The organism is Pseudoalteromonas sp. SWXJZ10B, from assembly GCF_015864475.1.
Lineage (GTDB): Bacteria > Pseudomonadota > Gammaproteobacteria > Enterobacterales > Alteromonadaceae > Pseudoalteromonas > Pseudoalteromonas arctica.
The window spans coordinates 115343-160097 of the sequence record NZ_JADYXD010000010.1; the positions used below are offsets into that span (position 1 = coordinate 115343).

The window sequence follows — 44755 nt, forward strand, 5'->3', positions numbered from 1 at the left end:
ACATTTGCTCAAGGCCATTTAGTTTTACCTCATACATCATCGCAAGTTGACTACCTAGTTTTGAGTCAGGAAACCCTTGCTGATTAAACCAGACTAAATAAGGCTCTGGCAGTAAAAGCAATGGCCGTCCTGCATATTTTCCAAACGGCATTATGGTATTAATAGCTATTTTTAGTTGTTTTGGATCCATAAAAACTACTTATGTATTTAAAGTATGCGTAAGTGTAAGGGATTTTAGAGATATAAAATAGGCTGTGACGGGCAAGAAACAGCCTATTTTGCGAGGGAGTAGGCCCTCTGATTTAATAATTATATGTTGATTGATATAAACCTAGTTGAACTTTAATTAGCTGGGATCTAATTAAGTTATTATTAGAACATGGGTTCTTATTTAACCAACACAGTTAGTCTACCTGTTTTTCATTGTTGTGGTGAATTGGCTTGTAAAGGAATGTAAATAGAATTGCTTTTTATTTAAAAACTAATAACAAAGCCTTAACTAATTAAGGCCTTGTTATTTATAGACGTTATAAAAAGTAATTATTCGTTAAATAGCTCTTGTTTAACGTGCTCTGCAAAACCACTACCGGCTTCTAGGTAAAAGTTATAAGTAGAATGAACACCCATTTCTTCTAGTTCTTTTTGTTGATCAGGGTAGTTTGCAATAGCTGTTACTTGGCCTTTATAACCAGAGGCTTGTAGCTGCTCTAGAGCAAAGATATTTTGCATATGCTTTGGCATTGCAAGCATAACCATTTCTACTTGTGAGTGATTTACTCGTTGCCAAAAGTCAGGGTCGGTTGCATCAGCAATTAAGACGTTGCGGCCTCTGTTAACGTGCTTATCTACCACCTCAGGTTTTATATCTATACCTGCAACAACATTTGGGTGAGTCGCGTTGATAGTCTCATAAGCACCAGTACCAATACGTCCCATACCAAAAATGACTATTCTAGTATCGTTAAGGTTAACAGGTAGCTCTTCAGCTAAACGAGTTTTACTTTCGAACTTTAATAACCAGTGCTCAATTTTGACGTACAACTCGTTTGAACGTTTATTTAATGGGGAGGCAATTATAAAGGTAATAGAAACAGCAATTGCCATTACAGCTAGCCATTCAGAGGTGATCATGCCTGTAGTTGCAGCCACTGCACATACAATTAAACCAAACTCACTGTAGTTAGATAAGCTAAAAGCAGTAAGTAATGATGTACGCGCGCGTAGTTTAAATATATTAGTGAACACATAATAAAGCGCTATTTTAACGGGTAATACTAAAATAAGTATAATAGCAACAATCAAGGAGTTAGTGGTTAGCTCTGCGCTCAAACCAATACTTAAGAAGAAGCCAACTAGCAATATGTCCTTTAAATTAAGCAGGGATTTTGATAGCTCGCCTGCCTTTTTGTGAGGGGCAAACATCATTCCTATTATTAATGCACCTAAATCGCCTTTTAGGCCTGCAAATTCAAATGCATGATAACCAGCAACTAGAGCAAAGAAAAAACCAAACAATGGTAATAGTTCACCATGTTTAGATCGGTTCAATACGCCATACATTACAGGTCGTAATAAAGGCAAAGCAATTATTAGTGCAATTGCCCATAAATTTGGGACTTTGCCGGTGCTAATAGCTAAAAAGATAACAGCAAAGATATCTTGCATTACCAATATACCAATGGCTATTTTACCGTGTAAGCTTGCCATTTCCCCGCGTTCTTCAAGCACTTTCACTGCAAATACAGTACTTGAAAAGCTAAGCGCAAACCCAACTAATAAAGCACTTTGCCAACTTAAATCAACAAATAGTGGAATAGCGAATACGCCAAGTAACAGCATAAAGCCACTAAATAACGCACTGCTAAAAATGATATGCAATGTTGCAGGTGCCCAAACTTGAGGTTTAATTAAACTGTTAACTTTAAGTTTCAAGCCAATACTAAAAAGAAGAAGGGTAACGCCAAGGGCTGCAATTGTATCGAGCAACTCTGTACTTTTATATCCCGATAAATTTAAAGCAAAGCCTGCTAATAAAAATCCAATAAGAGGAGGTAGTTTTAATTGATAAACGGCAAAACCACAAACAAACGCGGCAGCAAAATAGATTAGTTCCATAATTCTTAATATCACTTCATTTGGTGTTGCAGTGTAACGAAAAATTTATGCCATTGAAAATATAATAGACCTAAAAATGAACGCGTCTAATCAATTACTTGCCTTGCTGCGTATGAAAAATGCGCATTAAACACTTATTTAATCGTAAATAGTATGTAAATAACATTTTTTCACTGACATTAGCTTTTAAATATGGTTAAGATGCGATAACGAAGAAGTTTAAGCCAGAGCAAATAATAGAGCAGCTCAGCTTAAGGAGAGAGATATGTTTAAAAAGATTTTAGCGTCGGTAGGTATTGGTGCTGCAAAAGTAGACACTATTTTAGAAACTGAACACCTACAACCAGGTCAACTTTTTAACGCACAAATAGTTATCACAGCAGGGGATGTTAGCCAAGATATCGCAGGCTTAGATTTATTATTAATGACTCGTGTTAAAGTTGCGGGTGATGATGGCGATTATTTTACTAATCATGTAATTGAGCAATGGCGAATTACAGATATTGGTACAATTGAGCCAGGCGAAGTTAAAAACATCCCTTTTGAAGCACGTCTTCATTCTGAAACACCTATTACAGAAATTAATGCAGGTTATAATCAATCACATGTATGGCTAGAAACAGGCCTAGATATAGACTTAGCACTTGACCCAACAGATAAAGATCATTTACACATTTACCCTAATGAAGCGGTTAAAACGTGTATGCAAGCGATGGAAAAGTTAGGTTTTAGTTTAATGAAAGCTGACGTAGAAAAAGGCCACTTACGGGCTTCAACTTTTCAGTCATTATCTGGGTGTTACCAAGAACTTGAGTATAAACCTAATAGCCGCAGCTTATTTGGTATTCAAGAGATTGAATTATCATTTATACCAGAGGCACATAAAACACATGTGCTTATAGAGCTAGACAGAGCCTTTAAAGGCGATGGTTATGTAGATTTAACCATAGAGCATGACCATGTAAATTTATCGCAGTTGTGCGACCAGCTAGAGCGCTTATTTACTTAGTATAAGCTAACTAAGCTAGCGAGTGATTTTAATAAACCCAGCCTAAGCTGGGTTTTTTGCTTATAGGATTTAATATGCAGTTTAAATGTGAGCAGTTTGACGCTCTTGATACACAGACTCTTTTTACTATTATGCGTGGGCGGGTTGATGTGTTTGTTGTAGAGCAAAAATGTCCTTACCCTGAACTTGATGATGTAGATATTGCTTCAAATACACAGCATTTATATACATTGGATAATGAGCAACTACAAACTTATGCGCGTTGTTATGACAAAAGTGAGCAATACAGCGCAATAGGTCGCGTGCTAGTGAGTGAAGGAGCGCGTGGTAATGGGTATGCTACTTTACTTATTACTAAAGCTATAGACTGCTGCAAAGCACAATGGCCTGAGCGAGATATTTATATAGGTGCACAAACTTACTTACTTGATTTTTACCGCTCTTTTGGCTTTGAGGATTATAAAAGTGAATATTTAGAAGACGGTATACCTCATCAAGATATGATTTTAAAACTCACTAAATAAATCCAATTTAAGCAGCTATAAAAAAGCCCACTAATGTGGGCTATTTTAATTTAAGACTATTTTAAGGTTAAGGTATTATTTAGCTCAAGAGTGAGTGTAAAAACACCATACCAATAGCAAGTGGACACACAAACTTGGTATACCAAGGCCATATTTTCCAAAACAATGTGTTATGGACCTCAGGATTACCTTCTTTAATTGCTTTAAGTAATGAGCTTCTGTACCAAATCCAGCCTACAAATATACAACACATCAGGCCAAGCAAAGGTTGAGCTACTTTTGTAGTTAAAGTAATCACTAAGCCAAATAAGCTGCTAAGGTTACACACAATTATAATGCTAACGATAGCAATTAAAGCTCCAATCAACCAGGTTGCCTGAACGCGTTTCATCCCAAAGCGTTCTACAGTGTATGATACTGGCGCCTCTAACATTGAAATAGATGACGTTAAAGCGGCAATACTCATTAACGCAAAAAATGAAAAGCCCACAAATAAGCCAACTTCGCCCATTCCATCAAATAAAGCAGGGAGTACCTGAAATACTAACGTATCTTCAGAGAGTAATTTACCTGTTGAGGCCGAGAATATTTCAACGCCTTGAGCTTGCGCTACATACATAGCCGGAATAATCAGTAAACCCGCTACAAAGGCTATAAATACATCAATAAGGGTTACATAGGCACCTAAAGAAACAAGATTTTCTTTTTTGCTGATGTACGAGCCGTAAATAATCATTACGCTAGTACCTAGCGATAAAGAGAAAAAAGCTTGTCCTAGTGCGCTAACTAATAGTTTTGCGTCAAAAATAGACGAAAAATCAGGAACTAAGTAAGCCTTTAAACCTTCCATTGCGCCATCTTGGGTCATTACATAAGCAATAAGTGCAAATAAAATCCCCAAAAGAGCGGGCATTAAACGTTTTGACCATTTTTCAATACCGTTCTCAACGCCTCTACTGATAATAGCGACAGTTAGTACGATAAAGACGAGAGTGAATATAATGTTTCGGGTAAGTGATTGCTCGCTTAACCATGTAGATGCTGTGTTGGCACCAACTAAAGTGGCTATGGGTTCAGCTGTAGCGCTGAGCATCCAACCAGCAACAATGGCGTAAAAACTTAATATAAAGCCAGCACATAAAATACCGCCAAAACCAACAATAAAGGCAAAGTGTTTTTGCCATGGCTTATTAGATATTTTTTGAAGTGATGAAACCGCATTTGCTTGGCCATGACGACCAATCATAAGTTCAGCCATTAAAGCGGGGTAGGCTAAAAAGAACGCAAGCACTAAATATGCGACTAAAAATGCAGCACCGCCATTACTTGCTGTTTGTGTAGGGAATCCCCAAATATTGCCCAAACCAACGGCAGAACCCGCGGCGGCCATAATAAAACCAAAGCGAGAGCTGAACTCGCCTCTAACTGCGCTCATATTATTGTACTTCTCTATTGTGTGACGGCGGTGACAATCTACTGGAAATGTTAAAAAATAAAAAGTGCTTATTTGCTGATCTAGCACAATTTAATAAGTAAAGTGTGTGTTATAACCATCGATTTTAATTGTTGTTATCGAGTCGTTTAAAATAACGAGTTGATTTTGTTTAATAATTGTTAATTACAGTCTGTAACTATTGCTTTACGAATTATGATGCTGTGCAATAGTGAAAGTAAAACACGCACCACCTAGCTGGGTACTTTTACTTACTTTAACACTGCCATGATGCCAGTCGGCTACTTTTTCAACAATAGCTAGACCAAGGCCGTAACTTTTATCAGCTCTGTTACGGTGATCTTCTTCCCTAAAAAATGGGCTAAATACATTACTAAAATTTTCTCGAGCGATACCCGGGCCGTCATCTTCTACCGTTATTATAAGCTGTTGCTCGTGTAACTTTGCGCTCAGGTAAATATGTTGGCTTGCAAAATCACATGCGTTAGTTAATAAGTTAGTAATTGCGCGAGCAAGCCAGTGAAGATCTGCATTTATTATTTTATCTGTACTATTGAGCTGTACGTTAAGCATTTGCATTTCAAGTTTTGGTGCAAGTTGAACTAAAATATCTTCAAGGTAGGACTTAATGTTTGTTGATGAATAGGTCAGCTTATTAGCATTTTGTTCTAAAGTAGCAAAAGCTAAATAGCTACTAAGCATCGATTCCATATGGTCTAAATCATTTTCCATACGGGTTAAATACTGTTTTACTTTTTGCTCATCATGGCTATCTAATGCCGCATCTAAACCAAATCGCAGGCACGCGATAGGGGTGCGTATATCATGAGATAAACTTGAAGCCATTAGTTTATTTTCAGCGACAAGTTTCTCTATTTGGCTGGCCATGCGGTTAAAGGTAAGCTCTACGTCTTTTATGTAAGTAAAATGCGATACTTTTATTCGGGCTTGAACATTACCAGAGGCAAACTTTTTAGCGGCTTCATTTAACACGGTTAATCGTTTAGCTAAGGGCGCAATAATAAACCCCATAAATACACATAAGCCTGCGTAAAAGAGTAAGGTTAATATAATGTCGTTATGTTGCTCGCTATCAAAAATTTTATCTAAACGCATTGATAAGTGAAAAGGATTTAAAACAGCGCTGCTATAAAGCATATAAAAGCCTTGCTGATCTTCTAAAATCAGCCCACCCGGCGTATGCATTTGTAATAATAAAGAAGGCGGTAAAGCAAGTGATTCATTAGGTTTATAATCAATTAAAACATCAAATTCTAGCGCCAGTTGTTTTACATAATCGCTGCGCTCAGATGTGGGTATGTTAGCTAATTGCTTGCTAAAACCCATAATCATTTTACTTTGCTGACTAAATTCATCCTGTGGGGTATGCGCTTGTTGACTAAAAGCATCAATAAGCCAGCCCAATACCACAATAGATAAAAGTGCACTGCCTAAAAGCGATATATAAAACTTTTTCATTTATTTATTCATCACTTTATTACCACGCAGTAGAAACAAGTAAATATCCACGGCCCCAAATAGTTTTAATTTTTTCAGGGTTTTGTGGATCATCATTAAACTTTTTACGAAGTGCAGAAATAAGTACATCAACACTTCTATCAAGCCCATCGTATTCTCTGCCTTTGGTTGCTTTAAATACAGCGTCACGCGAGACCACTTGGCCTGCATTGCTCGCAAGGTAATGAAGCAGTAAATACTCAGCACTTGATATGTTTACGTCTTGCTTGTTGAGTTTTACATTTCTAGATTCGGTATCAATACTAAGCGTACCAACATTAATAACACTCTCGTTAACGTGTGGGGTATTTGGCTCATTGTTTTGGCGAAGGGCTGCTTTTATACGCGCTAGCAATGCACGAGGGCGCACAGGTTTCATTATGTAGTCGCTTGCACCTACTTCTAGACCAATGACCTCATCCATTTCTTCATCGCGTGCGGTGAGCATTATGATGGGCGAATTATAAAAACTACGAAGTTCTCTACACACGCTTATACCATCTTGCCCTGGAAGCATAATATCAAGGAGCACGATATTTGGATTTAACGTTTTGACTTGGCTAATTACTTCGTCACCTCTGTGACAAACATGCGTTGTGTAGCCTTGCTCTGTTAAATATTCAGCAACCCATTGAGCAAGTGATACATCGTCTTCAACGAGTAAAATAGTGCCATAGTTATCCATGAAAATATCCTTAATGCGATTGGTATTAAAATAGTCGCCAGCGGCGCTTTTTTTGCCTGTTTTGATATACCCATTGAAGCTTTACTTCGGCAATACTAATTATTTTAGAGGTATTGCTGTCAAATAGTTCAAATGAAATACTTTGCTGTGAATCAAATGCATAATTAAAAGTACCGCTCTGTTGCTTGAGCCAACATTGCATTATGTACTTTGAGGTGGCGTCACGTAGGCAGTAATTACCAATGATAGGTTGCTCCCACGTTAGCGTAACGTCAGCATAGCAATTTCGCCCTTCGCGCAATGCAACGCAGGTATCGGGAACTGCTATGAGTGCTTCAGGAGGTTCCTGAGCTTTAACAGTAAAAGTACTGGGGAAGATCAGTAATACACAGATCCATCTAAAATACATAACGTAGGCCTACCTTGGCTTTGTGTTGATATCCTTGGGAAATAATTGGACTGTCGTCAATCTCTTTTGAAAACCATGTGGTAAGCCAGCCGGATAAAAACACCCAATCTTGGCTTATTGGGTACTCAGCATGGAACTCAAAAATAATACTAGTACTGGCATTGCTGCTATAAATCGGGCGAAGGCTGGTGGCTTCATCGCTATCAATACCAAAGTAATAATTGGTAAAGTCAGCAGAGTAGGCGCTTAAACCAACACCAGATCTAAACTCCCAGTTTCGCCATGGTAAAATGTGACTAAAAAAGCTGTTTATAACCCAGCCATTGTGCGCGCCAGATACATCATGAAGGTATTCAAAAGAGAATTGAGAATTTTCAAATCGACGAGAAAGTCGAAGGCCGACGTCAAAGTCGTAATTACGTTTTTTTATACCTTGGAGTTCTTTTATAACACCATGGTTATAAAATCCGAGGCCTTTTTCGTCAAATCCAGCTTGAGTATTTGTGCCTAATATATCTAGGCCCCAATCAAATTTATCTATAAGACTGTAGCCTATCACAAGGCCGCCACTGAGTTGATTGTGATCGAAATCAAGGTAAAATTTATCGTAGGAAACAGCAAGACTTAAGTCGAGCTCAACGCCTTTATCGTAAGACTCAATGCCGACAAGGTAAGAATCTTCAATATAAAAGCCCGCACCAGCACTCCAATCCCACGCAAAGCCTTGGGTTGGCTCTAACGTATTATCTGCATAATAGCGGTTACTTGCCATACTCGACGTGCTAAAAATGCAGCAAAAAAGCAGTGTTATGCTCAGTAAAGTATGGTTAAGCAAAGCGTTTCTCATCCCTTAGGGCCTAATTATTATTTGTTATTAAGCGTAGTATATTGTTAATTCGTTCCTTTAATCTGTAAAAAAATGTAGTAAGTATAAATTTACTGAACTTTAATTTTATCGATTAATATACTGCTTAGGTAAAACTGCATCATAGGTGTTAATGCGCTTACTTCTGTTCTGTTACATGGACCGCTAAGTTTGGTAAGGCTAGATAGTTTTGACAATGTTTTGTACTGAGGAATTTGAATATCTTTTCCAAGTCTTTCAATACGCGCTTCATCAGTGTTTTGCTGATGAACAAAAGCAACAACCTCAAGCTCATTTGTTATTTTTTGCTCTTCAGTGAAATTGTAAATTAGTGGTTCACGATGAAAACTTGCACTGTCGATAGAGGATTTAGCAAACCAAACAACATCACCCGACGCTTTGTGCGTGAGACGCATACTAACTTGTGCAAATATTGCAGCGCACTGCTGGGTTGGATATTGCTGTGCAATATTTGAGTATAAGGGAAAATGGTTCTCTGGTTGCTTTATTGCGTACTTGGTATCGTCTGTGAAAGTTAAGTCAAGCTGTTGAATAGTCAGTGTGTAGTCACTGTTATTTTTAGTTGTTACTTTTAGTTGTTTATCGTTCAGTGCTTGGCTAATTTGCGATAGAAGTTTATCGGTTACGCTTGCCTTATCGGTAATGATTTTTACTGTTTGGTTTCTAACTACTTTATGTGCAGGAAGCTGAACCGATTTAACTTTTGGAGATGAGTGCTCTGTAGTGTACTCAAGTTGATAGGTCTGACTTTTTAATGTTGGCTTTAATGGCATAGCCAGTGGTTCGGCCGGTTGCTTTGTAATAGCACAACCAGTTGATAATAAAATAAAAAGTGACACAACTAAAAAACGCATAAGTACTAAACACTCGCTTAAAACCAAATAATCGTCGTATTGTACGTTAGTACGAACAAAACTTCATGATATTATCTGCGCAGATGTAGTTAAAAAGATAAATTTTATAAAAAATGAAGTATCTCAACTCTTTATCGTATTGCCTATCTGCTTTGTGTTTGCTGTTTAGTTCTATGGGTTTTGCAGCAAAAGCGGATCCTGATTGGGATGCATTTGTAAAAAAGTACGGCCGTTACGCACAAAAAAAATTAAAAAGTAAAGGTATACCCGGTGCAGCGCTTTCGATTGTAAATATAAACAATTCAGACTACATCCACACCATGGGCGTAACTAAATCACGAAATGGACAAAAAGTTAATAAGCATACTCGGTTTAGACTCGCGTCTGTTTCGAAGACATTTGCAGGCTCGTTATCAGCTAAATTGGCTGCTAACGGCCTACTGGAATTAGATAAGCCTGTTAGCGAATACATAACTGATTTTAAAGGGACTGTTTATCAAGATGATTTAAAGGTGTTTCATCTTTTGAGCCATTCAAGTGGATTAGTTCCTAATGCATACGACAATTTAATTGAATCTCGTATGGATTACCCAGGTATTGTTGAAAAGCTGCTTAGCGTCAAACCAATTTGCAAACCCGGCGAATGTTATGGCTATCAAAACGTTATGTTTAGTCTTATAGGCGATGTGATATTACAAAGCACCGATAAAAGTTACGGACAGTGGTTACGAGAAGCTATTTTTGAGCCATTAAAAATGAGTGATGCGAGCTTAGGTTTTGAACAAATGGTGCATGACAATAATTATGCTCTACCTCATGTGCGGGGTAAAAAACGCTGGTATAGCGCTAAGCTTAAAAAAAATTATTATAAAGTGGGACCTGCAGCTGGTGTGAACGCTAGCGCAAGTGATATGGCTATTTGGTTAAGAGCGCAGCTGGGCCAATATCCTGATGTTTTGTCATTGGATACTCTAGCAAAACAAACACGCCCTTATACACATACAAAAAAAGAAATGCATCGCAGGGTATGGAAAAAACACCTCAATGAAGCCTATTACGGATTAGGCTGGCGCGTTTATAACTATGCTGATGAAACACTTTACTATCATAGTGGCTGGGTGCAAGGTTATAGAAGTGATGTGGTTGTATTTCCTCACTTAAATATTGGTTTTAGCTTAATAGTTAATGCTGAAACCGGCGTAATCAATGAGCTAACGACTGAATTTATCGACAGGCTATTAGAATACAAACGAGGTAAAAAAATATGAATAATAAAATAATATTAGCAATCACTTTTTTAATCATGTCATTCAATTGTAGTTTAGTGTTTGCAGCACCTGATGAGATATATTTGTTTCGTCATAGCGAAAAGTTAACGGGTAAAAATCCAGCGCTTTCAGAAGAGGGGAAGGCACGTGCAAATAATTTAGTTACGTTGTTTAAAGAACATCAAAATATACATCTTTTTAGCAGCAACTATAAACGCACGTTGCAAACAGCCGCACCTTTGCAGGCACATTTTAATACCAAAATAAATGTGTATAACGCAGGTAAGCTAAGTGATTTAAAAAATGAGTTACTAAAACTAAAAGGTGTAGTTGTTGTTATTGGGCACAGTAATACAACACCGCAACTAGCCGAGCTACTTTCGAATGAAAAAGTGCCAGCAATGAGTGAAACACAATTTTCTCAGTACTTTATATTGAATAAGAAGCGCAGTAGTAATGGTAGCGAATATGATGTAACCCATCATAAAATGAGTTTTTGATTTAAAATGTTAAATAATAAAAAACCAGCATTAAGCTGGTTTTTTTAATTTAAACGCACTAAATCCTTTAACAGGAATAATTAGTTACGCGGTAAATGTATTTTTTTCTCAACGCTTTGACGATAAAGCACAATAGTGTGACCTATCGTTTGTAGCTTAGTCGCACCAGTTTCACGTACGATTGCTTCAAAAATTAATGCTTTTGTTTCACGATCGTCAGTTGGAACTTTAACTTTGATTAATTCGTGAATTTCTAATGCACTTTGAATTTCTACTACTACGCCTTCGGTTAAACCGTTAGAACCTAGTAAAACTACAGGCTTAAGGCTATGTGCCTGACCTTTTAAAAACTGCTTTTGTTTGTTTGATAATGTCATGTTTATACAAATTTTGCTGAATATGGCTTGAATTAAGGGTATTCTAACGCCATCTAGAGAATATTACTAATTAGTTGCGTGTTAATTTATGACAAATAAAAAACAGTCAGCCAGTTCACAGCGATGGCTGAAAGAACATTTTGATGATAAATATGTTCAAGAAGCGCAAAAAAAAGGCTGGCGTTCCCGAGCGGTTTTTAAATTAGATGAAGTACAAAATAGAGATAAAATACTTCGTCCAGGTATGACAGTTGTTGATTTAGGGGCGGCTCCAGGAAGTTGGTCTCAATATTTGGCTGAAAAAGTAGGTGACAAAGGCCAAGTGATCGCGTGTGATATATTGCCGATGGATTCACTTGCGGGTGTTGACTTCTTACAAGGTGACTTTCGTGAGGAGGCTGTATTAAATGCGTTGTTAAAACGTATTGATGGTAAAAATGTTGATGTGGTACTCTCTGACATGGCACCAAATATGAGTGGAAATAACTCAGTAGATCAAGCGGGTAGTATGTATTTGGTAGAACTTGCGCTGGATATGTGTAGTCAAGTACTAAAGAAAAATGGCGCATTTATTGTTAAAGTTTTCCAAGGAGAAGGCTTTGATCAATACTTGCAAGATGTACGTAATAGTTTTAAAGCAGTGAAAATACGCAAACCTGATGCCTCACGTGCCCGTTCTCGGGAAGTATATATAGTAGCGACTGGATACAAACTGTAGTACAGTTGCTTGGCGTTTAGTTGAATTTAAATTAATTGGATACAAGAGGTTAACCCCTTGAGCGATATGGCGAAAAATTTAATACTATGGCTGGTGATTGCAGTTGTGCTGATGTCAGTCTTTCAGAGCTTTAATGGCGGCGAGCAAGTTGATCGTCAAACAAGTTACACTCAATTTGTAAAAGATGTCCGCAGTGGCTCTTTACAAGAAGTTATTATCGACCGCGGTACAGGAAATATTACTGGTACTAAGAGCAGTGGTGAGCGTTTTCAAACAACGATGCCAATGTACGATGAAGACTTAATAAATGATTTACTTAAAAATGATGTAAATGTGAAGGGTGTACAACCTGAAGAACAATCATTCTTAGCAAGTATATTTATTTCTTGGTTCCCGATGATACTGCTTATAGGTGTATGGATATTCTTCATGCGTCAAATGCAAGGCGGCGGCGGTAAAGGCGCTATGTCATTTGGTAAGAGTAAAGCTCGCTTAATGAGTGAAGATCAAATTAAAACAACGTTTGCTGATGTTGCAGGTTGTGATGAAGCGAAAGAAGATGTTACTGAGCTGGTAGACTTTTTACGAGATCCTTCTAAGTTTCAAAAACTTGGCGGTAGTATTCCTAAAGGTGTACTAATGGTTGGTCCTCCAGGTACCGGTAAAACGTTACTTGCGAAGGCTGTTGCTGGTGAAGCTAAAGTGCCATTTTTTACAATTTCTGGTTCAGATTTTGTTGAAATGTTTGTGGGTGTTGGTGCGTCACGTGTACGTGACATGTTTGAGCAAGCTAAAAAAGCGGCGCCTTGTATTATCTTTATAGATGAGATTGACGCTGTTGGTCGTAAACGTGGTGCTGGTATGGGCGGCGGTAACGACGAACGTGAGCAAACACTTAACCAAATGCTAGTAGAAATGGATGGTTTTGGTGGTAACGAAGGTATTATTGTTATCGCAGCAACTAACCGACCAGATGTACTAGACCCTGCATTACTTCGCCCAGGTCGTTTTGACCGTCAAGTTGAAGTAGGTTTACCTGATATTCGTGGTCGTGAGCAAATACTTAAAGTACACATGCGTAAAGTGCCATTAGGCGATAACGTAGAAGCTGCTCTTATAGCACGTGGTACTCCAGGTTTCTCTGGCGCGGATTTAGCTAACTTAGTAAACGAAGCTGCACTTTATGCAGCGCGTGGTAATAAACGTGTTGTAAGTATGGCTGAATTTGACGCTGCTAAAGATAAAATCATGATGGGCGCAGAGCGCAAGACCATGGTGATGAGCGAGCAAGAAAAAGCAATGACAGCGTACCATGAAGCTGGCCATGCTATTGTTGGTCGTATGGTGCCAGAACATGATCCAGTTTATAAAGTATCTATTATTCCACGTGGCCGTGCGCTGGGTGTAACAATGTACTTGCCTGAGCAAGATCGTGTTAGTCATTCAAAAGAGCTTTTAGAATCAATGATTTCTAGCCTTTATGGTGGCCGTATTGCTGAAGCGCTTATTTACGGCGCAGATAAAGTAACAACGGGTGCAAGTAATGACATTGAACGAGCTACAGATATAGCGCGTAAAATGGTTACACATTGGGGTTTAAGTGAAAAACTAGGTCCGTTACTTTACGCTGAAGATCAGAACGAAATGTATATGGGTGGTGGCGGTAGTCGTTCATCTAGCATGTCGGACGACACGGCAAAAGTAATTGATGCAGAGGTTCGATTACTTTCAGATCGTAACTATCAAAGAGCAGAAGAAATATTAAAAGAAAATATTGATATTCTTCACTCAATGAAAGATGCGTTAATGAAATACGAAACTATTGATGCTAAGCAAATTGATGATTTAATGGCACGCCAACCAGTACGTGAACCGCGTGATGCACATGACCGTCATGAAGCTAAACCGGTAAAAGCGGAAGAACCTCAAGAACCAGTTGCTGATGAAAGTCAAAAGACTGATGATTCATCAAAAAAAGATGAAACAAACCTTGATGACAAAGCTGAATAATCGTTAAAATAGTAATGAAAGCCCCGAACTTCGGGGCTTTTTTGTATCAGCTATTTAGAAAAAGAATAAAGGTTGGCAATGACTAACATATTAAAGCTTCCGAGAGGGCGTACGCTTAATCTTGAAAAGCCCGTTATTATGGGAATACTAAATGTAACGCCGGATTCATTTTCTGATGGTGGGCAGTTTTTAGATCCCAAAATAGCGCTAAAGCGCGCAATGCAATTATTAGATGACGGTGCGACAATTTTAGATATAGGGGGAGAATCTACTCGCCCAAGCGCGCCAGATGTTAGCTTAGAAGATGAACTTGCTCGAGTAATCCCCGCTATTAAAGCGATACGTCAGCACAGTGATTGCGTTATTTCAATTGATACCAGTAAAGCACAGGTAATGGAACAAGCAATACTTGCAGGGGCAGATATAGTCAATGATGTTAGAGCTTTACAAGAAATAGACGCCTTAGAAACGGTTGCGCAGTATGAAGATGTAGCAATTTGTTTAATGCATATGCAAGGGCAGCCCCGGAACATGCAATCGTCACCTCATTACGTTAATTTGTTTGCAGATATAAGTATGTTTTTTAGTGAACGTATTAAAGCATGTGAAACAGCTGGGATTAAGTTTGAACGACTTATTCTAGACCCAGGTTTTGGATTTGGAAAAACGCTTAGTCATAACTATCAAATATTGGCTAAGTTTGACGATTTTAATAAATTAGGTTTGCCATTATTGGCCGGATTATCTCGTAAATCGATGATAGGTAATTTATTAAACAGAAATACAAATGAACGGTTAGCGGGCAGCTTAGCGGGTGCGTTAATCGCAGCGCAAAATGGCGCAAAAATTATTCGTGTACATGACGTAAAAGAAACCGCAGATGTACTTGGTGTATATCAAGCCTGCGAACAAGGAATTTCACAATGAAAGAAAGAAAATATTTTGGCACCGATGGCGTGCGTGGACTTGTAGGCGCTGCTCCAATAAACCCTGAATTTGCAATGAAGCTAGGCTGGGCTGCTGGGCGTGTATTATCGCAAAGTGGTACTAAAAAAGTAATTATTGGTAAAGATACGCGTATTTCGGGCTATATGCTTGAAACCGCACTTGAGGCTGGTTTAATTGCTGCTGGTATTGATGTTGTATTATTGGGTCCTATGCCTACACCGGCCGTTGCTTATTTAGCGCAAACATTTCGTGCTGAGGCAGGTATTGTAATTAGTGCCTCACATAATCCATATTACGATAACGGTATTAAGTTTTTCAATGGTCAAGGCTTAAAGCTTGATGATGCAGTAGAGCTTGAAATTGAAGCGATGCTTGATGAGCAAATGACATGCGTTGCTTCAGATAAATTAGGCAAAGCATCGCGTTTAGTCAGTGCGGATGGCCGCTATATAGAGTTTTGTAAGAGCCAGTTCCCGCAAGGCCTGTCTTTAGAAGGTCTTAAGATTGTTGTCGATTGCGCAAATGGCGCAACTTATCATATTGCACCTTCTGTTATGCGTGAACTTGGCGCAGAAGTAATAACACATGCGTGTGAGCCTAACGGCGTTAATATCAACCATGAATGTGGCGCTACTCACGTAGATACCCTTAAACGTAAAGTGCTTGAACTTAAAGCCGACGTAGGTATTGCATACGATGGTGATGGTGACCGCGTGATGATGGTTGATCATAATGGCCGTGTTTTTGATGGTGATGATCTGGTTTATATTATTGCTTGCCAAGCAGCCCAAGATGATAATTTGGGTGGTGGTGTAGTTGGTACTGTTATGTCTAACATGGGCCTTGAAAACGCTTTAAAAGCAAAAGGTATCGAGTTTGCTCGCAGTAAAGTGGGTGATCGCTATGTTATGGAATTACTACAGCAAAAAGGCTGGAAAATTGGCGGTGAAAGCTCAGGCCATGTACTAAACCTAGACTTAATTAGCACGGGTGATGGTATTATTTCAAGCTTACAAGTACTTGCTGCTATGGTTGCACAAAATCGTACATTGCAAGACTTAGGCGCTGGTTTTACCAAGTATCCAATGAAGATGATTAACGTGCGTTATACAGCTGGAACTGACCCGACAAAAGCACCAGAAGTGCTTTCAGCTGTAGCAGAAGTAGAGCTTGCTTTAGGCGATAAAGGCCGTGTTTTACTGCGTAAGTCAGGCACTGAACCTGTGGTTCGTGTTATGGTTGAAGCCGAGCAAGAAAAGATTGTAATAGACAGCGCTCAAAAAATTGCAGCTGTTGTAGAATCTATGAGCAAACAAACTGATTAATAACAATAATCTCTTGTAACTTTGGGCGAGAAAAGTTAATATCTCGCCCGCTTTCTAATGTGGAGTGGATAATGGCAATACGCAAGGCGATGGTCGCAGGCAACTGGAAAATGAATGGCTCTTTAGAGTTAGTTAAACAAATGTCTGACGCTATTAACGATGTAAAATCACAAGAGATGGACATTGTTTTATTTCCTCCATTCCCACTTGTACCAGCAATGGTAGCTAGCGGTGTTTCTACAGGAGCTCAAACTGTTTCTGAAAATACACCTGGCGCATTTACTGGTGAAGTTGATGCGCAGCTTATAAAAGATTTAGGTGCAACTTACGTACTCGTTGGTCATTCTGAACGCCGCAGTATTTATAACGAAAGTAATGCAACAGTCGCTGAAAAGTTTGCTAGAGCACAGCAAGTTGGGTTAACACCAATATTATGTGTAGGCGAGAGCGAAAGTGAGCAAGAAAACGGCCAAACCGAACAAGTAGTTGCTGCACAAATTGATGCAGTAATAGAGAAATTAGGTGTAGCAGCACTGAAAGATTCTGTGATAGCATACGAGCCCGTTTGGGCCATAGGCACAGGTAAGACTGCATCGCCAGAGCAGGCACAAACTGTTCATAAATTTATCCGTGACAAAATTGCATCACTTGATAGCAATTTAGCACAAGGGCTTACCATCTTATATGGTGGTAGCGTTAATGAAAAAAATAGCGAATTATTATTTGCACAAACAGATATAGATGGCGGCTTAATTGGCGGCGCAAGTCTAAAAGCAGAATCTTTTACTGCAATCTGTAACAGTGCAAAAGGGACTGTATAAGATGTACGAAATTTTATTAGTAGTTTATTTAGTTGTGGCTTTGGCTCTAGTTGGAATGGTTTTAATTCAACAAGGTAAAGGCGCAGATATGGGTTCTTCATTTGGCGCTGGTGCATCAGGCACAGTTTTTGGTTCGTCAGGTGCAGGTAACTTTATGACAAAAACAACCACAAGCTTAGCAACGGTATTTTTTGTATTAAGCATTGTGTTAGGTAACTTAACGGCTGGTCAAATTAAAAAGACTGACGAATGGGAAAACCTAGAGCAAGCTCCAGCAGTAGAAACGGTAGTTCCTGTTGAAGAAGATGTTCCAGTAACATCTACTAAAGGGCAAAGCTCTGACGTGCCGAACTAATTTAGCGTAAAGCTATCGTTAAACGATTTATCTTCCTCAAATAAATCAATATGTTTAACACCTAAGCGAAAGCTTAAAAATGCGGATGTGGTGGAATTGGTAGACACGCCACCTTGAGGGGGTGGTGCTTTAGGGCATGGGGGTTCAAGTCCCCCCATCCGCACCAAATTTAGAAACCAGTAGCAGTGATGTTACTGGTTTTTTTGTATCTGTAATTTATTGTGATTGTTTTATGAGCGATGTGTGTTTATTGTTAAATAATTCTTCTATTTGTTAGAAAAAACTAGAAATATTACAAATTTAGCTCACACTTATAGATATCAAGCCGATAATAGATATAGACAATAAAATAAGGTAGCACAGTATGGCTTCAGGCTTCTCTTTTCAAAACCTAAGCATAACAAAAAAAATACATGCAATAACATGCATTGCCGTAGTGGCTTTCATAGTGATCGTATTGATAAACTATTTAGCTATGAATGATAATAAGGTTTCTCTCGATGAAATGAGTAACTCATCGTATAAAGTTGTAAAAATAACGTCGCAAAATGTAGGGCTTTTAGAAAAACTTGATGAACTTTATACCCAAGCGGTTACGTTTGGTGAGCAAGATCTTATAGTTAAAGCAGACGAGGTATATCAAACTTTAGAGTCTAATATTACCTTAATAACGCAACTTAATAACTCCTACATTAATAACGATATTATTAATGAGTTGTCAGATTATGAAAAAATATCCTCAAGTATTGCTACAGGTATGGTTAACGGTACTGCTGATTTTAGTAAGATTCAGCAACAAGCGCAGCTTAAAACAAGTTTATATGGATCTGTCTTAGAAAGTTTTAAAGGCGCTCAACAAAAAGCGGATAATCGTTTTTTTGAACTGGTTGCCAACACTAAAGCGCGCTCTGATGAAGCATTAACTCTAATGTTAGCTGTATCCATTATTTCATTAATTTTATTATTGTTTATGGCTATTTGGATTGCTAAGAATATAGGTTCATCTGCGAGTGATGCAGCTAACAACCTTAGTTTATTAGCAAGCGGCAATGGTTCTTTAAGCACACAGCTATCTGTTAACTCAGAAGACGAAATTGGCCAAGTCTCTATTAATTTTAACGCATTTATTTCCTTACTAAGAGAAACAGTTCTTGAAGTTATTGCTGTATGTGAGCCTTTAATGGAAAACTCAACACGATTAGTTCAAGGTATGGAACAAGCTGAGCGTGCTACAACAAAGCAAACCACTGATGCTGAAATTGTTAAGCAATCTATGGAAGAAATGAAACAGAGTGTTGGTGATATATCAGAATCTGCAGCTAACGCTTCTCACGCTGCTGAAACGGCCGAGAAAGAAGTTGAACAAAGTCGTACACAAGTACAGATGTCAGTTACCGCTTCTCGTACGCTCAGTGATGAAATTAATCGAGCTGCAGGGACTATTAATAAGCTTGCGGACGATACAAAAAATGTATCGCAGATTTTGAATGTAATTACGTCTATTGCAGATCAGACAAACTTACTCGCTCTTAATGCTGCTATTGAAGCTGCACGAGCAGGTGAACATGGAAGAGGCTTTGCTGTAGTGGCAGATGAGGTTCGTGAACTGGCTTCTCGCACTGCACATTCTACTAATGAAATACGTGAACTATTGGGATCATTAACGACTGCCGCAAATGAATCTGTAGCTGCTATGACTTCAGCACGTGATATGGCAACAGATAATGCTACAGCCGCAGAAAAAACAGGTATTTCAATAGAGAAAATCGCAGAGCAAATGTTAGAAATTAATGGTATGAATTCGCAAATAGCAGCAGCAACTGAAGAACAAACATCCGTTGCAGCTATGGTAGTAGATAATGTGTCAAATATGCATGTATCGTTCGAAGATACTATGGACTCACTACTTGCTGTACGCGACGTAGCCAAAAACCTACATTACCTATCTGATAACCTATTAGATGCAACCGCTAAGTTTAGAATCGAGTAAAGCTTAGTACTGAGCCAGTATAAAAATCAACCCTAGGGTTGATGCCAGTTAGTTAACCGCTGACTGGCTTTTTTGTTTGGATATCTGGTTTGACATACCTAGTATATGTCCACTCCCGCTTTATTAGTAATATGTGATGCTCTACTTTAGCTTACTATTACTCTATTTATTTAGGGATACTCCCTGAGTTCTCAATAAACATAGTCTGAATTAAATTAATAATATTAATTGCACAGTTCGCAACACTCAGCTGACAGAAGTCTTCTGAATTGGATGCGTAACTATTGGCTAGAAAAAGTGTTGTAGTGGGCTGCAAAAAAAGGCCTCTGAATAAATTCAGAAGCCTTCATAAACGAACCAGAAGGTCGGTTTATTGATTAGTTAAATATTTATTAACCTATCAGTATTAACCTGTAGGTGGTTTTTATATCAATTTCACTGCTAAAAGGTAGCAATTACTTTTACTTTATCGGTCACTTTAGCGCTATCAACATAGCCAATAGCATCGTTATTAGCAGCAACAAAATCAATAACAGCTTGGTCAGTTGTTAGTTTTTCAGGCGGGGTGCCTTTACCTGTAAATACAAGCTTTGACCAATATGCATTTAACTGACTGCTAGACTTACCTACTACTTTGTCGTTAAATTCATCAGCTACAGATGTACCATCTTGATTTATAGGATTAACTTTATCGCCATTACTAAATGACTTACTTTTTCCCAGATAAATCTTTTTTATTGTGTCAGCATCTACTGTGCTAGCATTGCTTGGATTAATAATCACAGCAACTTCTGCAAATACATTAATTGAGCACAATGAAAGTGCACTTACTAAAATTAATTTTTTCATCATAAGCTCCAATTAAAAGACAAGATCTACACCAACAGCTACAACATCCGTCTCTGTATCGGTTATATCATCTTCAAAACGACTAAAGTCGATTTTGAAAGCAGCGGAAGGGTGAAAATCATAACGTGCACCAATTGTGTATACGTTACTTTGTGCACGAAGACCTTCAAGAGCACCATTTACAGCCGAGTTTAAGGTTGGTATTGACTCAATGGTATTAAAACGTGATGAGTCATGTTTGTCATCATTGTCTTCATAAGTAAAATGAACAATTACACTGTCAATACGGTAACCAACTGATGCGTAATACTGTGACTGTTCTGGCAGTATACTGTCTTCAACCTCAAATTGTGTATATTCGGCATCAAACAAAAAGTTTTCATAATCAACAGAAAAACCAACGCCAACGAAACTCGTTTTATCTTCTTCAGTGATTAGGTCATTCGCAGTATTAGTTAAGCCACTATCAGACAATACACTTACGAGACCAATTAGGCCGCTATCCTCTGATGAAATGCTAGTGTCGGACACAATGTATGCAGCTCGCGCACTGAACCAGTCGTATGATAGACTCCAGTTTATACCGGCTAAATTATTTAATTCAGCAGGTAATTCTGTTCCAAATACGTCAATATCACCATCGAATGCACCATAAAAGCCTTGAAGCGTAGAATCCCAATCACCTAATTGAGAGCTGTAAACTACACTAACTCCTTCATAAGTTGAAAATGGGATACCGTATACTGATTTTGGCGGACGTACCCAGCGATAAGCATAACCTACATCCAAGAAATCAGAATACTTGTAAAAAGGAACACGCATTTTACCAGCGCTAAATTGCAGTTCATCGCTGTATTCATAAGTAATGTATGCCCATTCGAATGTAGCGTCAAAGTCATCCTCTCCACGCGCAATAATTTGAGCCGTAGCTGTTAGCTTTTCATGTAGGTCTGCAGATAATTGTAAAGCGAATTTACTCTCATTTTTAAAAGAGATATCGTCATCATAGCCGTACAAAGTACTGTCACTATCCAGACTTTTACCACCGACAATTGATGCAAAACCATTAATTCTTACCTCAGCACTAGCATAGCTAGATGCTAAAACTGCACATACAGCCACTGCTACAGATAGCTTTTTCATATGTTGTTCCTATTTGTTATTTAAATGTTGATTTCTTTATTAGTATAAGTGCATAACGAGTATTTATCTAATAAACAGAACTGTTTAAGGTTTTTATTTTATTTTTAGTCAATATTATTTTGTTTTTTAATTAATCAGGTGCGAATGTTTGTGTTTAAAAATGTTTAGTACTGGGGTTGGATATAAAATATACGCCTGGTGATTTTTGTTTATAACGTCTTAATGTAACTTACAAGCCGTAAGTATTGTATTTACTACCATATAGATTTGTTAACATTTAATTATAAGTGTTTTACATAAGTTATTTAGTTTAAATGTTTATATTTTATATTGTTACATAGTCGAAATTATCAATAAGTAAAGCTAATCATAAGCAAATAACAACTTTCTAAACTGCAATTTTATCATAGTATCAGTCCTGTCTTAGCGAGGTCGGTCAAAGGAGATGGCGCGGATGAAGAAGGTAATATGGTTTTTATTATGTTTCTTTGCAATGAATGCATACAGTAACGATGAAGTAAGTTTAACTCTGGTAGGTCATATTTCACCAGTGTGCGGCTTTACTACTCAAAATAACAACCTTCAGTTTTCTTCAGATGGCCTTGCGAGTACAAAGCTAGTGATTAATTGTAATTCACCTATGCGAGTATCAATGCAATCTGAAAATGGTGGCCTGCGCCATCAGCAAAGTACTCAAATAAATGCTTATAACATTAATTGGTCAATAGAGGGGGTTTCAAGCGACGTTTCTGCAACAGCACTTGAGCTCAAATCTATGTACAATTTTGATGTTGATAAGATTTTATTTAACAGCGTAGCTAAATTACAGTTAAAACTAGATGAGCCTTTAATTTATGCCGGAAGTTACCAGGATGTGCTTCGCATAGAAATGACACCATCGGTTGTATCTGGTGGAGTTTGGTAAAACACTAACTATTAAATATAAACAAATATGTCACATGGATAAGGAATATTAAAATGAAAAAGTTAATCGTGTTATCAGCAATCGCAACTCTAACATCTGGCGCAGCATTTGCTGAAAATCTAAATGTAGGTGGTGCAGTGTCATCGATTTGTGGGGTGAGCAACATTAACACTACACAATTCTTTCAAACATTATCAGATGGTGCAACTAAAAATGTAGGCTTTGATTTGCAGTGTAATGATGTTGATGGTGCAACAATGTCATTAACAACATCTGAAGGGCACTTGCAAAATGCTGACCATGAAGATCGTGGTGTCGGCTACACTGCCAAGTTAACTGCAGGGACATTTGATTTTACGCTTTCGGCTGAGAATGGCCAAAATGATAAATCTGAGTCGCAAAGCCGTGCTGGTTCTCCAACGCTTGCAGCAGGTGGCGTAGCTGGAAATATTTTACTAACTGTAACACAAGCACCCGTTTATGCCGGTACTTATGCAGATACGCTGATGTTGGCAATAACAGCTAACTAATTAGCATAATAAAAGGCAGTAATTACTGCCTTTTAATTTAGCAGGAGGGACTCTATATGCGTTATATCTTTTTAATGATACTTTTACTCAGCTCTTATTCTACACTGGCTTTTCAAGTTAAACCAATGGTCGCAGAGCTTGAATCATCAGGTAGCCAATCACAACAAACAATTCGTATATCTAACCCTTCAGATAGTTCTTTAACTATTGAGATATCAGCTTTTGATTTACTAATTGCACCTAACGGTGATGAAACATTAAAAGCGAATGAAGAAGACTTTTTAATTATTCCCATGACTACAATTATTCCGTCCGGGAAAAGTCAGTCGGTAATTGTTCGATATATTGGGGAACCAATATTAGAAAATTCGAAAGCGTACCGTGTAGCCATTGATCAGGTATCTGTTGATTTAGAGAAAGCGGGGCAGTCAGGCGTTGGTATGTCAGTTAGCTTTAGGACTTTATTTAATGTGGTGCCTAAAGGTGCTGAGGCAAAATTATTAATTAAAAATAAACGCCAAGTAGATACAGAAACATGGAATGTGCTTCTGGAAAATACAGGCAATAAATATATTCGCTTATCGCAGGCACAGTGGCTTATTAAAGGCGATGATCAAGAGCTATTATTAGAAGGGGCTGAATTGAGTAAAGCACTGACTGGAAAAATTTTATTACCAAAATCTAGCCGTGAGGTCTCAATAAAAATTCCAACAAAATTTAATGCAGCAAGCAGTGATCTTGAGGTCAATTTTTAATGCTGCGGATATGCAGTTACTTTCTTATATATGTAATTGTAATTGCACCGACCTTTGGTGTAGAAGTAACGCCTATGGTGGTTACTTTCTCCCCTGATAGTCGTTCAAGTAACGCTTCTAGCTTGGTTCACAATCAGTTACCAAGAGACATTGCTTTTGATATCCAAATTTACGAAATTGACTTTTCTCAAGGCACGCCTAAATTAATTTCTTTAGATGACTCTCCATTGTGGGTTTTTCCTCCATCGCTATTTTTGCAACCAGGGCAAAGCCAGCAGTTGCAATTTAGATGGTTAGATAAAAAACTTCCTAGTACAGATAAAAGCTATCAAGTTAGTTTGATTGAGCAGCCCATTGCAAACCAGTCTATAAATAAACAGTCACAACTTACGATGTTGTTAAATATAAATTTAATTGTTCATTTGGATCAACCTCGATTAGTTCCTAAACTGACTATAAAAGAGCCTCATGTTGAGGATGGCTTTATCGTCACTGAAGTATTAAATGAAGGAAAAGGGGCAGGACGATTAAGTGATTATGAAATAAAAATCACTAAAAATAAAACCCTGAGCGATCGAATTTTAAAAGATCAATTAAAAGCAAACGGATACGATGTTTTTTTTGCTCCTCATAGCACCAGTGTCATAAAAGTCCCTATGCCACAATCTTTACAGGAAGGAAGTTTAAATCATCTACGTTTAGTGCTGGCTCGCTAGTTATGCGAGTTTTATTATGCATATTTTTATTGAGCTTTACTCAATTATGTTATTCAAAAATTAACCCGTCTAAAAGAACCATCGAACTCAGCGTTGAAGCAGAACTGAATAAAAATGCTATTGGTAAATTAACTCTTGCAGTTGACCCAAATGATAATTTATCACTCAAATGGAGTGAAATTAAAGTGTCATTCGAACGACTTTTATTTTCAGAAGATTTTGATTCTTTAGAGTCTAAAGTTAATAAGAATGTCATTGATACAAAAGCATTAGAGTCATTTGGATATAATATTTCATTCGATATGAGTGATTTTAGCTTAGAAATATCAGTACCTCTTACACTGACTCGCCCTCAACAGCTAAGTTTAAAATCTGATTCAAGGAATTTAACAGCATCGGAACCCGCTAAACTAAGTGGATTTGTTAATGCTTATTCAAGCTATTTTTATCAGCAAGATAAAGGCGAGGACACAACAGATGAGCTCTTAGCTATTCGCTCTGAAATGGTAGTGAGCTGGGAAGGCTGGGTTTTAGAAAACGAAGTGGAGTATTTATCTGAAGTAGCTCCTACCTCATCAAATATTAGGCGCTTAGGTACTCGTATAATACATGACCTACCGCTTAGTGGGTTACGTATATCAGTCGGTGATAATTATAGCTCAGGTAGTTATTTTCAATCAACAGCACGGGTACTAGGTTTGTCGCTTTCACATGATTTTTCGCTAGTTTCTGACAGACCTATCAGACCCAGTGCTTCTCGTAGCTTTACCTTAGAGAGTCCATCCTCTGTAGAGGTGTTAGTTGGCGAGCGGATAGTACAAAAACTTAATTTAGCCGCAGGTATATATTCTCTTGATGATATTCCCCTTAATGAAGGAAGCAATAATATTACTTTGAGGATCACTGATATAGCAGGAGTTGTGCGTTTTGTTGATTTTGACGTAACGACAGGTTTAGATCTTTTTGCTCAAGGGCAACTTGAATATGAGTTTCATTTAGGCGTTCCTTCACGCTTAGGTAGTGAGCTAGATTATGATTACGACGAGCCACTAGCCAGCTTTTATCTTGATTATGGCATTACACCTAGCTGGACAGCTGGTGCGGCAGTACAGGGTGATGAGTATTCTCAGCAGGTTGGTTTTAAAAATATTTATGCAGCTAAAATTGGACAGATTGCGTTTGAAAATGCGATAAGTTTCAATGAAAAAACAGGCCATGCTTATCGCATTGTTTATAGTAACTATAGAAATCATAGTGATAATAACACTGACATTACGGTGGGTTATGAATACTCATCAAGATATTTTACAGGCCTTGGTTATCGGCCTGATTCTCAATCTAGTTCTCGCTTAAGAGAGCATTATATTCAGGCTAATTATAGTTTTTTTTGGGGCGATAATACGCAAACATCTTTTTTTACAAGCTTATCAAGGTCATATGATGAAGCTCAATTTGATAAATCAATTGGGGTTAGTCTTTCTGGTGAGATCGATAATAGCCAATGGAGATATAGTTTAGGTGGGCAGTGGGAGGGTCTCGCTGAAGAAAGTCAATGGGATGTAAGGTTGTCTGTCACTTATAAGTTTTCTAATACTCGACGGGCTAAATTATCTCATCAATCTAGGCGTGAAAAAACACGTTTAGAATTCTCTCAAGATAGTAATCAGCGCTATGTTGGAGCTTTGAACATAAGAGCTGGGCTTGAAAAAAATGATCAAAATGAAGCTATTTTTGATCTAAATACTCAATATAACGCGAATCGTTTTGTTATGAACTTTGATCATGGGAGTTTTTACGAGCAATTTAATGAGGACTCAGCTTACCATCAGAGCCGATTAAGCTTGGCGTCAAGTATAGCATTTGCAGATAATAGTTGGGCTGTTGGGAAACCCATATACGATAGCTTCGCTTTAGTAAAACCTCACTCTAGCCTTAAAGGAAAAAAAGTTATATTGGGGCAATATGAAGATGAATATAGGGCAGATAATGAAGACTTCGAGACTATTTTATTGAACGATATAAGTTCATACGCCTCAACCAACGTTGCAGTCGATATTGATAACTTAGCGCCAGGGTATGATATAGGTTCTGGTATTATTACTCTTTATTCACCTTATCGAACGGGTCATGCAATTACAATAGGGACTGCCGCTAACATATCAGTCATTGCAACGCTGTACGACCAACAAAAAAAGCCACTATCGTTACAGGTTGGAACGGCTATTTGTTTAGATAATAGTAGTAAGAAAGAGCATACATTTTTTACGAATAAAAAAGGACGATTTGCATTAACAGGTTTAACCGCCTGTAATTATGAAATTACACTTAAGAATGCAGAAAAGTCACATTTTACGATTGAAGTATCTGAAGGTGAACAATTACAGCGCAAAGGAGCTATTTATGTACAATAAAAAAGTAAGTTTATTATTGGGTGGTTTAGCACTATTTATTTTTACGCCTTTAATTCATGCGCAATGTGCTGCTAGGTTCGATAAGGTTGAACATATTTATGATGATTTTGAAAGCTACCATGCCTTACAGCAAATAGACTCTAAGAAAGAGTTACGTATAAGCGTTATTAATGATGAGAGTTGTCAATTACAGCTCGTGATTACAAGTGAGAACCAAGCTCAGTTAAAAGGGCAATTTCAAAGTGTTCCGTACCAAATGCAAAGTATACAGAGTCAGTTAGTTAGCACATCAACTTTAAAGTTGAGCTTTACTAATTCTTCGACGATATTGTCATTACTAATACCATCAGGAACACCGATTAAAGCTGGTGTCTATACAGATAGACTCCAAATGAAATTATACGATCAGGGGAGCAAGTTGTTAGATGAACGAGAATATAGCATTCAAGAAAATATTGTGCCTAGAACAAGTCTTTCTGTACTTGGGTATAATACATTTTCAAATACTATTAATTTGGGAGAGCTAATACCGGGTAAGGAATACACTATGTTACCTAGTTTACAAGTTGTTACTAATTCAGATATTCAATTATCTGTAAGTTCAGATAATAATGGTAAATTAATACACAGTCTCTATAGAGATAAATATGCAATTAATTACAGTCTAGATCTGGCAGGAAGTTGGCTTGAACTAAATAACGTATCACAACATAAATTCTCATATTCAGGGCAAACCGTTTACTTATTACCTTTAAAAATTCAGCTAAATGATTTTGAAAGGCAAGCTGCCGGTGAATATTCTGACATAATAAGGTTTCAAATAAGCCCACTTAACTATTAATTCTATTTAAGTTTTTTTGACACCAAAGTAATGCTTGTTGCTTATTTTTTACAGCAATTTTTTGGTAAACCTTGTGTAGGTGAACGCGAACAGTAGCTTCACTTATAAATAAAGTGTCGGCAATTGCACTTGAATGTAAGCCAGAAAATAATAAGTTTAATACTTTCATTTCTTTGCAGGTTAAGTTGTTTGATTGCAGCGTAGTTTGTTGTTCACTCGCTAGCATTTGCCTCATCCAATCATCGGTTACTGCACGAGGGAACCATAACTTTCCTTGTTCAATGGCTTCTAATCCTTGTTGAAGTAGTACTTCGTCAGTGCCTTCGTAAAACAATCCTTTTAAATTTGGCCACTCTTTTAATGCTAGTACATCGCAGTCTTTTGGGACATCAAAAATTACCAGTCCTTGGTGACCATTTTTTAGCATGAATTGATTAATAAGTTCATAATTGGTAATGACGTTTAAAGCTTGATAATTAACAAGTAAAACGTTGAAGTCAGCTGCAACACAAAAAAGTGAAGTGTAATTTGGATTTGTGAAGCATTTGAGGCTTTTATCAGCTGTGTTTTCAATATTCATAATATTCTATCCATAGACTACATTTTAGTACTATATTCTTATTTTTAGTTAATTTCAATGATAGGAGAATGTGTTGTAGCTCTTTTTTTATACACTAAAGTACATGTGTAAAGTACGTTTTATGTGCTTTTTAAAATTGTATTTATGCGGTTTTTTGTTTTAAAACAGCTTTTTAGTGAGGTTGATATTAATGTTCTTTATTTATGATAATCCACCTAAAGCTAACAATGTCTAAATTGCTTTTATTCTTTATACATTTATTCAAATAATTTATACATTTCTTCACAATTCTGTCATATAATACCCATCCAGAGGAAAGATGCATTACGCATCTTTTTTTATGCCTGAAATTTATACTCTTAAGTATAAATGCATAACTAAATCACACGGTATCCTTTGGAGAATATTTTGAAATTACGTAACCTCTCACAGCTAAGTCTAGCAATTTTTGCTGCACTCACTACCTCTGTAAACGCCGAAGAAACTAAAAAAACAGCTAAACAAGACGCATTTGAAAAGATAGAAGTCACAGCTCGTAAACGTACAGAGAGCCTGTTTGAATCTCCAACCGCTATCACTTCAATTGGCGCTAACCTAATTGATAAAGCCAATATGAGTAACCTAGAAGATATTGGTAAATATGTTCCAAATTTAAATATTACCCGCTATGGCGTGGGCAATTCTGCGCATGCGTCTGTATTTATCCGCGGTATAGGTTTGCAAGATCACATAATAACTACCGATCCGGGTGTGGGTGTGTATCTTGATGGTGTGTACTTAGGTCGTCAAATGGGTTCTAACTTATCATTACCTAATGTTGAGCGTGTTGAAGTGCTTCGTGGCCCACAAGGTACTTTATATGGCCGTAATACATTAGGTGGCGCTGTAAATGTAATTACAAAGCAACCTGGTGATGAAGGTATTGTTACTACTACAGCTAAGCTGGGAAGCCGAGGACGTATTGCCGGTGATGCTTATTTTAATAACTCACTAACAGATGATGTAAGTATGTCTGCAAGTGCATCATACAAAACACGTGATGGTGTGGGCGAAGCTGTTAATTTAGCAAACCCAGAAAAAGAAATTGGTGAAGAAGAAGAATTTAGTGGTCGTGTTGCACTTAAATGGCAAGCAAATACCGACTTAGCATTCACTTTTTCTTTAGATGGTGTTGATAACGAATCTGGCCAATCGCCTTATACAATTGAATTAACAGACCCACTAGACTCAAATGATGTTTTTAATGGCGACTTCCCATTATTGACTCAAGATTTAATACCATCAGATCCTGATGATTTAGGTACGACTGTTGCTGGTATTGAATCTACTTCTTATTCAGGTTGGGGCACATCGTTTTCAGCCGATTGGGCAATTAATGACACTTATACTACTAAGTTTATTTCAAGCTACCGTACATCTGAATACGAAGGTGGTCTTGATGATGATGCATCTCCTTTAAACTTGTCTGAGTTCCCAGAGGAGGGCGGTGCTGACCAATACTCATTTGAAGTTCAGCTAAATGCAACATTCGATAATATGGACTTTGTATCTGGTCTTTACTTTTTTAATGAAGATGGCTTTACACGTTCAGGCCCGTTTGTATTTAGCCCATTTAATACACCTAATGGCTTGTTGAATGATGGTGTAACAGAATCATTTGGCGGTTACGGCGAATTTGAAATTAACCAAGAAACTAATTCGTATGCAGCATATATAAATGCCAGCTACGATTTAACTGACGATTTAACGGTTGGTGGTGGTCTTCGTTATTCAAAAGATAAGAAAGATGCAAATGCTATATTCCCATCATTTCCAACTCGTAAATATGTAAGTGCAGATTTTGATGCGGTTACGTGGGATGTAAATGCATCTTATCAGCTTAGCAATAATATGAATGTGTATGGCCAGATTCAAAAAGGCTATCAAACAGGTGGTTTTCCACCGCGTCCATTTGGTGGACCAGATCAATTTGTATCGTTTGACGAAACAAAAGCAATTAACTACGAAATGGGCTTAAAAGGCCAAGTACACGAAAATGTATCTATGATGCTTGCGGTATTTGTGACTGATTACACCGATTTAGCATTACCGTTTTCAGATCCAACAGCGGGTGGTGGCTTTGTAACAATTGTAGAAAATGCGGGTCAGTCTAAAGCGCAAGGTATTGAGCTTGAAACAACCGTTGCTATTACCGATGACTTTACTATTCGCAGTGCAGTTGGTTATTTAGATTCTGAAATAACAGAAGTGGCTGAGGGTGTACAAGGCATAGGTAAAGGCGATTCACCAGCACTGACGCCACGCTGGACTGTCATGGTTGCACCTTCTTACTTTATGGATTTAGAGAGTGGCGCAACACTTGCGTTTAATGCTAATTATTCGTATCGCAGTGAAATGCAAGGTCAATCAGTTTACAACCAAAGTGAGACCATTGATTCTCGTGAACTAGTTGGTTTTAATATTTCGTACACTAATCCATATGGCGATATGGAAGTTACACTGTATGGTGAAAACGTTCTAAACGAAGTTTACGATGTTGGTCGCCTACAACAATCAGGTTTTGTTGGTGTAATGCGTAGTAATGACCGCAGTGAATTTGGTTTGAAATTCAAAAAAGATTTTGAGCTATAAACTAAAATCAAGTAAATAAAATTCAATGTAATTGACGTTTATTTTTCATAACAAAGGCCGAATCATGCTGTGATTCGGCCTTTATATATTCAATAGTAAAATTATTATCCACATAATTTAAATCCCTAATTTAAATTGCTGATTTAAAACAATCAACATAACCACTTTTAAGTATTTGTATCAGCTAAAATGCGCCTTTTTAGTTTGTGTAAAGGCTTGGTTGTTCGTTACAATGGCGCCACTTAATTGCCAAACGGACTCAGTGATGAAAATTCTTGCCGATCAAAATATGCCTTTAGTTGAGCAGTACTTTGCAGACTTTGGTGAGGTTGAGCGTTTTGATGGTCGTAAATTAACGCCTGAACAATTAATAAATGTAGATGTACTCCTTACTCGTTCAGTGACTAATGTTAATCATGAACTATTGGCACAAGCTAACAAGCTGAGCTTTGTGGGCACTGCTACAATTGGCATTGACCATATTGATACGCAATTACTACATGATAGAAATATTGCTTTTACCAGTGCTCCTGGTTGTAATGCAGTTGCTGTAGCTGAATATGTAATTAGTAGTTTATTTGCATTAAGCCAAGAAAATGCGCGCCCATTGTGTGGTCAAACAATTGGTATTGTAGGAATGGGTAACATTGGCACGTGTTTGTCGCAAAAATTAAAAGCATTAAATGTCGACGTACTGTTATGCGATCCAATTAAGCACGAACAGGGCTTACTACAAGAGCATGTAGCGCTTGATGAGTTATTAGCGCAATCAGATGTTGTTACTTTTCATGTTCCACTTATTAAAGGTGGCGAGCACAAAACGCTGCACATGATGAATAAAGAGCGATTACAATCACTTAAACCAGGAACCACGCTAATTAATGCAAGCCGAGGCGATGTGATTGATAACCAAGCATTGCTTGAGGTAATGGAAGCTGGGGCTGATTTAGATATAGTACTTGATGTATGGGAAAAAGAGCCCAATATTCTAACTGAATTACTAGAGCATGTGCGTTATGCCAGTGTGCATATCGCAGGGCATACACTTGAGGGGAAAGCACGAGGTACACAAATGTTGTATCAAAAATTGTGTGACCTAAAAGGTGTAGAAGTGAGTAAATCGTTGGATGATTTTTTACCAATACCTGCTATTACAAATGCAACTGTTACGCAAAGCCTAAGCGAGCAAGATATTGCCCGTTTGGTGCATTTAATTTATGACGTACGCCGCGATGACGGAATTTTACTTCGTCATTTAGAAGGTGAGGGCTTTGATAGTTTACGTAAAAACTATCCGGTAAGGCGAGAATTTAGCACCTTATTCCTACAAGGTGATAGCCCACAACTAGCAGCACTTAGTCAACTTGGCTTTAGCATAGCTAAATAATTATTTAACTAACGATGTTGTTTTAATGTCGTTTATAGAGGAAGAAATATGTCGCAAAAATATAACGTTGCCGTACTTGGCGCTACTGGTTTAGTAGGCCGTCAAATCATTGAAACGCTAGCAGATCGTAAGTTTCCTGTAGATCAGCTTTTTTTACTTGCGAGCAGCCGCAGCGCAGGTGAAGACATAAAGTTTCGTGGTGAGACCATTGAAGTACTTGACGTTGAAGGCTTTGATTTTAGCCAAGCGCATATAGGTTTGTTTTCTGCTGGTGGTAGTGTATCTGAAAAATATGCTCCTATTGCTGCTGATGCCGGCTGTATTGTAATCGATAATACATCGCACTTTAGAAATGATTTTGAAATCCCACTAGTGGTGCCAGAAGTTAATGCTTCAAGCCTAGCTGATTTTAGGAATCGTAATATTATTGCTAACCCTAACTGTTCAACTATTCAGATGATGTTAGCACTTAAACCAATTTATGATGCTTACGGAATAGACCGTATTAACGTATCTACTTACCAAGCTGTATCGGGCGCAGGTAAAGAAGCGGTTGATGAACTTGCAAAGCAAACAGCTAACTTGATGAATGCACGCCCTATGGATAATAAAGTATTTCCGAAGCAAATTGCATTTAACGTTATTCCTCAAATTGATAGCTTTGAGGATAATGGCTATACACGCGAAGAAATGAAAATGGTAAATGAAACTCATAAAATTTTGGGTGATACCACTATTGCAGTAAATCCTACATGTGTACGTGTTCCCGTGTTTTTTGGTCACTCAGAATCAATTAATATTGAAACGCGCATGCCTTATGACTTTGAACACGTTAAGCAACTTTTAAAAGACGCGCCTGGTGTCGAGCTAATTGATGATGAAGGTGATTACCCTACAGCAGTGTCTGACGCTAGTGGTAACGATACTGTTTATATAGGCCGATTACGTGCTGATATTTCTCATCCTCATGGATTAAACATGTGGGTTGTAAGTGATAACACTCGCAAAGGTGCTGCAACTAACAGTATTCAAATTGCAGAAGAGCTTATTGCTAATTACATGTAATAGTTAATAGCGCTGAACACACTTTCGAAGCGGTAAACATTATTTGTTTGCCGCTTTTTGTTTATAGAGCTTGTCAATTTTTTGCCGTTTATTTTTGAAAGTATAAAAACTGATTGATAACACTCAATAAATTAATATTTATAAAGATGTTTTAAGGCATTTATTTTCAAGGTGTTGCGATGGATATTAAGCCTTAACTGGTTTATAGTTTGTAATTGGAATAGAGCTTGCAATAAAAATAGATTGTAATAATAAATGCGAGTCAGTCATTTGGCTGATAACAGCAATAATCAACAATGTTTATGCACTTAAGCTTTAAGTGTTTTGTTAATATTTAAATATTAAAGGATCAGCATGCGCGGTTTAGTTACACTTATTATATTAGCGTCTGCATTGATAGTAACGCCAGTTTACTCTCAAGACAGTACCCAATTAAAGGGGCCTAAAGGCGTTGACTATGGCGCGCAAGGGCGATCTATTGGGCCAATTAAACCAACAGACACACTTTGGCGTATAGCGGCTAAAGTGCGCCCAGATAACTCCGTCAGCATTTATCAAGTTATGCAGGCCTTGTATAACAAAAACCCCAACTCATTTTTAGAACAAAATCTTAATCATATTCAAAATGGTGCCTATTTAAAAATCCCTACTTTAGCCGAAATAAAAGGTGTAAATACACAGCTTGCAAAACAACGCTCAGAGCAAGATGATGCATTATGGGAAAAGAAAAAAAATGGCACACTTACGCAAAGCGAAATTACCTCAGCACAAACAAAAGTAACCCAAGCTCGTAAAGTCGACGTAGACGATGCCAAAAAAGAGATACAGAAAGAATTAAATGAAATAAAAACAGAGCAAAGTACTAAGCTGGTTGAGTTACAACAACAATTTAAAAATTCTGTAAGCAATGTAGAAGAAATTTTAGTTGAGAATAATAATCTTAAAAAACAATTATCAGGTATTTCAAACGAACTCGAAAACTTACGCTTACAGTTAGGACAAGACAGTGAAATTCAAAATCAATTAAAAGAACTAATTGTTAAGCAAAACGAGATTATTGCACAGCAAAAAAAACAAGAGATAGTACCAAAAGAATCGTTTGATTTAAGCTCATTATTTTCAAATCCGATAGTGCTGGGTTTATTAATGTTTATTCCTGGGCTACTGATTATTTTTGCAATTGTTATGTTTTTACGCAAACGAGCAAGTAATCAAGAAGAGCCACAAAACGATGATGACTTTTTACCACAAACCCCAATTTACACTGGCGATGATGATTTAGGCCCAAGTTTAAATGACGATCCAATTGTACCCGACCCTTTAGATGACTTGAGTGTTCAACTTGATGATAATCTCGAAAATGATATGTTGCCTGATGATGATTTAGATGACGGCCTAGATGATTTTTCAGGTGGTGAGAATTTACTCGATCAGGATGAGCTTGAAAGTCTACTAAGTGATGACATTGTTTTTGATGATGAAAATACCGATGACGATGATGAACTCGATATTTTTATGCAGCAAGGGTTTGATCAACCTTCAGATGAAAACGCTGAAGATATTGATTTAGACTTATCTGATGACTCAATAAACAATGATGAAATTCTAACTAATGACGATTTAGATAGCTTGTTTGATGAAGACGATAGTCTACCTGAGTTTGATGCACAGCAAACAAGCGAAGCTTTAGAGGATGATAGCTTAGAGTCTCATGATGAAATGGCGGCTTTAAGTGAGGAGCTTGCAGATGATGATAATTTTGATATAGATGAATTATTAGATCAAACATCAACAGAATTAGATACCTCAAATAACACTTCAGCTGAACTTGATACAAGCGACGACTTTGATTTAGACGATATAGATAGCTTAATTGATGAAGCGAATGACCCAAAAAGTGATGTGGTAGATGACTCAATTGATGCAGAGTTACTCGACGAAGATGAACTTCTAGAAGAAAGCGACGATTTTGATTTAGATGACATAGATAGCTTAATTGATGAAGCAGCGGTTGACACTGCAGATGATTCATTAGTTGAGGAAAGCGACGATTTTGATTTAGATGACATAGATAGCTTAATTGATGAAGCAGCGGTTGACACTGCAGATGATTCATTAGTTGAGGAAAGTGATGACTTTGATTTAGACGACATAGATAACCTAATTGATGAGGCAGCAGTTGATACTGCAAATGATTCATTAGTTGAGGAAAGTGACGACTTTGATTTAGACGACATAGATAGCTTAATTGATGAGGCAGCAGTTGATACTGCAAATGATTCATTAGTTGAGGAAAGTGATGACTTTGATTTAGACGACATAGATAACCTAATTGATGAGGCAGCAGTGGATACTGCAAATGATTCATTAGTTGAGGAAAGTGACGACTTTGATTTAGACGACATAGATAGCTTAATTGATGAGGCTGCAGTAGATACTGTAGATGATTCATTAGTTGAACAAAGCGATGATTTTGATTTAGACGACATAGATAACCTAATTGATGATGAACTAAAAAATTCAGATGTAAGAGATTCAGAAATTGATAATGCATTAGCAGACTCAGTTGAGGATTTAGCAGATGCTCAAGAAGAATTAAATGTTGATGATATTGAGTCGCTTGCTTCATCATTAAATGAAGAACCCGAGCTTGACGATGAGCCTGAACTTGCAGAAGAACCTGAGCTTGAAGAAGAACCTGAGCTTGAAGAAGAGCCTGAGCTTAAAGAAGAGCCAGAGCTTGAAGAAGAGCCGGAGCTTGAAGAAGAGCCGGAGCTTGAAGAAGAGCCAGAGCTTGAAGAAGAGCCAGAGCTTGAAGAAGAGCCAGAGCTTTTAGAAGAACTTGAGCCTTTAGAAGAGCCAGAGCTTGAAGAAGAGCCGGAGCTTGAAGAAGAGCCAGAGCTTGAAGAAGAGCCAGAGCTTGAAGAAGAGCCAGAGCTTTTAGAAGAACTTGAGCCTTTAGAAGAGCCAGAGCTTGAAGAAGAGCCGGAGCTTGAAGAAGAGCCAGAGCTTGAAGAAGAGCCAGAGCTTGAAGAAGAGCCAGAGCTTTTAGAAGAACTTGAGCCTTTAGAAGAGCCTGAGCTTGAAGAAGAACCAGAACTTGTAGAAGAGCCAGAGCTTGAAGAAGAGCCTGAGCTTGAAGAAGAGCCAGAGCTTGAAGAAGAGCCAGAGCTTGAAGAAGAACTTGAGCCTTTAGAAGAGCCTGAGCTTGAAGAAGAGCCAGAGCTTGAAGAAGAACCAGAACTTGTAGAAGAGCCTGAGCTTGAAGAAGAGCCTGAGCTTGAAGAAGAACCAGAGCTTGAAGAAGAACCAGAACTTGAAGAAGAGCCAGAGCTTGCAGAAGAGCCTAAGCTTGAAGAAGAGCCAGAACTTATAGATGTAACGGTTGATGATTTTTCAGACACATCAGAGTCGCTTCTTGATCCTGAAGATGCACTTGAAGAATACACAGATGATACTTTAAAGAGCGTTGATGAGCTTTTAAGTGAGCTACAACAGGCCACTGATGACGACTATATAGAAACACCTGATTGGTCTTTAGATGAGCTTGATGATGATCTTGAAGAAATAGAAGTTGATCTTGGTGACGATCCGCTAGCGGGCGACGATGACTCAGATCTTACTGAAATTGAAGAGCAGCTTGATAGCGAGCTTGTAACGCCAAGTGAAGAGTTGGATGAATATCCTGAACTTGAATTAGACGATGATCAATCATTATTAGAGAATGAGCCTTCGTTTGAGCCGCAAGAGCTTAAAGGAGATGCATCGGGTGATGAAAATGCAGTAGCACTTAGTCAAACAGAGAAAGATCTCGCAAATGCGCTTATGGCAGATGGTGATTTAGATAGTTTAGAAGATGATTTTGATGATGAACTATTAATTGATAATGACTTCTCTGAATTAGAAACTGAAACGGAGATTGAAGATGAGTCGCTTGATGATGATTTACTTCAAGAAATTAATAATGAGGTTGATTCTGTTGAACCACCAAGTATTGAAGATGACATCAAACCTCTTAACCTTGATGAAGTTCAAGAAACATTAGAAAGTGAGTTGCCATTTACCCCTGAAGAATTACAAGGGGATGATTTAGATGGTGAGGCACCGGGAGTCGCTTCCAGCCAAGCTGAGCAAGATTTAGCAAACGCACTTATGGCAGATGCTGATTTAGATAGTTTAGAAAATGATTTTGATGATGAGATTTTAATTGAAAATGATTTTTCTGAATTAGATGCTGAATTTGACGAAGATAGTTTAGAGCAAGCGCTAACTGATGAGTTATCAGACGAATCGCAAGAGCAAACAAATGCAGAGCGCGAAGCACAGTTAACAAGCTTAGATGAAGTGGGTAGCACTGATATTAGCTCTGACGACGAACTTGATGAAGAGTTTATGTCGAATTTGACGCAAACTGATTTTGATTCATTACTTAGTGAGTTAGCAGAGCCTGAAGACTTAAGTGTTGATGACAGCAGTGAATTTGATGTTGACTTTGACAGCTTGCTAAAAGAAGACTTAGAGACAGATGATTCATTAACTACAAAAGAGTCACTTGTTGAAGGTAGTGATGTTGAGCAACTTGATAATGACGAATTTGTAGATATTGATTCATTATTAGAAGAAAGTGACGACGCTGAACTTAAACACGAACCTTACACCGACGTTAATATGGATGTCGGTTTGAGTGAGTTTGATGCATTACTTGCAGGTGATAACCCAACGGATGTTGATGCTGAAAGTGGTGGCTACTCAGCTAAACTTGATTTAGCGCGTGCTTATATTGAAATTGATGATTTTGATTCTGCGCTTAAAGTTATTGAGGATGTCATTAACAAAGGTCCTGAAGAAGTTCAAGAGGAAGCACTTAGCTTAAAAGCTAAACTAAAATAATTAAAATGTTTATAAGAACCCGTATCTAGCTTAGCTAAATACGGGTTTTTTTATGTGTATTGGTTTGATTACGACAGGTCTCCTTTTATTGCATCGTTAGATAGCATAAAATGCCTCGTTCATTAGCACAGTAGGTAAAACGGTAATTATGCGAGTAGCACTTGGAGTTGAATACAACGGCGCACGTTATAGTGGTTGGCAGCGTCAATCACATGTAAATAGCGTACAGCAAGAAGTAGAAAAAGCGTTGTCGCGTATTTGTAATCATCCTGTTGAAGTTATATGTGCAGGGCGTACAGATGCTGGTGTGCACGGTACAGGCCAAGTAATACACTTTGAAACGCAAGCCGATCGCGATATGGTCGCATTTACACTAGGTATGAATACTTTAATGCCTAAAGATATTGCTATTCGCTTTGCCCAACCGGTTGCTGATGACTTTCATGCCCGTTTTAGTGCTACAGCTCGTCGTTATCGCTATGTTATTTATAACTCCCCCCTACGAGGTGCGGTATTAAACGAGGGGGTTACGCATTTTCATCATCATCTTGATGAAACAAAGATGCAAGAGGCGTGTCAGTACTTAATAGGTAAACACGATTTCACCTCTTTTAGAGCGATACATTGCCAAGCGAATACACCGACAAGAACAATTCATCATCTGTCGGTACAGCGCCAAGGTACTTACGTTATTATTGATATTAAAGCGAATGCATTTTTACATCACATGGTACGTAATATCACAGGCAGCTTAATGGATGTTGGTTTACATAAACAACAACCTATATGGATAAAAGAGCTACTTGATTGTAAAGAACGCGCAAAGGCCAGTGCTACCGCTAAGGCTGCTGGTTTGTATTTAGTGGATGTTGACTACCCTGAGCAATTTAATATTCCTCAAACACCTTTAGGCCCTTTATTTTTGCCTGATATAGATGTGGTATAAGTACTTTTTATGAGCACTTTTAACTACTAAGACCAGTTTTTTATACCGCGTTAGTGTAATTCATGTTTTAATTGAAAAAATTTGTCTGCTAATTGCTATTAGCAGGCTCGCGACACAGAACAGTATTAAGAGAGTTGCAAATGAGTTGGCTAGAAAAAATCTTACCTAAAACGACAAAATCATCAGGTCGTAAAGAAATCCCAGAAGGTGTTTGGGCTAAGTGTACATCGTGTGATTCAATTTTATATAAAGCTGAATTAGAAAAGTCGTTAAACGTATGTCCTAAGTGTGATCACCACATGCGTGTTAGTGGCCGTAAGCGCCTAGAGCACTTTTTAGATGAAGGTGATCGTCAAGAGCTTGGTACACAACATGAGCCTAAAGACATTCTTAAGTTTAAAGATTCTAAGAAGTACTCTGACCGTATCAGCGCAGCCCAAAAAGCAAGTGGTGAAAAAGATGCACTTGTCGCTATGAAAGGCCGATTAAAAGGTATTCCAGTGGCAGCGGTAGCATTTGAGTTCTCATTTATGGGTGGTTCAATGGCTTCTGTTGTTGGCGCTCGCTTTGTTGATGCTGTTGATCAATGTTTAGAGCATAACATGCCGCTTATTTGTTTTTCTGCATCAGGCGGAGCACGTATGCAAGAAGCGCTTATGTCGCTTATGCAAATGGCTAAAACAAGTGCTGCACTTGCAAAAATGACGGAAAAAGGTCTTCCATTTATTTCAGTAATGACCGACCCGACAATGGGTGGTGTATCTGCATCACTTGCTATGCTGGGTGATATTAACGTTGCTGAACCTAAAGCGTTAATTGGTTTTGCAGGTCCTCGTGTTATTGAGCAGACTGTTCGCGAAACATTACCTGAAGGTTTTCAGCGTAGTGAATTTTTGCTAGAACATGGTGCAATTGACATGATTATTGACCGCCGTGAAATGCGCGATACCCTTGCACGCATTTTAGCTAAATTTATGAACTTGCCTTCTACGGAACAAGAGCATAGAGTAGCGTAAATTTCAGCTTTACTGATTACACGCTATGACAAAAACAATTCCTAGCCAATCATCAAGCCTTGATGATTGGCTTTTTTATTTAGAAAGTGTTCACCCAGCTAACATTGCAATGGGCCTAGAACGAGTTGCTAATGTTGCCAACAATATTGGCCTTTTAAACACTCCAAGTAAAATTATTCTTATTGCCGGTACAAACGGTAAGGGCACCACTGCACGTTGCTTAGAGTCGCTATTGCTAGCGCAAGGTTTTAGCGTGGGTACTTACGCATCTCCTCATTTAATTCGTTATAACGAGCGTGTACGAGTTAATGGCGAAGAACTGGCAGACCAATTTCATATAGATGCTTTTCACCAGCTTGAGCAAGGCCGTAAAGACACTCCTTTGACTTATTTTGAATATGGTACTTTGGGTGCGTTGGCAATTTTTAAACGCTGTAAGGTCGATTATGTATTACTAGAGGTTGGTCTAGGCGGGCGCTTTGATGCTACAAATATAGTAACTCCCTTTGCAAGCGTGATCACCACTATCGATTTAGATCATAAAGAGTACTTAGGTGATACACGAGAGTTAGTGGCTTATGATAAAGCCGGTATTTTTCGTGAAAATACGCCTGCTATTATAGGGGATTTAAATATTCCTCACACAATGACTGATTACGGCAAAGAAATTAATGCCAATATGACGTTGTCGGGCAGTGACTTTATTTTCAAAGAGAATGCTGAGAGCTTTAATTGGCAATATAAAGAACATAATCTTGTAATAGATAAGCCAGCAATACCGTGTCAAAATGCAGCAACTGCGTTAACTGCGCTAAGTGTTTTAAGCTTATTACCTAGTGAGCAAGTCATACGAAGTTGCCTCGCTAATTTAGTTGTAGAAGGGCGGTTTCAGCAGTTAAGCGCTGAGCCTTTAGTCTTTACCGATGTAGCACATAACCCTGAGTCGGCGCGTTATTTAGCCAATAAGTTATCAAGCTATAAAGATAAAGGCTTTAAAATTCATGCATTAGCCGCTATGCTTGCTGATAAAGATAAAGTGGGTGTACTTAAAGAAGTAAGTCACTTGGTCGATGAGTGGTCATTAGCGAGCTTAAGTGGTCCGCGAGGCGACACTGCAAGTAATTTACAAAATGCGCTGCAGGGTATATCTCATCATAATACTATCAATAGCTATGATAGTGTGGCACAGGCACTGAGTGTAATTTTACCAAAACAACAAAGTGATACTATGTTGATTGTATTTGGTTCATTTTTTACAGTGGCCGGCGCTATTAATTACTTTAAAAAATAGAGAGGATGTCGGTGAACTCAAGTTTTATTAATCGCTTAGTCGGAACAAGTATAGTAGTGATCGCAGCAATTGTGTTTATCCCTAATATACTCGATGGCGAAAAAGTGCATTATAAAGAGGGCTTTAAAGCGATACCTGATCGCCCTGAGTTCAAAACAATCGATCTTCAAGAGTCAATTGATGAAAACATGGCTAATGCTGAGCCACTAAAACAAGATGAAATTGAAGATATTCAAGCTGACGATGAAGCTTTTGAGCAGCAAAACGCTATGGATGAGAGTGACTACGCTGTAGAGAATAAAGTTGTTGAAGCGACTATTGAACCCAAAGCTACACCGATCACTAAGGCACCGGTTCAGGCTAAACCAAAACCTATTGCGCCTCGTAAAAGTGATGAAAACCTAACAAGTATGGCTTACGTTATTCAATTAGGTAGTTTTTCACATGTTGCAAATGTAAAAGCATTACAGGCTAAATTAAAAGTTGAAGGGTTTAAAACGTTTACTAAACCGATTAAAACCCCAAATGGGACGTTAACCAAGGTATTTGTTGGTCCTTCGCTTGATAAAAATGAATTACAAAAGCAGCTTCCCCAGCTGAAAGAGCTTACTAAATTAAATGGTAAAGTTACGCAATACGAAGTAACAAAATAATTAAAAAAAGGCTTGTATCACAAGCCTTTTTTTATTTATTTATATTTGTTTTTACCATTATCTTTATCTCACAATACCCATTCTATAATGTTAATTTTTTGTATTGACTACAACCCAGTAATCTCCCGTTTAAACTTGCATACTAACGATGTTTGGGTATAGAATGCGCCCCAAATTAGCGACTAATTGGTTCTTATGATCTGGGTTGATTACGCCATTATTGGCATCATTGCATTGTCTACCATCATCGGTTTAATACGCGGCTTTGTAAAAGAAGCAATGTCATTAGCGGTATGGGCTGGCGCCTTTATCATCTCTAGCTTATTTTACCAATATTTAGCTTCCTTCCTAACAACCATTTCTGAACCCCTTTTAAGAAATGCTGCGGCCATAGCCATATTATTCTTTGCGACGCTACTGTTAGGCGGTTTACTAAACTATATTTTAGGTGAGCTTGTACATCGTACTGGTTTATCGGGTACCGACCGTGTCTTTGGCATAGTGTTTGGTGCTCTACGAGGCGTGTTGGTCGTGAGCGCGTTACTCTTCTTTCTTGATGCTTTTACTGGTGCACCCAATACGCACTGGTGGGGCAATTCTATTTTGATTCCAGAATTTGGCTTTGTTGTTGAATGGTTCTTTTCGTACCTAGAAAACAACTCGAGCTTTTTAAATTCAGTAAACCGTTAATCGGCGAGGATAAATTACATGTGTGGTATCGTTGGAATAGTCGGAACATCCCCTGTGAATCAGGCGATTTATGATGGCTTAACTGTTTTGCAGCACCGTGGTCAAGATGCCGCGGGTATCATTACCATTGAGAATAATACGTTTAGCTTGCGCAAAGCAAATGGCTTAGTGAAAGATGCCTTTCACACACGTCATATGAAACGACTACAAGGTACAATTGGTCTTGGCCATGTGCGCTATCCTACAGCAGGATCTTCAAGCTCATCTGAAGCACAGCCTTTTTATGTTAACTCACCGTTTGGTATAGCACTTGCCCATAATGGCAACCTTACTAATGCAGAAGCTTTAAAAGAGCAGTTATTCTCAGAAGCACGTCGTCACGTTAATACAACATCAGACTCTGAAATTTTACTTAATATCATGGCACATGAATTAAGCAAATCTGATAAGTTGCATTTAGACCCTGAAGATATTTTTACTGCGGTAACCGAAGTAAACAATAAAGTAAGCGGTGGTTATGCAACTATTGCTATGATTATCGGCCACGGCATTGTTGCTTTTCGCGACCCTAATGGTATTCGCCCGCTTGTATTTGGTAAACGCGAAACCGAAAAAGGTACTGAGTACATGTTTGCCTCAGAAAGCGTTGCATTGAAACCGGACGGTTTTGAGTTTGTACGTGATGTAGCCCCTGGTGAAGCTATATATGTTACAGAAGAAGGTGAATTCCATTCACTTAGTTGTGCTGATAAGGCATCTTACTCGCCGTGTATTTTTGAATTTGTTTATTTTGCTCGACCTGACTCAACAATAGACCGTATGTCTGTGTACGCAACACGCGTAAACATGGGGACTAAACTAGGCGAAAAAATTGCACGTGAATGGGCTGACAAAGATATTGATGTAGTTATCCCAATCCCAGAAACTTCATGTGATGTAGCACTGGAAATCGCACGTGTACTTGATTTACCGTATCGCCAAGGTTTTGTTAAAAACCGTTATATTGGTCGTACATTTATCATGCCTGGCCAAGAGATGCGTAAAAAATCAGTGCGTCAAAAGCTAAACGCAATTGATCGCGAGTTTAAAGGTAAAAACGTATTATTGGTTGATGACTCAATTGTTCGTGGTACAACATCAGCACAAATTGTTGAAATGGCCCGAGAGTCTGGCGCTAAAAACGTTTACTTTGCATCAGCGGCACCTGAAATACGCTTCCCTAATGTGTACGGTATTGATATGCCTTCAGCAGCTGAGCTTATTGCTCACGGACGTGAAGTAGAAGATATTAATGCAAGTATTGGTTCTGACGGTTTAATCTTTCAATCGTTAAAAGATTTAATTGCTGCGGTTAGCCAAGAAAATCCTGAAATTACTAAGTTTGAAACTTCAGTATTTGATGGCCAATATATTACTGGCGATATTGATCAAAACTATTTAAATCGTATTGATAAGCTACGTAACGATTCAGCAAAAAGCACCCGAGAAAGTGCGATGTCTTCAGGTTTAGAAATACACAACCAAGACGAAAACGAAGCTGATTAATGATTAGTTAATAAAAAGTCGTTACACAAAAAAAAGGAGCTAATTAGCTTAATGCCAGTCAGTTAAGCTGACTGGCATTTTTCTTTTTATGGGGATACTTAGATGGTTTTGGCTTAACCCATCGGG

The 44755-nt window shown here is 38.1% G+C and carries 39 protein-coding genes and 1 tRNA gene (1 of these 40 only partly in view); 28 read left to right on the top strand and 12 right to left on the bottom strand.

All coding sequences use genetic code 11. The features are described from left to right. Positions 1-190, bottom strand: the 5' portion of a protein-coding gene (locus I6F54_RS11360) for a DUF3820 family protein (RefSeq protein WP_007586607.1). It extends 35 nt beyond the left edge of the window; only the first 190 of its 225 coding nucleotides appear in the window; it begins with the start codon at positions 188-190; the stop codon falls past the left edge of the window. A 350-nt stretch (positions 191-540) separates the two neighbouring features. Then, a complete protein-coding gene (locus I6F54_RS11365; RefSeq protein ID WP_007586608.1) occupies positions 541-2115 on the bottom strand; it encodes a cation:proton antiporter family protein in 1575 nt (524 codons plus the stop codon). Positions 2116-2380: 265 nt separating this feature from the next. Here I6F54_RS11365 and I6F54_RS11370 point away from each other — a divergent pair, with 265 nt between their 5' ends. Beyond that, positions 2381-3124 carry a sporulation protein gene (locus I6F54_RS11370; protein WP_197141435.1) on the top strand — a complete coding sequence of 248 codons (744 nt, stop codon included), beginning with the start codon at positions 2381-2383 and terminating at the stop codon, positions 3122-3124. Between the two features lie 74 nt (positions 3125-3198). After that, the gene (locus I6F54_RS11375; RefSeq protein WP_165728719.1) at positions 3199-3648 is read left to right on the top strand and encodes a GNAT family N-acetyltransferase; all 450 of its coding nucleotides are present in this window, start codon (positions 3199-3201) and stop codon (positions 3646-3648) included. Positions 3649-3727: 79 nt separating this feature from the next. Here the strand turns inward: I6F54_RS11375 and I6F54_RS11380 are convergent, their stop codons facing one another. The 6 genes from I6F54_RS11380 to I6F54_RS11405 all read right to left on the bottom strand — a co-directional run bounded on the left by I6F54_RS11380 (position 3728) and on the right by I6F54_RS11405 (position 9453). After that, positions 3728-5083 (bottom strand): sodium-dependent transporter, encoded by a 1356-nt coding sequence (locus I6F54_RS11380; protein WP_165739754.1) that lies wholly within the window; start codon positions 5081-5083, stop codon positions 3728-3730. A gap of 204 nt (positions 5084-5287) precedes the next feature. Beyond that, positions 5288-6580, bottom strand: a complete 1293-nt coding sequence (locus I6F54_RS11385) for a sensor histidine kinase (protein WP_101216201.1) — start codon at positions 6578-6580, stop codon at positions 5288-5290. A gap of 19 nt (positions 6581-6599) precedes the next feature. Further along, positions 6600-7304, bottom strand: coding sequence for a response regulator transcription factor (locus I6F54_RS11390; RefSeq protein WP_024590954.1), 705 nt, complete (start codon positions 7302-7304; stop codon positions 6600-6602). 25 nt (positions 7305-7329) lie between these two features. Next, the gene (locus tag I6F54_RS11395) at positions 7330-7713 is read right to left on the bottom strand and encodes a DUF3019 domain-containing protein (RefSeq protein WP_007586617.1); all 384 of its coding nucleotides are present in this window, start codon (positions 7711-7713) and stop codon (positions 7330-7332) included. Next, positions 7703-8485: a MipA/OmpV family protein gene (locus tag I6F54_RS11400; protein ID WP_010553867.1), complete on the bottom strand. Its 783-nt coding sequence runs from the start codon at positions 8483-8485 to the stop codon at positions 7703-7705. The genes I6F54_RS11395 and I6F54_RS11400 overlap by 11 nt, the downstream gene beginning before the upstream one ends. A gap of 164 nt (positions 8486-8649) precedes the next feature. Continuing rightward, positions 8650-9453: a hypothetical protein gene (locus tag I6F54_RS11405; protein WP_197141437.1), complete on the bottom strand. Its 804-nt coding sequence runs from the start codon at positions 9451-9453 to the stop codon at positions 8650-8652. A 113-nt stretch (positions 9454-9566) separates the two neighbouring features. Here I6F54_RS11405 and I6F54_RS11410 point away from each other — a divergent pair, with 113 nt between their 5' ends. After that, positions 9567-10721, top strand: a complete 1155-nt coding sequence (locus I6F54_RS11410; RefSeq protein ID WP_165728721.1) for a serine hydrolase domain-containing protein — start codon at positions 9567-9569, stop codon at positions 10719-10721. Further along, positions 10718-11221, top strand: coding sequence for a SixA phosphatase family protein (locus tag I6F54_RS11415; protein WP_165728722.1), 504 nt, complete (start codon positions 10718-10720; stop codon positions 11219-11221). Before I6F54_RS11410 ends, I6F54_RS11415 begins: the two co-directional genes overlap by 4 nt. 80 nt (positions 11222-11301) lie before the next feature. On the opposite strand, the gene yhbY is transcribed toward I6F54_RS11415, so the two are convergent. After that, entirely contained in the window at positions 11302-11598 is a 297-nt protein-coding gene (gene yhbY, locus I6F54_RS11420) for a ribosome assembly RNA-binding protein YhbY (protein WP_002963153.1), read from the bottom strand. Between the two features lie 88 nt (positions 11599-11686). Here yhbY and rlmE point away from each other — a divergent pair, with 88 nt between their 5' ends. The 8 genes from rlmE to I6F54_RS11460 all read left to right on the top strand — a co-directional run bounded on the left by rlmE (position 11687) and on the right by I6F54_RS11460 (position 19765). Further along, entirely contained in the window at positions 11687-12316 is a 630-nt protein-coding gene (gene rlmE / locus I6F54_RS11425; RefSeq protein ID WP_007586629.1) for a 23S rRNA (uridine(2552)-2'-O)-methyltransferase RlmE, read from the top strand. Positions 12317-12382: 66 nt separating this feature from the next. After that, the gene (ftsH, locus tag I6F54_RS11430) at positions 12383-14326 is read left to right on the top strand and encodes an ATP-dependent zinc metalloprotease FtsH (RefSeq protein ID WP_032827068.1); all 1944 of its coding nucleotides are present in this window, start codon (positions 12383-12385) and stop codon (positions 14324-14326) included. Between the two features lie 78 nt (positions 14327-14404). Beyond that, positions 14405-15253: a dihydropteroate synthase gene (folP, locus tag I6F54_RS11435; protein WP_197141439.1), complete on the top strand. Its 849-nt coding sequence runs from the start codon at positions 14405-14407 to the stop codon at positions 15251-15253. Continuing rightward, positions 15250-16599 (top strand): phosphoglucosamine mutase, encoded by a 1350-nt coding sequence (gene glmM, locus I6F54_RS11440; RefSeq protein ID WP_007586638.1) that lies wholly within the window; start codon positions 15250-15252, stop codon positions 16597-16599. The genes folP and glmM overlap by 4 nt, the downstream gene beginning before the upstream one ends. Before the next feature lie 71 nt (positions 16600-16670). Beyond that, positions 16671-17420, top strand: a complete 750-nt coding sequence (tpiA, locus tag I6F54_RS11445) for a triose-phosphate isomerase (protein ID WP_007586641.1) — start codon at positions 16671-16673, stop codon at positions 17418-17420. 1 nt (position 17421) lies between these two features. Next, positions 17422-17775, top strand: a complete 354-nt coding sequence (secG, locus tag I6F54_RS11450) for a preprotein translocase subunit SecG (protein WP_149591809.1) — start codon at positions 17422-17424, stop codon at positions 17773-17775. An 81-nt stretch (positions 17776-17856) separates the two neighbouring features. Continuing rightward, positions 17857-17941 (top strand) — tRNA-Leu (locus tag I6F54_RS11455). Positions 17942-18139: 198 nt separating this feature from the next. Then, a complete protein-coding gene (locus I6F54_RS11460; RefSeq protein ID WP_024590962.1) occupies positions 18140-19765 on the top strand; it encodes a methyl-accepting chemotaxis protein in 1626 nt (541 codons plus the stop codon). Positions 19766-20206: 441 nt separating this feature from the next. On the opposite strand, the gene I6F54_RS11465 is transcribed toward I6F54_RS11460, so the two are convergent. Continuing rightward, positions 20207-20614, bottom strand: a complete 408-nt coding sequence (locus tag I6F54_RS11465) for a phosphate ABC transporter substrate-binding protein (RefSeq protein ID WP_024594050.1) — start codon at positions 20612-20614, stop codon at positions 20207-20209. Between the two features lie 12 nt (positions 20615-20626). Continuing rightward, positions 20627-21757 (bottom strand): porin, encoded by a 1131-nt coding sequence (locus I6F54_RS11470; RefSeq protein WP_197141440.1) that lies wholly within the window; start codon positions 21755-21757, stop codon positions 20627-20629. A gap of 454 nt (positions 21758-22211) precedes the next feature. Here I6F54_RS11470 and I6F54_RS11475 point away from each other — a divergent pair, with 454 nt between their 5' ends. The 6 genes from I6F54_RS11475 to I6F54_RS11500 all read left to right on the top strand — a co-directional run bounded on the left by I6F54_RS11475 (position 22212) and on the right by I6F54_RS11500 (position 27935). Then, the gene (locus tag I6F54_RS11475) at positions 22212-22682 is read left to right on the top strand and encodes a hypothetical protein (protein ID WP_024594052.1); all 471 of its coding nucleotides are present in this window, start codon (positions 22212-22214) and stop codon (positions 22680-22682) included. 53 nt (positions 22683-22735) lie between these two features. Next, complete coding sequence (locus tag I6F54_RS11480; RefSeq protein ID WP_024594053.1) at positions 22736-23212, top strand: hypothetical protein; 477 nt, start codon at positions 22736-22738, stop codon at positions 23210-23212. A 56-nt stretch (positions 23213-23268) separates the two neighbouring features. After that, positions 23269-23967 carry a molecular chaperone gene (locus I6F54_RS11485; protein WP_197141442.1) on the top strand — a complete coding sequence of 233 codons (699 nt, stop codon included), beginning with the start codon at positions 23269-23271 and terminating at the stop codon, positions 23965-23967. A gap of 74 nt (positions 23968-24041) precedes the next feature. Further along, the gene (locus I6F54_RS11490; protein ID WP_231609639.1) at positions 24042-24683 is read left to right on the top strand and encodes a hypothetical protein; all 642 of its coding nucleotides are present in this window, start codon (positions 24042-24044) and stop codon (positions 24681-24683) included. Between the two features lie 2 nt (positions 24684-24685). Continuing rightward, on the top strand, positions 24686-27094 hold the full coding sequence (locus I6F54_RS11495; RefSeq protein WP_197141444.1) for a fimbria/pilus outer membrane usher protein: 2409 nt from the start codon (positions 24686-24688) through the stop codon (positions 27092-27094). Continuing rightward, positions 27084-27935, top strand: coding sequence for a hypothetical protein (locus I6F54_RS11500; protein WP_024594058.1), 852 nt, complete (start codon positions 27084-27086; stop codon positions 27933-27935). Before I6F54_RS11495 ends, I6F54_RS11500 begins: the two co-directional genes overlap by 11 nt. Here the strand turns inward: I6F54_RS11500 and I6F54_RS11505 are convergent. Beyond that, positions 27925-28515, bottom strand: a complete 591-nt coding sequence (locus tag I6F54_RS11505; protein ID WP_010553852.1) for a LuxR C-terminal-related transcriptional regulator — start codon at positions 28513-28515, stop codon at positions 27925-27927. The two genes, I6F54_RS11500 and I6F54_RS11505, sit on opposite strands and share 11 nt — an antisense overlap. A gap of 408 nt (positions 28516-28923) precedes the next feature. Here I6F54_RS11505 and I6F54_RS11510 point away from each other — a divergent pair, with 408 nt between their 5' ends. The 10 genes from I6F54_RS11510 (at position 28924) to purF (ending at position 44629) form a co-directional block, all read left to right on the top strand. Then, positions 28924-31146, top strand: a complete 2223-nt coding sequence (locus tag I6F54_RS11510) for a TonB-dependent receptor (protein WP_197141446.1) — start codon at positions 28924-28926, stop codon at positions 31144-31146. A gap of 265 nt (positions 31147-31411) precedes the next feature. After that, positions 31412-32533, top strand: a complete 1122-nt coding sequence (locus tag I6F54_RS11515) for a 4-phosphoerythronate dehydrogenase (protein WP_197141448.1) — start codon at positions 31412-31414, stop codon at positions 32531-32533. A gap of 48 nt (positions 32534-32581) precedes the next feature. Then, entirely contained in the window at positions 32582-33598 is a 1017-nt protein-coding gene (locus I6F54_RS11520) for an aspartate-semialdehyde dehydrogenase (protein ID WP_007586655.1), read from the top strand. A 354-nt stretch (positions 33599-33952) separates the two neighbouring features. Beyond that, positions 33953-38488, top strand: coding sequence for a FimV/HubP family polar landmark protein (locus I6F54_RS11525; RefSeq protein ID WP_197141450.1), 4536 nt, complete (start codon positions 33953-33955; stop codon positions 38486-38488). 148 nt (positions 38489-38636) lie between these two features. Beyond that, positions 38637-39434, top strand: a complete 798-nt coding sequence (gene truA, locus I6F54_RS11530; RefSeq protein WP_007584098.1) for a tRNA pseudouridine(38-40) synthase TruA — start codon at positions 38637-38639, stop codon at positions 39432-39434. Positions 39435-39574: 140 nt separating this feature from the next. Next, positions 39575-40450, top strand: coding sequence for an acetyl-CoA carboxylase, carboxyltransferase subunit beta (gene accD / locus I6F54_RS11535; RefSeq protein ID WP_007376856.1), 876 nt, complete (start codon positions 39575-39577; stop codon positions 40448-40450). 25 nt (positions 40451-40475) lie between these two features. Then, positions 40476-41741 carry a bifunctional tetrahydrofolate synthase/dihydrofolate synthase gene (gene folC, locus I6F54_RS11540; protein ID WP_024590974.1) on the top strand — a complete coding sequence of 422 codons (1266 nt, stop codon included), beginning with the start codon at positions 40476-40478 and terminating at the stop codon, positions 41739-41741. Positions 41742-41752: 11 nt separating this feature from the next. Further along, a complete protein-coding gene (locus I6F54_RS11545; RefSeq protein WP_024590975.1) occupies positions 41753-42394 on the top strand; it encodes an SPOR domain-containing protein in 642 nt (213 codons plus the stop codon). A gap of 195 nt (positions 42395-42589) precedes the next feature. After that, the gene (locus I6F54_RS11550; RefSeq protein ID WP_007376853.1) at positions 42590-43084 is read left to right on the top strand and encodes a CvpA family protein; all 495 of its coding nucleotides are present in this window, start codon (positions 42590-42592) and stop codon (positions 43082-43084) included. Positions 43085-43102: 18 nt separating this feature from the next. Then, positions 43103-44629 (top strand): amidophosphoribosyltransferase, encoded by a 1527-nt coding sequence (purF, locus tag I6F54_RS11555; protein ID WP_007580920.1) that lies wholly within the window; start codon positions 43103-43105, stop codon positions 44627-44629. Positions 44630-44755: the final 126 nt, after the last annotated feature.

Coding starts and splice junctions, on each gene's coding strand:
- I6F54_RS11365 (WP_007586608.1), bottom strand. CDS start 2,115: ATGGAACTAATCTATTTTGCTGCCGCGTTTGTTTGTGGTTTTGCCGTT.
- I6F54_RS11370 (WP_197141435.1), top strand. CDS start 2,381: ATGTTTAAAAAGATTTTAGCGTCGGTAGGTATTGGTGCTGCAAAAGTA.
- I6F54_RS11375 (WP_165728719.1), top strand. CDS start 3,199: ATGCAGTTTAAATGTGAGCAGTTTGACGCTCTTGATACACAGACTCTT.
- I6F54_RS11380 (WP_165739754.1), bottom strand. CDS start 5,083: ATGAGCGCAGTTAGAGGCGAGTTCAGCTCTCGCTTTGGTTTTATTATG.
- I6F54_RS11385 (WP_101216201.1), bottom strand. CDS start 6,580: ATGAAAAAGTTTTATATATCGCTTTTAGGCAGTGCACTTTTATCTATT.
- I6F54_RS11390 (WP_024590954.1), bottom strand. CDS start 7,304: ATGGATAACTATGGCACTATTTTACTCGTTGAAGACGATGTATCACTT.
- I6F54_RS11395 (WP_007586617.1), bottom strand. CDS start 7,713: ATGTATTTTAGATGGATCTGTGTATTACTGATCTTCCCCAGTACTTTT.
- I6F54_RS11400 (WP_010553867.1), bottom strand. CDS start 8,485: ATGGCAAGTAACCGCTATTATGCAGATAATACGTTAGAGCCAACCCAA.
- I6F54_RS11405 (WP_197141437.1), bottom strand. CDS start 9,453: ATGCGTTTTTTAGTTGTGTCACTTTTTATTTTATTATCAACTGGTTGT.
- I6F54_RS11410 (WP_165728721.1), top strand. CDS start 9,567: ATGAAGTATCTCAACTCTTTATCGTATTGCCTATCTGCTTTGTGTTTG.
- I6F54_RS11415 (WP_165728722.1), top strand. CDS start 10,718: ATGAATAATAAAATAATATTAGCAATCACTTTTTTAATCATGTCATTC.
- yhbY (WP_002963153.1), bottom strand. CDS start 11,598: ATGACATTATCAAACAAACAAAAGCAGTTTTTAAAAGGTCAGGCACAT.
- rlmE (WP_007586629.1), top strand. CDS start 11,687: ATGACAAATAAAAAACAGTCAGCCAGTTCACAGCGATGGCTGAAAGAA.
- ftsH (WP_032827068.1), top strand. CDS start 12,383: ATGGCGAAAAATTTAATACTATGGCTGGTGATTGCAGTTGTGCTGATG.
- folP (WP_197141439.1), top strand. CDS start 14,405: ATGACTAACATATTAAAGCTTCCGAGAGGGCGTACGCTTAATCTTGAA.
- glmM (WP_007586638.1), top strand. CDS start 15,250: ATGAAAGAAAGAAAATATTTTGGCACCGATGGCGTGCGTGGACTTGTA.
- tpiA (WP_007586641.1), top strand. CDS start 16,671: ATGGCAATACGCAAGGCGATGGTCGCAGGCAACTGGAAAATGAATGGC.
- secG (WP_149591809.1), top strand. CDS start 17,422: ATGTACGAAATTTTATTAGTAGTTTATTTAGTTGTGGCTTTGGCTCTA.
- I6F54_RS11460 (WP_024590962.1), top strand. CDS start 18,140: ATGGCTTCAGGCTTCTCTTTTCAAAACCTAAGCATAACAAAAAAAATA.
- I6F54_RS11465 (WP_024594050.1), bottom strand. CDS start 20,614: ATGAAAAAATTAATTTTAGTAAGTGCACTTTCATTGTGCTCAATTAAT.
- I6F54_RS11470 (WP_197141440.1), bottom strand. CDS start 21,757: ATGAAAAAGCTATCTGTAGCAGTGGCTGTATGTGCAGTTTTAGCATCT.
- I6F54_RS11475 (WP_024594052.1), top strand. CDS start 22,212: ATGAAGAAGGTAATATGGTTTTTATTATGTTTCTTTGCAATGAATGCA.
- I6F54_RS11480 (WP_024594053.1), top strand. CDS start 22,736: ATGAAAAAGTTAATCGTGTTATCAGCAATCGCAACTCTAACATCTGGC.
- I6F54_RS11485 (WP_197141442.1), top strand. CDS start 23,269: ATGCGTTATATCTTTTTAATGATACTTTTACTCAGCTCTTATTCTACA.
- I6F54_RS11490 (WP_231609639.1), top strand. CDS start 24,042: ATGGTGGTTACTTTCTCCCCTGATAGTCGTTCAAGTAACGCTTCTAGC.
- I6F54_RS11495 (WP_197141444.1), top strand. CDS start 24,686: ATGCGAGTTTTATTATGCATATTTTTATTGAGCTTTACTCAATTATGT.
- I6F54_RS11500 (WP_024594058.1), top strand. CDS start 27,084: ATGTACAATAAAAAAGTAAGTTTATTATTGGGTGGTTTAGCACTATTT.
- I6F54_RS11505 (WP_010553852.1), bottom strand. CDS start 28,515: ATGAATATTGAAAACACAGCTGATAAAAGCCTCAAATGCTTCACAAAT.
- I6F54_RS11515 (WP_197141448.1), top strand. CDS start 31,412: ATGAAAATTCTTGCCGATCAAAATATGCCTTTAGTTGAGCAGTACTTT.
- I6F54_RS11520 (WP_007586655.1), top strand. CDS start 32,582: ATGTCGCAAAAATATAACGTTGCCGTACTTGGCGCTACTGGTTTAGTA.
- I6F54_RS11525 (WP_197141450.1), top strand. CDS start 33,953: ATGCGCGGTTTAGTTACACTTATTATATTAGCGTCTGCATTGATAGTA.
- truA (WP_007584098.1), top strand. CDS start 38,637: ATGCGAGTAGCACTTGGAGTTGAATACAACGGCGCACGTTATAGTGGT.
- accD (WP_007376856.1), top strand. CDS start 39,575: ATGAGTTGGCTAGAAAAAATCTTACCTAAAACGACAAAATCATCAGGT.
- folC (WP_024590974.1), top strand. CDS start 40,476: ATGACAAAAACAATTCCTAGCCAATCATCAAGCCTTGATGATTGGCTT.
- I6F54_RS11550 (WP_007376853.1), top strand. CDS start 42,590: ATGATCTGGGTTGATTACGCCATTATTGGCATCATTGCATTGTCTACC.
- purF (WP_007580920.1), top strand. CDS start 43,103: ATGTGTGGTATCGTTGGAATAGTCGGAACATCCCCTGTGAATCAGGCG.